This is a genomic window from Xylanibacillus composti (assembly GCF_018403685.1).
GTDB classification, from domain to species: domain Bacteria; phylum Bacillota; class Bacilli; order Paenibacillales; family K13; genus Xylanibacillus; species Xylanibacillus composti.
Genome location: NZ_BOVK01000018.1, coordinates 57,672 through 115,342, shown reverse-complemented (window position 1 = coordinate 115,342; position 57,671 = coordinate 57,672). Strand labels below are relative to the sequence as shown.

Annotated in this window: 47 protein-coding genes, 1 pseudogene and 1 riboswitch (2 of these 49 cut by a window edge); of the genes and pseudogenes, 9 read left to right on the top strand and 39 right to left on the bottom strand. The window is 53.9% G+C overall.

The features are described from left to right. The 5 genes from XYCOK13_RS08175 to XYCOK13_RS08155 all read right to left on the bottom strand — a co-directional run. A protein-coding gene (locus XYCOK13_RS08175) for an ABC transporter ATP-binding protein (RefSeq protein WP_213411552.1) crosses the window boundary here: on the bottom strand, positions 1 to 979 show its 5' portion. 788 nt of this gene lie to the left of the window's left edge; 979 of the gene's 1,767 nt are visible here — the first part of the coding sequence; the start codon lies at positions 977 to 979; its stop codon lies beyond the left edge, outside the window. After that, entirely contained in the window at positions 972 to 2,684 is a 1,713-nt protein-coding gene (locus tag XYCOK13_RS08170; RefSeq protein ID WP_213411550.1) for an ABC transporter ATP-binding protein, read from the bottom strand. The genes XYCOK13_RS08175 and XYCOK13_RS08170 overlap by 8 nt, the downstream gene beginning before the upstream one ends. 303 nt (positions 2,685 to 2,987) lie before the next feature. Further along, the gene (locus XYCOK13_RS08165; protein WP_213411548.1) at positions 2,988 to 3,320 is read right to left on the bottom strand and encodes a hypothetical protein; all 333 of its coding nucleotides are present in this window, start codon (positions 3,318 to 3,320) and stop codon (positions 2,988 to 2,990) included. Between the two features lie 12 nt (positions 3,321 to 3,332). Beyond that, positions 3,333 to 4,031 (bottom strand): pirin family protein, encoded by a 699-nt coding sequence (locus tag XYCOK13_RS08160; protein WP_213411546.1) that lies wholly within the window; start codon positions 4,029 to 4,031, stop codon positions 3,333 to 3,335. Between the two features lie 84 nt (positions 4,032 to 4,115). After that, complete coding sequence (locus tag XYCOK13_RS08155; RefSeq protein ID WP_213411544.1) at positions 4,116 to 4,889, bottom strand: AAC(3) family N-acetyltransferase; 774 nt, start codon at positions 4,887 to 4,889, stop codon at positions 4,116 to 4,118. 130 nt (positions 4,890 to 5,019) lie between these two features. Here XYCOK13_RS08155 and XYCOK13_RS08150 point away from each other — a divergent pair, with 130 nt between their 5' ends. Together XYCOK13_RS08150 and XYCOK13_RS08145 are read left to right on the top strand one after the other, a co-directional pair. Continuing rightward, positions 5,020 to 5,829, top strand: a complete 810-nt coding sequence (locus XYCOK13_RS08150; RefSeq protein WP_213411541.1) for a LysM peptidoglycan-binding domain-containing protein — start codon at positions 5,020 to 5,022, stop codon at positions 5,827 to 5,829. Positions 5,830 to 6,185: 356 nt separating this feature from the next. Beyond that, entirely contained in the window at positions 6,186 to 7,349 is a 1,164-nt protein-coding gene (locus tag XYCOK13_RS08145) for an iron-containing alcohol dehydrogenase (RefSeq protein ID WP_213411539.1), read from the top strand. Positions 7,350 to 7,526: 177 nt separating this feature from the next. Here the strand turns inward: XYCOK13_RS08145 and XYCOK13_RS08140 are convergent, their stop codons facing one another. The 5 genes from XYCOK13_RS08140 to XYCOK13_RS08120 all read right to left on the bottom strand — a co-directional run bounded on the left by XYCOK13_RS08140 (position 7,527) and on the right by XYCOK13_RS08120 (position 13,121). After that, on the bottom strand, positions 7,527 to 8,792 hold the full coding sequence (locus XYCOK13_RS08140) for a DUF418 domain-containing protein (protein WP_213411537.1): 1,266 nt from the start codon (positions 8,790 to 8,792) through the stop codon (positions 7,527 to 7,529). A gap of 39 nt (positions 8,793 to 8,831) precedes the next feature. Then, positions 8,832 to 10,046 carry a DUF3900 domain-containing protein gene (locus tag XYCOK13_RS08135; protein WP_213411535.1) on the bottom strand — a complete coding sequence of 405 codons (1,215 nt, stop codon included), beginning with the start codon at positions 10,044 to 10,046 and terminating at the stop codon, positions 8,832 to 8,834. A 78-nt stretch (positions 10,047 to 10,124) separates the two neighbouring features. Beyond that, positions 10,125 to 10,925 carry a sugar phosphate isomerase/epimerase family protein gene (locus XYCOK13_RS08130; RefSeq protein WP_213411533.1) on the bottom strand — a complete coding sequence of 267 codons (801 nt, stop codon included), beginning with the start codon at positions 10,923 to 10,925 and terminating at the stop codon, positions 10,125 to 10,127. A gap of 458 nt (positions 10,926 to 11,383) precedes the next feature. Then, entirely contained in the window at positions 11,384 to 12,175 is a 792-nt protein-coding gene (gene pdaA, locus XYCOK13_RS08125) for a delta-lactam-biosynthetic de-N-acetylase (protein ID WP_244865061.1), read from the bottom strand. 112 nt (positions 12,176 to 12,287) lie between these two features. Beyond that, a complete protein-coding gene (locus tag XYCOK13_RS08120) occupies positions 12,288 to 13,121 on the bottom strand; it encodes a lipase family protein (RefSeq protein WP_213411531.1) in 834 nt (277 codons plus the stop codon). 315 nt (positions 13,122 to 13,436) lie between these two features. On the opposite strand from XYCOK13_RS08120, the gene XYCOK13_RS08115 reads away from it, so the two are divergent. Beyond that, complete coding sequence (locus XYCOK13_RS08115; protein WP_213411529.1) at positions 13,437 to 14,258, top strand: AraC family transcriptional regulator; 822 nt, start codon at positions 13,437 to 13,439, stop codon at positions 14,256 to 14,258. Positions 14,259 to 14,674: 416 nt separating this feature from the next. On the opposite strand, the gene nagB is transcribed toward XYCOK13_RS08115, so the two are convergent. The 15 genes from nagB to XYCOK13_RS08040 form a co-directional block, all read right to left on the bottom strand. Further along, entirely contained in the window at positions 14,675 to 15,412 is a 738-nt protein-coding gene (gene nagB / locus XYCOK13_RS08110) for a glucosamine-6-phosphate deaminase (RefSeq protein ID WP_213411527.1), read from the bottom strand. A gap of 20 nt (positions 15,413 to 15,432) precedes the next feature. Further along, entirely contained in the window at positions 15,433 to 16,083 is a 651-nt protein-coding gene (locus XYCOK13_RS08105) for a carbohydrate-binding family 9-like protein (protein WP_213411525.1), read from the bottom strand. A 4-nt stretch (positions 16,084 to 16,087) separates the two neighbouring features. Then, a complete protein-coding gene (locus tag XYCOK13_RS08100) occupies positions 16,088 to 17,326 on the bottom strand; it encodes an ROK family transcriptional regulator (RefSeq protein ID WP_213411523.1) in 1,239 nt (412 codons plus the stop codon). Positions 17,327 to 17,358: 32 nt separating this feature from the next. Next, the gene (locus XYCOK13_RS08095) at positions 17,359 to 18,537 is read right to left on the bottom strand and encodes a hypothetical protein (RefSeq protein WP_213411520.1); all 1,179 of its coding nucleotides are present in this window, start codon (positions 18,535 to 18,537) and stop codon (positions 17,359 to 17,361) included. A gap of 20 nt (positions 18,538 to 18,557) precedes the next feature. Beyond that, on the bottom strand, positions 18,558 to 19,526 hold the full coding sequence (locus tag XYCOK13_RS08090) for a Gfo/Idh/MocA family protein (RefSeq protein WP_213411518.1): 969 nt from the start codon (positions 19,524 to 19,526) through the stop codon (positions 18,558 to 18,560). A gap of 32 nt (positions 19,527 to 19,558) precedes the next feature. Beyond that, entirely contained in the window at positions 19,559 to 20,542 is a 984-nt protein-coding gene (locus XYCOK13_RS08085) for a Gfo/Idh/MocA family protein (RefSeq protein ID WP_213411516.1), read from the bottom strand. Continuing rightward, on the bottom strand, positions 20,535 to 21,557 hold the full coding sequence (locus XYCOK13_RS08080) for a Gfo/Idh/MocA family protein (protein WP_213411514.1): 1,023 nt from the start codon (positions 21,555 to 21,557) through the stop codon (positions 20,535 to 20,537). Before XYCOK13_RS08080 ends, XYCOK13_RS08085 begins: the two co-directional genes overlap by 8 nt. A 1-nt stretch (position 21,558) precedes the next feature. Then, positions 21,559 to 22,773 carry an aminotransferase class V-fold PLP-dependent enzyme gene (locus XYCOK13_RS08075; RefSeq protein WP_213411512.1) on the bottom strand — a complete coding sequence of 405 codons (1,215 nt, stop codon included), beginning with the start codon at positions 22,771 to 22,773 and terminating at the stop codon, positions 21,559 to 21,561. A 38-nt stretch (positions 22,774 to 22,811) separates the two neighbouring features. Beyond that, positions 22,812 to 24,383, bottom strand: a complete 1,572-nt coding sequence (locus XYCOK13_RS08070; RefSeq protein ID WP_213411510.1) for an N-acyl-D-amino-acid deacylase family protein — start codon at positions 24,381 to 24,383, stop codon at positions 22,812 to 22,814. A gap of 18 nt (positions 24,384 to 24,401) precedes the next feature. Next, a complete protein-coding gene (locus XYCOK13_RS08065) occupies positions 24,402 to 25,241 on the bottom strand; it encodes a carbohydrate ABC transporter permease (RefSeq protein ID WP_213411508.1) in 840 nt (279 codons plus the stop codon). A 7-nt stretch (positions 25,242 to 25,248) separates the two neighbouring features. Continuing rightward, complete coding sequence (locus XYCOK13_RS08060; protein ID WP_213411506.1) at positions 25,249 to 26,190, bottom strand: carbohydrate ABC transporter permease; 942 nt, start codon at positions 26,188 to 26,190, stop codon at positions 25,249 to 25,251. 91 nt (positions 26,191 to 26,281) lie between these two features. Next, positions 26,282 to 27,610 (bottom strand): ABC transporter substrate-binding protein, encoded by a 1,329-nt coding sequence (locus XYCOK13_RS08055; RefSeq protein WP_213411504.1) that lies wholly within the window; start codon positions 27,608 to 27,610, stop codon positions 26,282 to 26,284. A gap of 36 nt (positions 27,611 to 27,646) precedes the next feature. Beyond that, on the bottom strand, positions 27,647 to 28,117 hold the full coding sequence (locus XYCOK13_RS08050) for a RidA family protein (protein ID WP_213411502.1): 471 nt from the start codon (positions 28,115 to 28,117) through the stop codon (positions 27,647 to 27,649). A 138-nt stretch (positions 28,118 to 28,255) separates the two neighbouring features. Next, complete coding sequence (locus XYCOK13_RS08045; protein ID WP_213411500.1) at positions 28,256 to 29,563, bottom strand: 6-phospho-beta-glucosidase; 1,308 nt, start codon at positions 29,561 to 29,563, stop codon at positions 28,256 to 28,258. Next, on the bottom strand, positions 29,560 to 30,549 hold the full coding sequence (locus XYCOK13_RS08040; protein WP_213411498.1) for an N-acetylglucosamine kinase: 990 nt from the start codon (positions 30,547 to 30,549) through the stop codon (positions 29,560 to 29,562). Before XYCOK13_RS08040 ends, XYCOK13_RS08045 begins: the two co-directional genes overlap by 4 nt. Before the next feature lie 190 nt (positions 30,550 to 30,739). Between XYCOK13_RS08040 and XYCOK13_RS08035 the strand changes: the two genes are divergently transcribed. After that, positions 30,740 to 32,305: a glycine betaine uptake BCCT transporter gene (locus XYCOK13_RS08035; protein WP_213411496.1), complete on the top strand. Its 1,566-nt coding sequence runs from the start codon at positions 30,740 to 30,742 to the stop codon at positions 32,303 to 32,305. Between the two features lie 112 nt (positions 32,306 to 32,417). Next, positions 32,418 to 33,098 carry a DUF421 domain-containing protein gene (locus XYCOK13_RS08030; RefSeq protein WP_213411606.1) on the top strand — a complete coding sequence of 227 codons (681 nt, stop codon included), beginning with the start codon at positions 32,418 to 32,420 and terminating at the stop codon, positions 33,096 to 33,098. Between the two features lie 26 nt (positions 33,099 to 33,124). Here XYCOK13_RS08030 and XYCOK13_RS08025 read toward each other — a convergent pair whose 3' ends face one another. The 5 genes from XYCOK13_RS08025 to XYCOK13_RS08005 form a co-directional block, all read right to left on the bottom strand. Continuing rightward, entirely contained in the window at positions 33,125 to 33,979 is an 855-nt protein-coding gene (locus tag XYCOK13_RS08025; protein ID WP_213411494.1) for a formate/nitrite transporter family protein, read from the bottom strand. Positions 33,980 to 34,011: 32 nt separating this feature from the next. Continuing rightward, positions 34,012 to 34,833 carry a uroporphyrinogen-III synthase gene (locus tag XYCOK13_RS08020; RefSeq protein WP_213411492.1) on the bottom strand — a complete coding sequence of 274 codons (822 nt, stop codon included), beginning with the start codon at positions 34,831 to 34,833 and terminating at the stop codon, positions 34,012 to 34,014. A 32-nt stretch (positions 34,834 to 34,865) separates the two neighbouring features. Continuing rightward, positions 34,866 to 35,210, bottom strand: coding sequence for a nitrite reductase small subunit NirD (nirD, locus tag XYCOK13_RS08015; RefSeq protein WP_213411490.1), 345 nt, complete (start codon positions 35,208 to 35,210; stop codon positions 34,866 to 34,868). A 23-nt stretch (positions 35,211 to 35,233) separates the two neighbouring features. Further along, positions 35,234 to 37,663 (bottom strand): nitrite reductase large subunit NirB, encoded by a 2,430-nt coding sequence (nirB, locus tag XYCOK13_RS08010; RefSeq protein WP_213411488.1) that lies wholly within the window; start codon positions 37,661 to 37,663, stop codon positions 35,234 to 35,236. Between the two features lie 845 nt (positions 37,664 to 38,508). After that, positions 38,509 to 39,480: an aldo/keto reductase gene (locus XYCOK13_RS08005; protein WP_244865060.1), complete on the bottom strand. Its 972-nt coding sequence runs from the start codon at positions 39,478 to 39,480 to the stop codon at positions 38,509 to 38,511. 249 nt (positions 39,481 to 39,729) lie between these two features. Between XYCOK13_RS08005 and XYCOK13_RS08000 the strand changes: the two genes are divergently transcribed. Further along, complete coding sequence (locus tag XYCOK13_RS08000) at positions 39,730 to 40,275, top strand: GNAT family N-acetyltransferase (RefSeq protein ID WP_213411486.1); 546 nt, start codon at positions 39,730 to 39,732, stop codon at positions 40,273 to 40,275. Positions 40,276 to 40,360: 85 nt separating this feature from the next. Here the strand turns inward: XYCOK13_RS08000 and XYCOK13_RS07995 are convergent, their stop codons facing one another. After that, a complete protein-coding gene (locus tag XYCOK13_RS07995; RefSeq protein WP_280520886.1) occupies positions 40,361 to 41,812 on the bottom strand; it encodes an NAD-dependent malic enzyme in 1,452 nt (483 codons plus the stop codon). Positions 41,813 to 42,063: 251 nt separating this feature from the next. On the opposite strand from XYCOK13_RS07995, the gene XYCOK13_RS07990 reads away from it, so the two are divergent. Then, entirely contained in the window at positions 42,064 to 42,423 is a 360-nt protein-coding gene (locus XYCOK13_RS07990) for an ABC transporter permease family protein (protein WP_213411484.1), read from the top strand. 94 nt (positions 42,424 to 42,517) lie between these two features. On the opposite strand, the gene XYCOK13_RS07985 is transcribed toward XYCOK13_RS07990, so the two are convergent. From XYCOK13_RS07985 to XYCOK13_RS07975, 3 genes and pseudogenes are all read right to left on the bottom strand, one after another. Beyond that, entirely contained in the window at positions 42,518 to 42,772 is a 255-nt protein-coding gene (locus tag XYCOK13_RS07985; protein ID WP_213411482.1) for a hypothetical protein, read from the bottom strand. Between the two features lie 191 nt (positions 42,773 to 42,963). Further along, a pseudogene (locus tag XYCOK13_RS07980) lies at positions 42,964 to 44,314 on the bottom strand (MATE family efflux transporter). A gap of 775 nt (positions 44,315 to 45,089) precedes the next feature. Continuing rightward, positions 45,090 to 45,779 carry an NAD(P)H-dependent oxidoreductase gene (locus tag XYCOK13_RS07975; RefSeq protein ID WP_373314355.1) on the bottom strand — a complete coding sequence of 230 codons (690 nt, stop codon included), beginning with the start codon at positions 45,777 to 45,779 and terminating at the stop codon, positions 45,090 to 45,092. 305 nt (positions 45,780 to 46,084) lie between these two features. On the opposite strand from XYCOK13_RS07975, the gene XYCOK13_RS07970 reads away from it, so the two are divergent. Beyond that, positions 46,085 to 46,405 (top strand): MGMT family protein, encoded by a 321-nt coding sequence (locus XYCOK13_RS07970; protein WP_213411478.1) that lies wholly within the window; start codon positions 46,085 to 46,087, stop codon positions 46,403 to 46,405. Positions 46,406 to 46,476: 71 nt separating this feature from the next. On the opposite strand, the gene XYCOK13_RS07965 is transcribed toward XYCOK13_RS07970, so the two are convergent. After that, positions 46,477 to 47,631 carry an acyl-CoA dehydrogenase family protein gene (locus tag XYCOK13_RS07965; RefSeq protein WP_213411476.1) on the bottom strand — a complete coding sequence of 385 codons (1,155 nt, stop codon included), beginning with the start codon at positions 47,629 to 47,631 and terminating at the stop codon, positions 46,477 to 46,479. Positions 47,632 to 47,787: 156 nt separating this feature from the next. Between XYCOK13_RS07965 and katX the strand changes: the two genes are divergently transcribed. Continuing rightward, positions 47,788 to 49,389, top strand: a complete 1,602-nt coding sequence (gene katX / locus XYCOK13_RS07960; protein ID WP_213411474.1) for a catalase KatX — start codon at positions 47,788 to 47,790, stop codon at positions 49,387 to 49,389. A 42-nt stretch (positions 49,390 to 49,431) separates the two neighbouring features. Here katX and XYCOK13_RS07955 read toward each other — a convergent pair whose 3' ends face one another. The 4 genes from XYCOK13_RS07955 to nrdF form a co-directional block, all read right to left on the bottom strand. Beyond that, positions 49,432 to 50,598, bottom strand: a complete 1,167-nt coding sequence (locus XYCOK13_RS07955) for a response regulator (protein WP_213411472.1) — start codon at positions 50,596 to 50,598, stop codon at positions 49,432 to 49,434. Continuing rightward, positions 50,579 to 53,722, bottom strand: a complete 3,144-nt coding sequence (locus XYCOK13_RS07950; protein ID WP_213411470.1) for a hybrid sensor histidine kinase/response regulator — start codon at positions 53,720 to 53,722, stop codon at positions 50,579 to 50,581. The genes XYCOK13_RS07955 and XYCOK13_RS07950 overlap by 20 nt, the downstream gene beginning before the upstream one ends. A 447-nt stretch (positions 53,723 to 54,169) precedes the next feature. Beyond that, positions 54,170 to 56,467 (bottom strand): 5-methyltetrahydropteroyltriglutamate--homocysteine S-methyltransferase, encoded by a 2,298-nt coding sequence (gene metE, locus XYCOK13_RS07945; RefSeq protein WP_213411468.1) that lies wholly within the window; start codon positions 56,465 to 56,467, stop codon positions 54,170 to 54,172. Between the two features lie 333 nt (positions 56,468 to 56,800). Next, a riboswitch (cobalamin riboswitch) is annotated at positions 56,801 to 57,004 on the bottom strand. A 46-nt stretch (positions 57,005 to 57,050) separates the two neighbouring features. Next, positions 57,051 to 57,671, bottom strand: the 3' portion of a protein-coding gene (gene nrdF, locus XYCOK13_RS07940; RefSeq protein ID WP_213411466.1) for a class 1b ribonucleoside-diphosphate reductase subunit beta. 336 nt of this gene lie beyond the right edge of the window; the window shows 621 of its 957 coding nt (coding positions 337-957); its start codon lies off the right edge, out of view; the stop codon is at positions 57,051 to 57,053.

Genomic DNA, 57,671 nt, shown 5'->3' with positions numbered 1-57,671 from the left:
CATCCTGCTCCAGCACTTCGAACACCCGCTCCGCACCGGCAATAGCGGAGAGGAAGGTGTTGAACTGGTTAGCCAGATCGTTCAGCGGACGCGTAAACTGCCGAGCATATTCGGCGAAGGTGACTATGACCCCAACGGTAATCAAGCCCTGCAATGCCATCAAGCCCCCTGCTGCGGCAATGACGGCAAAGCTCATGTTGTTCAGCACATTCATCAGCTTCGGAATGAAGCCGGAATACACCTGAGCCCAATAGGCAGAGCGCCTCAACCGTTCATTTTTCTCCATAAAGGCTTGCTGCACTTTGGTCTCCTGCGAAAAAGTCTTGACGATCCGCTGGCCGGACAGCGTTTCCTCCACATACCCGTTCAAATCGCCCAGATGGCGCTGCTGCTCCTTGAAATACCGGCCGGTTCTTGCCGTAATCCACTTCATGCCCAGGTAAAGGAGCGGCACAATAGTCAGCGTGATGGCCGTCAGAAGCGGGCTGATCCACAGCATCAGCCCCAGCATGCCGATGAACGTCAACATGCTCGAGAACACCTGAATGAACGAGCTGTTCAGCGTCTGGCTGACATTCTCCATGTCGTTGGACAGACGGCTCATCAGCTCGCCATGCTGCCGCTTGGTGAAATAGGAGATCGGCAGCTTGTGAAGATGCCGGAACAAATCCGTCCGCATCTGATAGACGGTGCGCTGGGCGACGCCGATCATCCAGTAGTTTTGCAGCCAGACCGTAACCGAATGGAGCAGATAGGTGCCGCCCAGCAATATCAGCAAGAACAGGAGTGTGTCTGCATCCCCGCCGAGCCTGTCAATCGCAAAGCCGAGCAGGTACGGACCGAGCAGTCCAGATACCGAGCTGAGCAGCACCATCAGCAGGATGAGCAGGAGCAGCCCTCTTTGCCGGGACAGATACCGCCAGATTTTCTTCAATGTGCCTGCCCAGTCCTTGACGCGGTTGGTTTGCTGTTTAGACATCGGTGCCCGTCGCCTCCTCTCCGTACTGCGAATGCACAATTTGTCTGTACAGCGGAGAATGCCGCATCAGCTCTGCATGCGTGCCCTGCGCCGCTACTCGTCCATCATCCAGCAGCACGATGCGATCGGCCTTTTGCGCGGCGCTGACCTTCTGCGTGATCATCAGAATGGTGCAGTCATATGGCTTCAGCGCGTGGAGCAGACGCTGTTCCGTCTGGATATCAAGCGCGCTCGTGCTGTCATCCAGCAAGATGATCCTCGGCTTGCGAACCAGCGCGCGAGCAATGGACAACCGCTGCTTCTGGCCGCCCGACAGGTTGACGCCCTTTTGCCCGACGACGGTGTCGTATTGCAGCGGCAGCTTGCTTATCGTTTCGTGAATTTGCGCATGCTTGGCCGCCTCGATGATGTCGTCGATTGTCGCCTCTTCCTTGCCCCAACGTATATTGTCCGCTACAGTGCCTGTGAACAGCAGCGACTCCTGGGGCACATACCCGATTTGCTTGCGCAGCGATTCAAGCGACCAGTCGGACAGGGGCTTGCCATCAAGCCGGATGATCCCCGCATCCGGCTCGTAAAGCCGCGGAATAAGCTGGAACAAGGTCGATTTGCCCGCTCCGGTCGCTCCCATCACCGCAACGGTCTGACCGGGCTCAACGGTGAGCTGAATGTCCGCCAGCGCAGGCGCTGCCTGATCCGGATAAGTAAAGGATACTTGGTCAAATTCCAGTCTTCCGCGCATCGGGAATGACTGGGCCCCCGTCTTCTGCTCCTCCGCCGAAGCATCGGCCTCCAGCACTTGGCGCACCCGCCCGGCCGATGCCTTGGCCCTGGCCAATGTAGACAGGATCATGGAGAATACAGAGAAGGCGCCTGTCATGCGTGTCGCATAATTGACGATGGCGACTACCTCGCCAATGTTGGCTTCCGTCTGAAAACTGCCCTGCCACAGGATAATCAAAATGCTCAGATTCATGACGAGCAGCAATGCCGGTATCGTCGTCTCGATCAGTCTCAAGGCCGAAGCGGTCCGTTCCATCAACTGACTATTCTCCGACTTGAAGCGCTCGTTCTCATGACGGCTCCGAACGAATGCCTTGATCAGCCTCATGCCCATTAAATTTTCCCGCAGCACGCCGTTTGTCCGATCCATCTGTCCTTGTACACGCCGAAACCTGGAAAACCCTTTATTCATCATGAAAAGGAGAAAGCCAAGCAGCAGCGGGGTGACGACAACAAGAACGAGCGCCAGCTTCACATTCACCATCAGAGCCATGATGAACCCGCCCACCATCAGCAGAGGGGCGCGCATCATGATGCGCAGACCCATGAAAATGACATTTTGCAGTTGGTTGACGTCATTCGTTACTCTGGTAATCAAGCTGGAGGTGGAGAAGCGGTCGAATGCGGTCAAAGAATAGGCTTGCATTCGTTCATAGAGCCGCTTCCGCACATCGAAGCCGAATCCTTGGCTCACCTGCGCGGCAAAAAATGAATTGATGACGCCGGAAGCGAAAGCCAGAAGCGAAAGCAACACCATGATGCCGCCCCACTTCCATATGGCCCCGACATCTTCTTTTAAAATCCCTTCATTGATCACATGTGCCAACAGCAACGGGTGCCAAAGCTCAACGGCCAGTTCCACGAGCATAAGCAGCAAAGCTATGACTGCCGCCTTGCGATACGGTTTGAGAAATGAAATCATGCTGCTTCCTCCATGATGGGAATAGAGTGTCTTCCGGTATTTCCAACTCTTATCCTTCTATTATACCGCATCAAAGCAAGACCCGGGATTTTCCGTTTGCCGCGAGGCAGCGACATACATTGCCGGGTGTTCCCATACTGCCTAAGTTGAATAGCATAGCAAGCGGAACGCAAAAAGCAAAAGCCGACGAAAGTCTCCTGGCGGATTTTTCGTCGGCTTGCTTCCTTGCAGCGCTAATGGAACGGCAGGTCCATGCGTTCCCCGTTATTTTCGGCCACAGCTGGCGCTTTCGTCTAATGATCGTTAGCTCTTGAACCCGAAGCTGTCAGGCACGTATTCGATCCGGGATTGAGCCGTTATGCGCAGTTGTCCGGCGCCATCCACATACTCCACCGGTCCGTCCTTGACATAGAACCACGTTTTCTTGGTGGGCTGGTCGGAATTGCTGTGAAACAGGAATACATTGAGCTCTTCCTTCCACCTCAGTATTTCTTCCACGGCTTCGTTCCTTGGCATATCTACAACAAACAGCCATTCATCGCCCTGCTGCTTGTATTGGTAATGCAGCGGCGACTTGTCGGAATCGATAAACGTCCTGCCGCCTACCGCGTGCTTGACTAAAAACTGCTCCTTCATTCCGAGTCCCTCCTATGGCAAGTCAATCAGCATTAAGAATGACGGCCCGCTTGCTTCCAGCTCCAGCGCCGGGGTGTCCGTTATGCGAGCCGTGTCTCCCTCAGCCAGCCCGGTGCCGTTCACAAGCAGCTGTCCCTCCATAACGTAAAGATATGCGCTGCGTCCCGGCGCTTGCTTGAAGCCAAGCCGCTTGCCGGGCTCCAGCCTGCTTAAATAGATCGTCATGTCCTGGTGAATCATCGCCACTTGCTCCGATCCTTCCGACGATACGACCGGCAGCAGAGCATTCGTCAGTTTGTCCGGATCATAGTGCTTGGATTCGAAGGAAGGCGCAAGCCCCCGTTCGCGCGGCATGAACCACAGCTGAAGCAAACTCAGCTCCTCGGTTTCGGAAGCGTTGTACTCTGCGTGCACAATCCCCGTTCCGGCAGTCATTCTTTGCACGCCTCCCGCCGGCGTCACGACCGCATTGCCCAGATTGTCTTCGTGCTTGATCTGCCCGCTCAGCACGATCGTCACTACCTCCATATCGCTGTGCGGATGGGGACCGAAGCCTCTGCCTCCGCTAATCTCATCATGATTGCATACGCGCATCACGCTAAAAGCCGTGTTGTCAGGGTCAAAATACTGCCCGAATGAAAAGCTCGGCCTGCTCCGCAGCCAACCCAAGTCAACCACTTGGCGCGATGCCGATGGATACACCTTCACCATAGTCTGCCTCCTCTTCACGTATTATCTTCATTTCAAGATATTCACTCTGTTCTTACTTTACCACGCTTGCGGCAGCCGCCACAATCAGCTGTAGCGGCCTGCCTCCAACGGCTCGTTATCGGAGAATAAATCCGGGTTCATGCGGAGCATGCGGGTCACTTCCTCACAGAGTTTTTCCGCATCGCAGACGAGCACTTCCGCATCGCCCAGCCGCCCCTTCCGAACTGCGCCTTGGGCAATCAGATGCTCCTCCACCTTCCAGAAATGCATGGACCAGTCCAGACCCTGATGGCGTCTGGATGGAACAGGGATCTCGGTTCCGTCTGCAAGGACAGTGACGAGCGGTTCATGCCCGTCCGACAGCCGGCCTGGAATATCCGCCCACTCTTCTACGCCGTGAATGAACGTATTGCGGGTCATGTTCACGCCAACAAGCAGAATGGTCGCCCGGCGATCCAGCAATTTGCCCCATGCAGAACCGCGCGCGCATGGCGTATCCCATCGTTCATCCCCTTCTATGAACGCTGCTGCCTCTCGTCCCAGCGCCGCTACAGAATGTGTCGGGTGCCAGGAACGAAGCACGCCGCGCCGCCTGCGAAACAGCTCCGTCAAGATGCCGACACAGGTCGGCGTTTCCTCCACGAAGTATCGGGGATTGTCCGCGTTGATCGTCGCCCACGTATGGGTCGGCAGCACTAGCAAACCGTCGCGCATATAATCGCTTAATGCGTCCAGCACCGTGTCTGCGCCCCCCTCCACCTTGCCGATCTTTTTCATGGAAGAATGCATGATTACTGTGCCTTTGGGGTCCAGTCCCATCTCTTGCAATTGGGTTAGCAAGCTTTGCTTCGTGTGCATGAATATCCTCGCTCCTGTCAGATTGATAGGTAGGTTGCATAGAACTAGACGCAGGTGATCGTGCACCACCCGGGCTATGGGTGAATATCCTGTGCAGTAGAAACTATTATGATCAGGGGTGTGTACACCGATGCCAATTGTCGAAGGCAATCACTTCATCTATACGGTCCAACCGGGGGACTCGTTGTATGCGATTGCCGCAAAATTAGGTAGTGCCATTCAATTGCTGGAGCAGACCAATGCGCTGTATCCGCCATTAACGGACCCCGGCCTTATTTACCCCGGTCAGGTGCTGGTCGTGTCTGAGGCCGGCTTGGATCAGCGCGCCCAGGTCAATCACATTGTCGCGCCGGGCGACACACTCTCGCAAATCGCCAACCGGTATGCCACAACACCTGAGTTGCTGGCGGGGATCAATCAGCGGGTTTATAACCCGGATCTGATATTTGTCAATCAAGCCCTCCTGGTTCCGGCCGCCATCTATGAGATTGCGGAAGGGGAGAGTCTCAACGGCATCGCCCGTCGTCTTGGCCTGCCGCTTGCCGCCATTATTCGCGCGAATCAAGGGCGTCCGGGCTTCTCGCCAGACGTTATCTATGCGGGTTATCGCCTTATTCTTCCTCTGCCGAGCTCGCCGAATGCAGTCGTATTCAGTCCGCAGCCAGGGGAACTGGTCCGGCCGGGCCTTGCGATCGAAGGCTTCGTTCGCGCGCCAGGCGGAACCGCCTATTACCGGATCGTTGACGATGCAGGCGAGCTGGTCACCCGCGAGCGGACATTCCGCACACTGGAAGCCGCGCCAGCCTTCAGCTATTTCTCCACCATCATTCAATTTGACAGGCAGCCGACGACCTCCGGCGGGGAACTATGGGTATATCCCCGCTCGCCCGGAACAGGCATTCAGGATATTGTTCAGGTGAAGATTCGGTTTTCCGACTGAAGCATTCACAAGCCGCCCTCCATGCGCCGAACGTGACGATACAACTTATGGGAAGAGGCAGAGCGCAAACGCTGCTCGCATCTTCTTTTTTTTTGCCGCCGTTCATCCGCTCCTCGCCTATCTCTTTTCCTTCCCTTATCATACCGCAATTTCCTGGTGCATGCCTGCCTAATCGGCAGAGTCTCGGCGCTAAGGCCCGGCTTTCTGCAGTAGTCGCCCGCTCCTTGGGCCATTCACGTCTGTTCACAAGCGAATCACAGCGGAAAATTCGTTTCTCTCCCCCAGATGTTCTATAATAGATAAGGATGGACTAAACCTGTCAGCTTCAGCAAGTAACGATTAGGAGGGAACCCAGCATGAATTCATTTACTTACCGCAATCCGACCAGGCTGCATTTCGGTAAAGGCACCTTGGAGAAATTGAATCAGGAGCTTCCTCAGTATGGCCAAAATGTTTTGCTCGTTTACGGCGGGGGCAGCATCAAGCGCAATGGCCTCTATGACCAAGTCATCGACCGCCTGAACCAAATTGGCGTCAACGTCCATGAATTAAGCGGCGTGGAGCCGAATCCGCGGCTCACGACCGTAAACAAGGGCATTGACATTTGCAGACAGGAAAGCATCGACTTCATTCTCGCTGTAGGCGGCGGCAGTGTCATTGACTGCGTCAAGGCTATTTCGATCGGCGTCTATTATGATGGCGATGTATGGGACATTATTACCCACAAGGCGGCAGGCACGAAAGCATTGCCATTCGGCACAGTGCTTACATTGGCCGCTACCGGGTCCGAAATGAATGTCAACTCGGTCATTACGAACTGGGAGACGAAGGAAAAGTACGGGTGGGGCAGCCCGCTGGTGTACCCGCAGTTCTCCATCCTCGATCCGGTCAACACCTTTACGGTGCCGAAGGACCAGACCATATACGGCATCGTCGATATTATGTCGCATATATTCGAGCAATACTTCAATCACACCGGCAATACGCCGGTGCAGGACGGCTTCTGCGAGTCTTTGCTGCGCACAGTGATTGCTGCCGCGCCAGCGCTTGTAGAGGATTTGGAAAACTACGAGCTGCGCGAAACGATTCTGTACAGCGGGACGATGGCCTTGAACGGCATGCTGTCCATGGGCATGGCTGGCGACTGGGCGACGCACAACATTGAGCATGCCGTTAGCGCGGTGTACGACATCCCGCATGGCGGCGGCCTTGCCATCCTGTTCCCGCATTGGATGGAGCATGTGCTCGATTCCGGGGTAGGCCGCTTCAAGCAGTTCGCCGTGAATGTGTTCGGCGTCGATCCGGCCGGCAAGAGCGATCGCGAAGTTGCCTTGGAGGGCATTCAGGCGCTCCGCGCATTTTGGAACAGCATCGGCGCGCCAAGCCGTCTGGCCGATTACGACATCGGCGACGACCAATTGGACGTCATGACCGAGAAAGCCATGGTTAATGGCCCGTTCGGCCATTTCAAGCGGCTGAAGCATGAAGACGTGCTCGCCATTTACCGCAAATCGCTTTAAGCGTGGACAATCTCCACAGCAATAAGGGAATTCCGCTGTACAGACTTCCAGCACGACAAAGCCGGTTTTCGCCGGCTCTTTCGTGAAGGAAGCGGGTGTACGGGAATTCCCTTTTTTCTTCTGCAACAGCGGCATGCGGCCAGCAGCAGCCCGCTTGGGTTGTCCTGCCTCTATGTCCTACCCCGACAGCTGCTTCTCTTCAGCGGAGGGCCGCGCAGACAGCCGGCCGTACGTCAGGAAGCGCCAGACTGTCTCCATCGGGCCAAAACGGAATTTGCGGAACCACAGATGGCTGAACCATAGCTGGAAGGCGAAAATGCCGATCGCCCACAAGGGCAGCCACCGTGGAGGCGTGCCATACAACCCCAAACCGTATCCATAAAAGATCGTTGTGGCAAGCACGGTCTGCATCAGGTACAACGTCAGCGCCATACGTCCGGCGTTCGCCAGCAAGCGGAAGCCCCTCTGCCATATCTGCTTGCGAATCAACAGGAGGATGGAGGCGATAAATAAGAAGCATATAGCCGGATCGCCCACGTACAGACCCAGGAAATGATAGAAATCGTAAAAGGACATTTGCGACGGGTCCATATGATACAGGCCGATATGCTTGATTATCGAGAACGGCACCCCGATCACCAAACTCCAGACCCAAACCTTCCTCACAAGGCCGCCATGGCTTGCCAGCTGCTGAAAAACACCTTTCCTCCCTGCGTAGGCGCCGAGCAAGAACATGCCGATAATAAATGGCAGGGACGTGATGATGGAGCTTGTGTAGACTAGACTCAGCTCGATCTTCCGCGCATCGAATATGTCACCGTAGCTGCCGTGCGCATAAGCTTCCATCAGCTGCCGCTCTTCCTCCAGCCACAGCGTCATTTGCAAATCCATCAACGGATCATCGGCAGGAGGGACGAGCGCAAACAAGCCGAACAGCATGGTCATCAGTAAAATCGGAATCAGGAAAAAAAGCAGAGCGCCGAGCAGCAGCCCCTGCGGCTTCGCATGCCGGAACAACAGCAGCACAAGCCCGGCTATCGCGTAGAATACCAGAATATCACCGGACCATAAAAAGATAGCGTGTACCAGGCCAAACGCGAGCAGCACAAGCATTCTGCGCACATACAAGCCGCCAGCTTTCTTTCCTTTCGCCTGCGCCCTTTCGAGAAACAACACAAATCCTACTCCAAACAGAAAGGACAGCATCGTGATGAAATGTCCCTCTGCCGCAATGCGGATAAACCCTGCTGCAGCCTTGTCTATCCAAGCTGCCCAATGCTTCGTTCCCGTAAGGGAGGCATGCATGTACGGAAAGCTGAAAAAGAGCATATTGGCCAGCAGAATGCCAAACATGGCAAAGCCCCTAAGCACATCCAGCTCCATTAGACGATTTTCCGGCTGAACAGGCAGCGCCTTGTTTCCGGATATCGTTTCATTCATCATCTTCGTTCTCCTCCATAACAATCAGCCCTGCAGATTACCTTAGTCCCAGGGCGGAGCATCGTCGTCGGCGTAGCCCGTGCTGTTCCCGGCGTTTGCAGGTTCGCCAGCTGCTGATTCAATATGAGTTTCTTGGGCGGCGGCCGCTGCGACTTCGCCCTCATGCGCCGCTTCAGCAGCCGCCCTGGCGGCATTGTTCCGCATTCGTTCCAATACTGCCTCTAACTCATCGGGATGCAGCAGCTCAATCGGGGAGATCCCTTTTTCAAATTCAAAGGACTCCCCTTCGATCAGCACGACATACTTGCCATTCATGCGGCCCAGATGAATGCGGCTGCCGTAATCGGTCAACTTGCCGCGCACCGTGACGCCATCCAGCTTGAACTTCATGTCCAGCTCGGGCTTTACCTCGATGAGTCGGGCAGCCGCCTCCATGACCTGCTCATGCTGCCACTTCTCCTGCAGCTCGCGCTTCTCCCCTGCCGCCCAGAACTCCAGACTCTGCTCTTCCTGCTGCCGGCCTTCGTGATCCGGCTCGTGTCCTTGCCACTTGTCCTCCATATAATGATGCACCATATCCAACACGTGGTCGCTCACTACTTCAGGAATCGGCTTCTCGTAAGTGACAAACCGCAGGAAATCTTCAAAGTATCGGGCATGCGAGGCCTGGTGAATTTTCAGTTCGCCTTCCTCCAGCATTCCTTCTTCCGGCATATGGGGATACAGGATCCATTTCAGGTTGCGGGCGCTGATAGCTCTGTCCACGTGGGAGATGAGACTGTTCTCATCGGAAATGCGGGCTATTTTGGACTCGAAGTCGCATTTCAATACGAATACGAACGGCTCGTCGAAATAAGGCTGCAGCTTCACCGATGCCGCAATCAGCGCGCCGCCGCGAACCGCCGCCGTATCCATATACATCCGGACCAGCTCATCCGCCGCCTCGGCAAAAGCCTCCAGACTGTATGCCATACGCAAGCGCTGGAACAAATTATAGTTCGGATTGCTCGTCCATTCATGGCCAGGTTCTACAATGAACCGTCCAATCTTGGTCGGCACATTGTCCGAGGACGGATGCAGCTCGGCCTTGCGCTTGACGATACGCACGAACTCTCCGTCCAAAAATTCCTTCAGCTCGCTGTCCTCATACTGATCGCGATTCAACGTCTTATAGTGCTTATAGGTCTTGCTGCTATCCTGATCGAACCCCTCCGTCTGGATCACGAAGAAGGATAAGTATTGCACGGATAAATCCATAATCCGAAGCTCCCCTGCGGTATGATTTCGCGCGATTGCCGCGAATCATTCCATTATATCATCGAAAGCCGCATCACGTCAGGAGCTTGCCACTGAATCAACCTGAAGCCGTTCGAAATAACGGGCGCTCTCCACCATGGGGGTGCAATCCGTATGATCGCCTCCCAAGTTGATTTCAAAAATAAAATCTTTGCCGTCAACAAGCGGCTTGACCATTCGCCAATCGATCTTCCCCTGGCCGAGCGGCAGCGAATCATGCGCCAGGCCCATACTGTCCACCAAGTGATAATAAGTCGCATAGGCTTGCGTCTGCTCAAGCACCTCCCGCAATTTGGCGTTATCGCCGCGGAAGCCGATGAAGGTATGGCTGACATCGACATTGAGCGGCAGCTCTAGCGGTACGATCAGCTCCTCGAACAAATACGGATTTGCGTAGCAGAACAGCCCCTCTGTTGAATCCTCCCATACAAATACATCCCGCGCGTAAGAGAGCACCTGCCTGATTTCTTCACGCAGCTGGCGCGTCCGTTCCTTCGTTACCGTTCGGCTGCTTTCCGTATGGGTGTAATGGGCGTGCACCACGCACTTCGCCTTCTCCTCCCGGCAAATTTCGGCCAGAAGCTCAGAGGAGCGGCGGTAGTATGCCCGTGCCTCCGCATCTGAGCTCATGATGTCCTGAAACTTCCCTTGGAATTTTGGAGGATGATGCAAATATGGCTTGATGCCGAGCTCCCGCAGCTGACGGATGCGCTCGCGAATCAGCTCGGGCTGCTTCAGATCCTGTTCGCTTAAATAAAACTCCAGAATTTCCGGATGATAGTGGAGTCGGTTGTCCAGGTTCGCTTGATCCAAATTGCCTTTTAATCGCATATAGTTCATGTTCTCACCTCTCCTTCATCATAGCAGAGGGCAAAGCCGGATAGCATCCGTGCGGCTCGCTTTTTTATAAAATCTTAACAGGCCATATGGGAGGCGACTTTCGTTCACGTGCCGGAAAGCGGTGTGACGGGTTAAGCGTTTGCGAAAGCTAGAGCGCGTTACGGGAATTTATGGTCTTACTGATGCGTTTCTGTGGAGCGACAGTTGAATAAGGGAAAAAAGTGGACCAAAGTGATATCCCTGCAGCTGATGACCAAGCGAGTACCCTTGAATTGGACCATGAAAGTCCGCTAATTGCCATGATGGAGGCGGGCGCTGAGAAATAAGACCGTCGTTTCCTTTTATTCTACCGCATGGCCGAAGCTATGAAAAAATCTCTGGCGGAGTACACAGCGCACTCCAGCACAGAGATTATGGTCTGATAGCACAGGGCCCAGCGAACATCGCTGCATGCCCCATTAATAATATCTTTGGTCCAGCTCATCCAGGCTCTTGAACGTGTAGCCCTGCCTTACCGCTTCATCGATGATCGCAGCCAGCGCATCGGCGTTGTCCTTGGATACGGTATGCAGCAGGATCACCGCACCCGGATGGAGCTGGGAGGTCACTTTTTTGAACGCATAATCGGCCCCTTTCCGCTGGTTGCGATCCCAGTCGGCCCAAGCGATGGACCAAAATACGTTCGTGTATCCGAGCTCCTTGCTCACCGCCAGCGTCCGGTCATTGAAGATGCCGCGCGGCGTACGCAAGTATTGCATGCCCATCTGGCCGGTGAGCGCTACTACGGCTTCCTCCACACGCTCCAGCTCTTCCTTGATTTGCTCGGCGGAAATCTGGCTCATGTCGGGATGACTCCACGAGTGATTGCCGACGATATGGCCTTCTGCGACCATCCGCTTGACCAGCTCGGGCTGATCCTTCACGTAATGGCCTGTAACGAAAAATGCCGCAGGCACCTTTTTCTCCTTCAATACATCCAAAATCTGTCCGGTATAGCCGTTTTCATACCCATTGTCGAAGGTCAGGTACAGCTCCTTGGCAGAGGTGTCCCCGAGAAAGATCGCGCCGTGCTTTTCCAGAATCGGCTTAAAGCCTTCCTGATCGATAGAAGGAAGCTCGCCGTTGCGGCTCTTCTTAAAGCCGAAGCTGTATGATGGCGCGCTGCCTGCTGCCTCGTCTGCCGATATAATGAGGCCCGCCGATGCAACGGCGACCATGAGCATGACTAGTCCCAAGCTTCTCCAGCGCATGATGTCCCTCCTTTTTCTCAGATGGATGCTCTCCTATTACTATTTCACAGGAAGGGATGGGTTATGTATACAGAAGGAAGGGAGGCACCGAGCGCAAGCACGTCACCAGCCGTCAGGAAGACCGCAGACGGCAGCTGGATATGTCTGCGTTCGGGTCGCCGAGCAAATACAAATACGTTTGCAGCGAATGGCAGCAGAGCACGGAATGCTTGATCGGCGAAGTCAGCGAGCTGATTTCATAACCGGGTTCGACGTGGAGATAGCCCGCCAGCTCAACCGGCACCTTGGGCACGAGGTCCGGATGGTTGAAGATGCGCGAATGGCGAATGTTGCGCGAGGCGAAGGCTTTGGCAAACGCATGGTTGCCGACCCTTGGGGAGGCAAAGGTCACGCAGGTGACATCTGCGAGGCACTGGGCCGCATCCAGCGCATGCAGCGTCGCGATGGCCGCGCCCAGGCTGTGGCCGGTGACGGCAAGCGCAGCTTCCCTCGGCAGCTTTTCCACGAAGCGGCGAAGCGGCTCCGGCTCTGGCTCCAGCGCGCTTGCCTCCACATTATGAACCGTCATGCTGCGGTACAAATCGGTAAAGCCTTTCTCCGTCTTGCCCGCATCCGGCACCTCGTGGAAGGGCTCCAGCACGAATTCCAGATCGCTAAGCCAATCCAGCGGACTCTCAGTCCCGCGAATGGCGACAGCGTAATGCAGCGGATGGAGCAAGCTTTGGGCAATAAACCCTGCAAATTCCTTCTCTTTGTAGGAGAAAACATGCGGCGCCATCGTCAAATTCGCCACATGCCGCCAGCCGCTTGGGAAATTCTCCGGTGTGGCGGGTGACAGCTTGTGCGTGCCATACATCTCATAAGCGACCTGCACCATGCGTCCCCATTCCACCCAGACGCTCCTCTGCCCCTGCACTTCCTGCTTAACTTGCCGCTGTTGATCCATTATCATCCTCCTCCTATCGTGGGCGGCCTCGCTGAACGAAACCGCATCGGGATAGGAAACATATTCCACAGCGGCGGAGGAATTTCCTTCCTGCAAAGGGATCAGGCCTGAGCATCGGTGAAAAGCTGCAGGATGCACGTCCAGTGTAATTCCTTATGTCGCCCTCTTATGGTCCGAAACTTGAAATTCTGTTTTATTGTCAAGCAGCTGATTGTCTTTTATCATAAAGGGCATACAGCGATTCTGGAGAATGGACTTGAATAATTTCTATGGATAAATGCTGGATGAAAGTGAAAACGCGAAGGAGGAAGAGGAATGATTCAATACGTGCCGAAACGTTTGCAATACACCGATCTCTATGTGCAGCAATACGGAATCGAGCCTTGCGCGCCGGGGCATCATTATGGGCCGGCCGTACGGGATCATTACCTGATTCATTATATATTGGCAGGCCGGGGAACGTATCGCGTCGGCTCGAACACGTATGCCTTGCAGGCAGGTGAAGGCTTTCTTATCACACCGGATATCGTGACCTACTATGAAGCGGACCGATGTCAGCCTTGGCATTATTGCTGGGTCGGCTTTCACGGCCATCAAGCAGGGTCGATCCTGGCAGAGGCCGGCCTCTCCGCGGAGCAGCCGATCTTCCGCTATGACCGGGACGAACAGCTCCGGAAGCAATTTATGCGCATGACCGAAACCGGCCAGCTCGACTACGCCGATGAATTGCAGCTGCTCGGAACGCTGTATAATCTGCTGTCCTTGCTCGTACAAGCCAACCCGGAGAAGCCTGCCCGCAGGCGCGTCGGCAAGAAAGAAGCCTATGCGAAAAAAGTGCTGGACTTCATCGAAGCGAACTATTCCGAGAAGATCACCGTAGCGCAAGCTGCGCGATTCGTCGGACTGGACCGCAGCTACCTGTGCTCGTTGTTCCGGGAATGCTTCCACAGCAGCATTCAGGAATACCTGATCCAGTTCCGCATGAAGAAGGCCGCCGAGCTGCTCGCCAACCCCGAGTTGACGATCGGCGATGTGGCTCGGTCAGTCGGATATCAAGACCCGCTGCTGTTCTCGAAGACCTTCAAGAAACACACCGGGCAATCCCCCAAGCATTATCGGGAGCAGGGGGAAGGATGACGCAATAAAAACCAAGCCGTCTCCAAAGTTTATGTTCACACTGCTGGGAAAGCCGTATGCAGCTTGATAGCGCGAGCGAGAGTTGTAAGGGACATTGATGTCCATTAGCGGCTGTTTTTTGTTTATTTATCCATCTAACGGACAGCCATGACCATTAGATCGAAATGAGTGGGCTAAATCCATCATATCTTGTCTCTAATGGACAGCTATGACCGTTATACAGGGAGAATCCAACAAAACGCTGTCTAACGGTCATCCGCGACCTTTACCGAGGGACCACTTGTGTCAACAGTTTCGCATCCTGCCTTCCCCCGTTAAAACCTATGCAGCACTCTCTGAGAGAAAAGGAGCCGCCTCTAAGTCAAATCATGACTTTCGAGACAGCTCCTCTGTCAACGGAACCAAGGCTGCCGTGGTTACGCAATCGCATCCAACCGGCTTCCGGCTTCTCTGTCCACGATGATCGTCAGATCAGGATGAAGCTTCAACAAGGAAGCGGGAATGTCCGTCGTGATTCTGCCGTCCAGCATCCTTCCAATCATGTCGGCCTTGTTCGCGCCAGAAGCCAGCAGCACGATTTTCTTGGCTTGAAAGATCGTGCGAACCCCCATCGTAATTGCCTGCTTGGGCACTTCAGCGATCGATGGGAAGTAGCGGGAATTGGCACGAATCGTTTCCTGGCTCAGCTGAACCAAATGGGTGTCTGCCTGCAGGCATCGGGCGGGTTCATTGAACCCGATGTGACCGTTCTCGCCTATTCCCAAAAGCTGCAGATCAATGCCCCCGGCATCTTGGATGATCTGCTCGTAATAGTGGCAGTGCTTCTCAATGTCTTCCGGCATGCCAAAGGGGATGTGAATCCGTTCATGCGAGACATTGATATGGCGGAACAGATGTTCAAACATAAAGGCATGATAGCTCTGTTCTTGATCGCTTGAAACCCCGTAGTATTCATCCAGATTGAATGTCGTCACGCTTGAGAAATCAAGGCTCCCTTCCCTGTAGCGCTCGACTAATTGCTGGTAAGTCCCTATGGGCGTGCCGCCGGTGGCCAGCCCCAGCACACAATCAGGCTTGTTCTCAATCGCTGCCTGTATCATATCCGCAGCTTGCCTGCTCAATTCTTGATAGTTTTCTGTTCGGATTATTCTCATAAATCGCTAGCCTCCCTCAATCAGAACGGCCCCCTGAATCGAAGAATGCCAAATTTCTCGGGTACATGAAAATAGCGGACTCCCGTCGGCTGCCAAGCAGATAGCTCTACTTCGTCCGAGCTAGGAGAGTGGTCCATTCTGAAAAAGTTGATTTTCCACTCCTCCCCTTCAACCGGCCTTTCCCTTCCCAAAGCTGAAAAAGGCATGGCACACTCATACTGGACACGTTGAGCATCCAAATCCACGCTAACGTCCGATTGCATGCCCTCACAATCCCAGGCTGCATCGAAGCTGCAATGTCCCTGCAAATCATTGGCGATCAAAGCGTCAAAGATGACGTTTCTCGGACTTAGCTCAAACTCGTAATAGCGCTCCATATTGCCGTCGGGACTGAGAAAGATTTCGACCGCATCCTCTTCATACAAGGGGGCGTCTCTATGCTGATACGTTGACAAAATGTACGAATCCTTGCAATCGAATCGAAAAAATACACCCCAATCATTCCAGACTGCCTGAACCGTGGTAGCCAGATTGGGGGGAGCTCCAGTTTCGACTTCCAGCAAGCTTGCGGTTTCCGTTCTGCTCCAAACCGTTTGAAGCGGCAAGGGCAAACTGGCTGCATTCGGCGCTCTGAAGCACTGCAGCACATTGTTGCGGCCGGTGTGCGTCAATTTATTATCCTCCCTCTTTCATCAGCAAATCTTTGTTCAGGAAATGCTTGTCCAGAAGAAGGGATGCCACACCGTATAAAGACGACTGCGTGCCAAGCTGCGCCGCCTCGATCTCGATCATGGAGGCAGGCGAATCGACCATCTCATTGAGCCTTTCTGCAATCCGGGGGATGGCCAGCTCTTTGGCCAGCAGCAGGTTTCCGCCCAAAATGATTTTTTTGGGATTGAACAAATACACCAAATTGCTGATGGCTGTGCACAGATCGTCGAGCATGCCTTCCACCAGACTTCTGCAGAAACTGTCTCCGCGTACAGCCTCTGTGTAAACTTCCAGCACATTAATCTTGTCAATGGCCGGATTATATACAGTCAAGGGCACGGGCAATTCATGGGTTACGGCCTCTTTGATTTTTTTGATGAAAGACAGCTCGGTCGCATACAACCTCAAACAGCCCATTTTCCCGCAAATGCACTTCTCGCCATACTTATTGATCGACATATGCCCGATTTCGCCTGCGCCGCCGTATTCTCCGCGCACCAACTGTCCGTTGACAATCATGGAAGAGCCGATCCCGCGGCCTACCGTAATATAGATGAGATTTTCGATATCCTTGACGGCGCCCATCGTACGCTCGCCCAAAACTGCGGCGTGCTGCTCCTGCTCCACCACGACCGGAATCGTCGGAAATGCGGCGGACAGCTCCTGCTCCAACGGAAAATTCTCCAGCCCGAGCAGGTGGCCGCGAAACATCACGCCTTCGCGGTTCAGCACGGTCGGAACGGAAAAGCCGATGCCCAGTATTTTTTTCTCCGCATGATGCTCGATAAATTCCCGGACGATGTCCTTGATCGAACGGATCAATTCTACGCCTGTCTCTGCCAGTTCCAGCTCAGTCTTCTCTACGATCTGCAACCGCAAATCGAACAAGGACAGCTGCACCGTAATATGAAATGCCTCGGTCACAATCCCGACCGCCAGCATATAAGCATATCCCGGACGGATCGTCAGAATGGTGGGTTTGCGCCCGCCTGCTTTCGTCGAGCTGCCCGTCCCGGCTTCAACAAGAATGCCCTCCTTCTGCAAACCATCCACCACATTGGATACTGTGCTTTGACTCAGCTTGGTCAGCTTGGAAATCTCAATCCTCGAAGTGGAACCGTAGTGATGTATGGTGTTCAGCACCAACGTCCGGTTCAACTCCTGTAACAGTTTTTGATCCCCCAATTTCGAAAATGTTTTCACACTGAACCTCCCGATTGGCCTTCTTCTCCTGTTCAGCCTTCTCTGATCTGCTCCAGCACTGCCTCTGAAGCCAAGCCGTAATTATAAAAGCATAAATCCCGCACGTCTTCCTTCTGATAAGCCCGGATATAACGCTGCATCTGATCGGGTGAGACCGTTTCCGGCGCAATCATTCTGATGCCGGCGGCAAACGGCGCATCGCCCAGCTGCTGCCGGACCGACTCGGCAAATGCGGAAACATTCGACTCGTTCGACGGATAACAGGCGATCCACCCGTCCACATATCGGCTAAGGCTAGCGGTATTCACTCCATACAGCGCCGGATTTGCGCCTTCGGCCAACCAAAGCGTACTCCATACAGGAAGAGGTTTTCCCCTTGACAGCACCGTCTCCCGGACTGAGCTGTAGAGCGCCTCGACAAAGCGGGCCCTCATATCCATGTACGCCTGCAGCAGCTCATCCGTCGACTCCAATTCCGGAGCCTCGCATTTCCCTATCCGTTCTACTGCCAAGCGAACCTTCCGCTGCAGCTCATCGGCATCGATTCCCCGTTCCGCTGCTCCGCTTTTGCAGCGATCGCAAAAGCAAAGCCCCAGCAATGCTTCCAGCCGGTCAGGTTCCGGAACGGCAATCAACTCATGATGATCGCCATGCAGCAGCCCCATATAATCAAATGATTCGAGTACAATGCCGTCCAGGCCTTCATAGCCGCTTGCCAGGTCGTCAATCATCTGTACGGCATAATGTCTGCATTCCTCATGCGCCGGGCACAAAGCATGGCGATAAGATTCCCCATATGCATTGCGCACGGTTACCATAGGAAATTGTGTGCCCAGCCGAGAATTATGCAAGCCTACGACCCAAGCATAAACCTCCAAACCGCAGGCATGCGCTTCTGCCAGCACCGCTTGCAGCAAATCCGGAGCCTCGTCAGGCTGCCTGTTCGCCATGTACTGCCTGTAAGCCTCGCCTGTTGCTGGCTTCAATACTCCGTAACTGGTCAGATCAGGTGTAAAATATATGCTTCCACTATCGTGGTAGTAAATGGTTTTCTGCGGATTGTGAGGAAGGAAAAATTTCCCCGAATGATAGGATACAGCCAGCAAAATCCGATCTATATCCATTGCTTTGATCCGGTGCAACGCACGGCTGATTCCCTCGTCATAAAGATCCCAGGGATATACGAACATAGACCAACGTTTGCCTGCCATTTCCTCCATCTCCCATCATTTTACCTGTTGTTCCTACATTTTTCTACCATTTTCGCGGCGTGCCAACCTGCATAAACGTCCGGCACGTCAATGTTTTCCCCGCTCAGCCTCTGCAAGAACCTCTTGTTCAGCTCCTGGTAACCCCAGGCGTGCAGAACGTCCGTACGGTACCGCTCGCTTACATTTCGTCCCCCGCCCCATACCTCGAATTGGGAAGGGCGAGCCACTACGGCCTCATCGCCGATAAAAGCTTGAACCGTATTGATGCGATGCGCAGGATCGGTAGAGAAGTCTCGATTGCCCAGATCATGAGCCTGCACAGTAATGAATTGTCCCGCCTCATTCGTCATCACCGCCCCGAACGCATCTTCCAGATACGGGCTTGGCAAGCGTAGTCCCACTGCCATGCTTTGCAGCTGCACCACCTCGGACGGAGCCAGGTAATGAACCAAATCCAGCACATGGCTGCCCAGACATACCAGAACGCCTCCGCCCTGCTCCTGCAGACCGGCCCAACTCTTGAGGAATGGGGCTGTAACGAACTGAAAGTGGAGGATCTGCGCCTGCTCTTGATGTTCAAGCAAATACTGCTTCAGCTTCGCAATGCCTGGCGAATAACGGTGATTAAAGCCCAGCACGCAAGGAACGCCGTATTTCTCAACCGCTTCCACGGCCTCAGCGGCAGCTTCCGCGTTCATCGCCAACGGTTTTTCGCAGAAGATGGCCTTTCCGTTCCGGGCGGCCATCGTGACATACTGGACATGGGAATCATGCCGGGTACATATATACACCGCATCCACATCCCGGTCTTGGCATAGCTGCTCCGGATCAGCAAACGCCTTGCCCCCGAACCGGTCCGCAAGCTGGCGTGCCGCGGCTTCGTTGAAATCATAACCGCCTGCAATCAGCGCCCCGTTATCCAGCAAACATGCCGCGTGCATATGCGCAATTTCTCCGCATCCAATAAAGCCAATCCGGTATTTTTGCAACGAATGTCCCTCCCGACTGTTGAATATCGCCATTACACATGCACGGTCTTTCCCTGAACAAGCGACTGGACGCAAGCTTCTGCAACCCTGGCATTTTCCATCGCGCAAGACAGGTCTACCGGCGCCTCCTTGTTGCCGATAACACTGTCCAGCCATGCGGATACCGCCTCCAGCATCGTCGAGGCATAATCGCGCGGACGGAAAACAGAAGGCATCCATCGCTGACTGAAGCTGTCCGGATGAGGATAAATAGTTAAGGAATCCAGCATATTTTCCACGGTGTAGCGCGCCTTTCCGGTCGAGACGTCGAACCGTTGGAACGGGTGCTGGGACTCATGCAATCCGCCTACAAAGGTATGCGTCATGGAGCCAATGCTGCCATTGTGGAAGCGAAGATTGACCGATACATCGGAATAGATCTCGCTCGCGATTTTGCTGCCGAAGGCATGCACGCTTTCGATCGGTCCATTCAGATACATCAAGGTATCGAGCAAATGGCAGCAGGCATCTGTCAGAATAAAATGCTCGTGAGTATGATCCGTAATGTGGACGGGGCCGTGCTGATGCATGGACGCATGGGCAAGATGGACCGTGCCGTCCGAATCGAGTCTCGCTTTCAACTCCCGAATGGCCGGAGAAAAGCGCTGATTGAAGTTCACGCCGACGTTCACCCGGTTCAATTGCGCCAGCTTGATTAAAGCGGCAATCGGCGCGGAAGCTCTCCCCATCGGTTTCTCGCACAGCACATGCTTTCCTTGCCGGATCAGCGATTCAGCCAGTTCCACATGCGTATCCGGCAGTGTGCACAGCAAGGCCGCATCAAAGGGAATCCCGGCCTCCATGCATTGCGCTGCCGAGCCAAATACCGGAACATGGCCCATGCGGCGGGAGAGGTCTCGCGCCTTGGCCTCGTCTTGATCGACTATCGCCGCCAAATTCGCCCCCGCATGGCGGCACACCGCTTCCGCATGCAGATTCCCGGCCCAGCCGGCGCCCACTATGATGACATTAAGCATGGTTCTCCCCCTTGTCCCCGAGCTTCTGCGGCGTCCCGCTGCGCAGACTCCGGGTCATCGTTTGGATGCCCTCGGCGGCAGCCAGCATATCGTCCAAGGTTATGGCTGGACGGCTGGTTCCTTGGCAGCAGGCGATGAAATGCTCGATCTCTTTTTGTCCCATTGGATCGTACTGGATCGGTCCCAATTGATCCTGCGGGTTTTGGAGCACGTAGGCCTGACGGTAAGGATTGTTATGAATGACACCTTTGGTGCCAATCGCATCCACCATGACAAACGGATATTCCCACGTCATGGTGGACACCAGATTCAGCTGGACGAGCGCCCCTTCAGTCGTAGCCCCCACGGCTTGCACCGTGTCCCACGACTGGACTTCGGGAAAGACGAACTGCCCGCCGACAGCGTATAGATGTCCGAGTTCTTGGCCGGTTAACCAGCGAACCGTGTCGATCAAATAAATGCCGAAGGTGCCGAGAGGTCCTCCGCTCTTGGCGGGATCCCGCTCCCACTCCTGATGCACCATCGCTTCATGATGGACAAATACCCGAATATTGGTCGGCTTCCCGATGGCGCCGCCCCGAATCTGGTCGGCTATTTGCTGCATGGAGCTTTCATAGCGCAACGGATTGCCCGGCAGCACGAGGCGATCTGCTTCCCTGGCCTTGTCGATAACAGCCTGCACCTCATCCGGGCGGAAGGACAGCGGTTTGCCTACGAAGACATGACAGCCGTGCGACAAAGCGTTGATCGTATGCTCGGCGTGCTGCCACACTTCCGAAGCCACCATGACCGCATCCAATTTTCTGGAGAAAAATGCGTCCAAATCGGACAGCAGCTCGCAGCCCAGCTCTTCGGCAAATTCCCGCGCCGTGATGCCTGCGCACTCCAGCACATATTCGTCCGTCTGGCCCAGATCGCAGCAAGCCACTACCTCAATTCCTTTCAGCCTGGCCGCGTGTCTGGTGTAGGTCGTAGCATAAAATCCTTGCGAAAAGCCAATAAGTCCAAACCGCATCTTACTGCTCTCCCCTCGGGTCCCCGTCCAGCCACTGATGGAAGGTGCGGTACAGCCCATCCATGCGAGTCATCGGTTCTGGACGCTTTTTCGCCTGGTCCGGATTGCGGTTGGCGCGAATGATGCTGCTGATCGCATTCATAATGATCTGCTCATCGCCCTCATCCAGGAAGGAGAGATCCCATTCCATGCGCCCTTGATGAATCGCGTAGTCATCCATTTTGATAACCGGATCGTAGACGCCCAATTGGGCGTTAATCAACCATGCAGGGACTCCCGTTGCCTCTTCGTTAATATGCATAACTACCCTGACAGACGGAGAAAATCGGGTACGCTTGATTTCGCCAGTTATTCCCGGTTCCTCGGCCATCCGCTCGATAAAGCGCTCCGCCTGCACCGTTTGTCTTGCAATAATGGCATCCTGGTCGCGCTCCAGCCATCTCTCGATGGCAGAGATGATGCTGATAATCCCTTCCTTGCCTACCTTCATCGGCCTGCCGATGCCCATCTCCTGCAAATAGCAGGCATGCACCAAATCCTTGCGTCCCGCAACCAGAGCGGAAGTAGCGCCGCCCAGCCACTTTTGGCCGCTGTGAACGACAATATCTGCGCCGAGCGCAATTGAATGGCGGAAGTCCGTATCATACGCCGCGTCCACAATAACGGGAACGCCCTTCGCCTTGCATATTTTCAGAAAGGTTTCGAAGGGCAGCAGGTTTGGCGGGAAGACATCCATCATGACGTAAACCGCTGCCGCCACGTCCTCAGTGAGCGCAGCCTCCAAATGGAAGGTGGCGCAATCGAGCGCTTCGCCGATCTCTACAGGCTCGGCTCCGGTCATCCGGATTAACTGGGTGGCCGGAATATCGCCGATTCCGATAACATGGCCTTTCTGGATGACCACTTTGTTCTTGGGGCCCTTCACCGTTGGCAGTTCTTTGATGTGGGCGATGTTATCCCCCGTCAGACAGGAGGCAAGGGCAACGGTCATTCCGGCTGCCGTACAGTTCGCAGCGCAGCCTGCTTCCGCCCCGGTCAGCTTGACAATCGCTTCGCTCGCGCGCCGCTGCAGCTCCCAAATTTCAACGGACAACCCCAGCATGTCATAAATGTCCTTGCGGATTTTGTTCTCCACTCTTGCAGCGCCCAGTACGGTTGCCGGTCCCCGGGCATTGATCACCTTTCTGAGTCCGAATCGATCATAAAATTGCTGCATGACGCATTCCTCCCGGTTGTTGAGTTGACCACGGATAGCTAGCAGGGCAAAGCTCTGCCTGCGAGCGTTCCCGTACACTTCTCGTCCTGAACAGCAATCTGTCCATTGACCAAGACATGCCGGATTCCTCTCGGTGCCGAGCGTGCATTCGCAATCGTGGCGGTATCGGTAACGGTCTTGGGATCAAAGATTACAATGTCGGCTGCTTTCCCTTCCGCCAATTGCCCGCGGTCTGTCAAGCCAAAGCGATCGGCGGCAACTTTCGTCATCCGATTGATTAAAGTTTCCAGCGGGAAGTTCTTCTCGCGCGCCAAGCGCAACAGCTTGGGGAATGTGCCGAATGCCCGCGGATGCGGATTTTCGCCTAAATAAATAGCGTCGCTTCCGACCATATAATACGGTCGGCTCAACAAGCTGAACAAATCTTCTTCAATTTGGGCGATGACCTTCTCATCAGCCGGAATCTCTCCCAAAATGCCGACAGCCAAATCCTCATCCAGCAGCAGGTCGCATAACAAATCCGGAATGCTCTGTCCGCGCGCCTTCGAAGCCTCCTCGAAGGACAGACCGAGCAAATCCACGTTTTTGCCGGAAGGCAAATGCGAGAACGCTCCGTCAATGCGAGGAAAGTCCTTCTCGATATCCCGAATAATTTGCGCCCGCAAGCTTCTGTCTGCCAGCCTTTCCAGTGTGGCTTCATAGCCGCCTTCCACCACCCAAGGAGGAAGGTGAATGACGCCTGTGCTGGAGCCAAAGCCGTAAGGGTAAAGCTCCAGGCTGACATCCAGCCCGTTCTGGTAGGCGTCGTCGATATCCTTCATCAGCTCATCTACCTTCCCCGCATTGTGGGGACCTGTGCGGAAATGTGAATAATGGATTTTGCAGCCCGACTTCCAGCCGATCTCCAGCGCTTCCTTGATTGGATCGAACCGCACTCCTTTAAATACCGTGCGCAAATGAGTGACATAGATGCTGTTCTTCTCCGCAAGCACCTTGGAAAGCTCAATCAGCTCCTCGGTATCCCCATAAGAGCCTGGGAAATAGCTCAGGCCGGTAGAGAAGGCAACCGCGCCTTCCTCGATCCCGACTCTCAGCAATTCCTTGGCTTTCTCCATATCCTTGCCGATCAGCGGGGTATCGCGGAAGCCTACAGTCTCCAGACGCAGCGCGCCGTGAGGGATCTGATAGGCGGTATTGATCGCAACGGTACGGTCAAATTTTTGGCGATACTCGCGCACCGTCGACCAGTCCAGCGGAATATCCGGCGTCCCGTTCAGACCGGACAAGTATTTGAAGTACATGCGCAGATTGTCCGCAGATAACGGCGCATAGGACAAGCCGTCCTGTCCCAATATTTCTGTCGTTACCCCTTGATACAAGCCGGCGGCATGCTGTCTGTCGGCGAGCAAAACCACATCGGAATGAACGTGCGTATCAATGAAGCCCGGACTGACGACTTGCCCCTTCGCATCGATGACACGCTTCGCTTCATCCTCCGCATAACGGCCAATGCCTGCTATGACCCCGTCCTTCACGACCAGGTCGGCTTCGAACGCCTTGCTTGCCGTACCGTCTATAATCGTTCCGTTCTTGATTACTATGTCATACATCGCTATCTCTCCCGTTCATTATCCTTTTACCGCGCCCATCGTCATGCCGCTAACGAGATATTTCTGGAAGTATATAAATAAGAAAACAACCGGCAGCGTAACCAATGTCGAAGCAGCCATCAGCATGCCCCAAAGCACTTCGCGATTGCCCACCATCAAGCTAATGCCGACCGGCAGCGTGCGCATGCCCTCTGAATTCGTCAATGTCAAGGCGAAGATGAATTCCTGCCAGGACAAGATAAAGGAGAACAGTCCCACAGCTGCGATTGCAGGCGCCGCGAGCGGAATCACTACCCGGAATATAGCCCCGACCGGCGAGCATCCATCCATTAACGCTGCTTCCTCGGTTTCAGGAGGCAAACCGTCGAAATAGCTTTTTAGCATCAAGGTTCCGAATGGAATCGCAAACGTACAGTAGGCGATAATCAAAGAGCCGAAGCTGTCCATCAGATCCAGCCGAATAAAGATCACATAGATCGGAATAATGAGCAGCACTAACGGGAACATCTGGGAAACGAGCAGCATGTTCAGCATAATCCTGCGCCCTTTGAAGCGAAAGCGCGACAGACCGTATGCGAAGAAAGTCGAAATAAATAAAGTAATCAATGTGGTTGCCACCGCTACGATCACGCTGTTTCGGAAATACGTCGGGAACGGCGTCGTCGTCCAAAGCTCGACGTAATTGGCGAACGTAGCCGAACTCGGTATCCATTGCGGCGTTGGCGTGAAAATCTCATTGGAATGCTTCAATGAGGTAGAGATCATCCACAAGAAAGGAAAAATCAATACAACGGTGACGGCAGTCAATACCGTATAAAGAAACACCCTTTGCCAGATAAGCTTGCTTTTGGAAGTCATCGCTGCCTCACCCCTCTTCCTTGCTCGTTCTCAGATGCCAGAACGCCAGAACACTAAGCAATACTACACCAACGGTAGAAACCGCGGCTGCGTAGTTCATCTTGAAGAAATTAAATGCATTCAAATACGTATAGACTGGAATGATCTGCGTCGAATTCGAAGGACCGCCCTTGGTCATCAAGTACAGCAGATCGAACTGATTGAAGGTCCATATGGTTGTCAATACGATGACCACGATGCTAACTCCCTTTAAGCTGGGCAGCGTAATGTACCAGAACCGCTGAAACAAATTGGCGCCGCTGACCTGCGCCGCTTCGTACATTTCATTATCTATGGATTGAAGACCGGCTAACAGCACAACAGCCACGAACGGAATCCCTTTCCAAACATTTGTCATAATGACAGAAAAGAGGGCAATCGAGGGATTTCCCAGCCAATCTATATTGGTCGAAATAAGTCCGATTTGTTTAAGAAAATAATTCAATACACCGTAATCCGCAGAATAGATCCACTTCCACGTCAGCGCCGCCGCTATCATAGGGACGACCCAGGGTATCAAAATCAAACTGCGATAAATGCCCCTGCCCGGGAATTTCTCGTTCAGCATTAGCGCAATGCCCAATCCGAGGGCGAATTGGCCGAATACTACGCCAAGCGTCCAAATAAGGGTATTCGAGAACGCCATATAAAATATTTTGTCAGAGAACAAAGTTTTGAAATGCGCCAGTCCCACAAATTCCCGCTGTGATAAATTCAGAGGATGCTGGGTGAACAAACTGGAAATGACACCGGAGATCATCGGATAAATCAGAATGGCTCCTACAAAAATAACACCCGGTGAAATGAGTATATAAGGCAGTGCAGCTTTCCAAAAAGCGTTCATCTTGCTGCGTTTTGAACGAACAGCCGGATTGCCGGCAGTCGCTTCTACATGTTGCGTATCCTCCATTTATCACACCTCCCAAGCAATAAAAACCCGGTTAGAGGCATAAGCCTGGCAGAGCTAACCGGATTCTATTGCTCTATCTGCTGTCTATTGGTTATTGAGCCAACAGTTCGTTGAATTTCTCGTCCATGGATTGGACAAACGCTTCTGGCGTAATGTTGCCAAGAATCAAATCCTGAATGGCAGGATTGAAATGAATTTGTCTGAACTCTTCATATTGCGGAACGATCGGACGGTTGTAGCTGACAGGAACCTGCTCTACGAATGGCTGGAAGACCGGATTCTGGGCAAATTCGGTAGAGGAGAATTCCTTCGTCCATCCAACTACTCCCGTCACTTCGCAGAATCTGTCATAGTAAGTCGGACCTTCCCCGTCGCCTGCAAAAATAAACTCAAGCAGCTTGCCTACTACTTCCTTGTGCTCACTCTGTTCCGTTATGTGGAGCGTATTCGGATAACCCAATACTGCCGATTGAGCCGGACCCGCTGGGCTGACCGCAGTTGCCCACTTTCCATCCAGCTCCTCGTTGTCCAGCAAGCTGTTGGCCACCCACATGCCGTTGAACATCATAGCCGCATTGCCAGAAACGAAGGCATTCGCAGCTCCTTCCCAGTCCATGCCTGTCACTGTTTTCGGCATCACTTGATGCGTGTTCGTCAGGTCATAGATGTATTGCGCCGCAGCCAGGCCGGATTCGCTGCCGATATCGGACACCCAGCCATCTCCGTCCTGAATAGCTACTTCATTGCCAGCCTGCCACATAAACGGCAGGAAGTAGTCATCCGGCTCCCAGCCAGCCGCCGGAATAACCAGACCGTACTGATCGCCGCTCGTTAGCGCTTGGGCGTACTCGAGCATCTCATTCCAATCCTGAGGCGGGCTTGCCGGATCGAGTCCTGCAGCTTCAAACAGGTCTGTGCGGTAGAAGAAGCTCCAGATGCTTCCATCCCACGGCAGGCCGTAAATCTTGCCGTCCTCGCCCTTTACGAAACCGCTCTCAAGAAAGATATCCAGCACTTCATCCGATACTAGATCGTCAACAGGTGCGAAGGCGCCCAGTTTCTGATATTCGCTTGCCCACTGACCGGTAAGCATGACAAGATCCGGCGCTTGTCCGACAGCGACTTGGCGCTGAAACATAGAGTAAGCCTCGCCCCAACCCACGTTGACAACCTTTACCGTCACGCCCGGATTCTGCTCAGAGAATGCCGCAGCCATTTCATTCAGCACTTCCGTTTGCGCAGGCACAGTTCCGCCTATGTGCTGGAAGGTCAGTTCAATGGATTCGCCATTCTGACTCCCTCCGCTGTTCGAAGGGCTTTCACTTCCGTCGTTGGAAGGCGAGTTTCCGTTATTGGAACAACCCGCAACGATTAACAATAGTGCCAATGAGATAAGCACTAGCTTGGACATTTTGCGCATGGTATATTTCCTCCTTTAGTTAGCAAGCAGTAGGATTTATTCCTTGATCCTTACAATCATTTCAATTTCAACCGGGATGTTCTTGGGGAGCACATAGGTCCCCATAGCCGATCTGGCATGCTTGCCTCTCTCGCCGAAAACCTCGACCATCAGATCAGAGAATCCATGCATAACCTGCGGCTGCTGGTAGAAATCCTCCGCACTTGCCACGAGTCCCAACACCTTTACAATTTGATCCACACGTTCAAGATCGCCCAAGTAGCTTTTCAGTTGCGCGAGCAGAATAATGCCGCACTCCCTGGCCGCCGCATATCCTTCTTCTACGGTCAGATCCTTGCCTAACTTGCCTGTCCAGATCGGAGAACCGTCGGACTCGCGTTCCGGTCCATGTCCAGAGGTGTACAGCAAATTGCCGTGCTTCTGAATAGCGACTATCCCTTTCCCCTTTAAGCTTATGGTCGGCAGTGTGATGCCTAACTTTGCGATTCTTTCCTCAGCCAAGCCCATTTTGCATTAGCTCCTTTCAATTTTTGTGTAGATACAGGATGCATGGCTCGTTGTTCTGGTAGAGAAAACTACCACCTCCTTAAACAAATCTTTTGTTAGTTTCTTCGGCGAATAAACAATATATCGCTGGAATGACGCCTAAAATTGAGGCAAGTACGCTTTGTTGTCTTGCAAAATGTCATCCAGTATAGCCTTTGCCAAGGATGAGGCGCCTACCAGCGGATGAATCGTCAGTGCTTGCCATGCGCTGTCATAGCATCCTGTTACGCCAGCATGCACGGTCAGCTGTTCATAGGCCTTCACAACTTGCAGCAGCCCTGTCGCCGCCAACGGAAGCTGCTCCGTCAATGCAATCGGCTTTGCGCCGGCCGCGGAGATGACGCAAGGCACCTCTATGGCCGCGTCATCGGGCAGGGACGCAAGTATGCCATCATTGCGGACATTCACAATCTGAACATCCCGCTTGTTGTTATAAATGGATGCAATCAAATCTACAGCGGCTTCCGAGTAGTAAGCCCCGCCTCTTTGTTCCAGCTGCGCAGGCTTATGATCCAGCTCCGGATCGGCATATAGCTGAAAGAGCTCGTCCTCGACTTTTCGCACCGCATCGGCCCGAGTGCCCTTGCCGGACAAATCCTCCAGTTGATCCTGCAGCATCTTGTCTTTCAAGTAGTAGTATTTCAAATAGCTGCATGGCAGCATTTGCAGAGATGCCAGAAATCCTTCTCCCCATTTGTGATCGGGAATGTTCTTTACCGCAAGGCCGTCCGATCTGTCATGCAGGGCAATGACCTCTTTCGTACGATCTTCGCCTCCAATCATGATCCGCGTAGTCCAGTTCAAGTGATTAATGCCGGCCATCTCAATCTGAACCTCTTCGGGGGCTACTTCCATTAGCTTGGCCGTCTGCATTCTCGTATGAATCGGCAGGTTGCACAAACCGATCGTCTTCACCTTGGCATGCTTGAGAACAGCTTCGGTAATGATGCCGGCAGGATTGGTGAAGTTGATGAGGAATGCGTTCGGCGATAATTCCTCGATCTCCCTGCATATATCCAGAATGACCGGGATTGTGCGCAACGCTTTCGCAAACCCGCCTGCGCCGGTCGTTTCCTGACCGATGCATCCATATTTCAGCGGGATTTTTTCATCCCTGGAACGCGCCTCCAGCATGCCCACTCGTATCTGTGTCAACACGAAGTCGGCATTGCGGATCGCTTCTCTGCGGTCCAAAGTCGTCGAAAGCTGAATAGGAGCGCCTGCCTTCTGTATCATTCTTCCCGCCAGCTCGCCAATCGTTCGCAGCTTATCGCTGCCCTCCTCGATATCGACCAACACCAATTCCTGAATAGGCAGCTCGGCATATCTGCGAATGAATCCGTCGATCAATTCCGGCGTATAGGACGATCCGCCGCCGATAACGGCTACTTTTATTGGCTTCTTCATCGATGCATGCGCTCCCCTTTCCTGTAGGAATTAAATTTCTCTATTATATCAGGCCGCACAGATATTTTCAGATGATCCATCCCGAGCAATACGGCTCCAAATACAGGCTCCATTTCCGGAATAACAAATTCCACATTCGCGTTTTCCTCTAATACTGTTTGCTTCAAGGCTTGCAGCAAGTGGCTGCTTCTGCCCTTTTGAAACACACTGCCTATCAGCACGATTGGCACCTTGTCTATGCCAAAATCACCGATCCTTTTTAGGACCGAGTTGGCGGAAAGACCGAGCTCTTCCCCGACCTTCGCCAGGATGCGAATGGCCAGCTGATCGCCATCCTTCACCGCCTCATGGAGAACAATGGTTAGATCAACCGGAACATTCCCCTTTTGTCTGTCTAGAAAATCATTATAGAGTGCTTCCATATTTTCGAATCCGAAGTATGCCGGGACCTTCTCCACAAGTACGGAAGGGATGTCTCTCTGATCCCATGAGCGGACGGCAGCTCGAAACGTTTCAACCGCCATTCGGCTTCCCCCGGCATTGTCCCCGTACAGATAGCCAAAGCCGCCAGTCTGAACGACCTTGCCCGAACGACTTCTTCCCACTGCATTCGTTCCGCTGCCGCATACCAGCACAACACCCGCGTTGTCCGGGCTTCCGGATCTCAAGCCGGCCATCGTGTCGCATTCCAATCCCCAACGCGCTGCAGGTATTTGGGCAAGCGCAGGACGAAGGATGCGATAGTCTGATTCCCTGTCTGCGCCAGCCAGCGCATACTGTATATAAGACAGGTCGCTTAATTTCAAGCCCGCTGACTTTAACGCCTCATTCATCGATTCCACAATGTGTGTTTTCGCATTGTCAATGCCGATCGTCTGATGATTGGCTCCCAGCGCAAAACCCTCGCCTGCAAGATTGCCAGCTGCATCGGTAATGACAGTAAATGTTTTGCTCCCTCCACCATCCACGCCCATAATAAAGCTCATAGTTAATCTCCTCAGTCCATGAAGTAACCTAATGTTAGTTTATTCGACGAATAAATTATCTTCGTATACAGATTAATGCAAATGCTCCTTGTTTGTCAATATGCACTTTCTCTGCATTCGGCTTCTGTTCCAGCAGCCGCATAACGCTGGCAAAAGTGCGCATGATGAAAGGGAAGGGAGTGGTCGGTGCATGAAAACCGTAACGAAAGTATTTGGAATCGCCATTACGATTTCTCTGGTATTTGTTATTTGGGGCGTTGTATCTCCCTCCCGACTAAGTCGGGTCATGGATACAGCGCAGGCATTCTTTCTGGAACGGTTCGGCTGGTTCTACCAGCTGTGCGCAACTGTCTTCTTGCTTTTTGCGCTGTTTCTGATTTTCAGCAAATACGGCAGAATCAAGCTTGGGAAGGATGAGGACAAGCCGGAATTCAAGCAGCTGACTTGGTTCGCGATGCTGTTCAGCGCCGGAATGGGGATCGGCTTGCTGTTCTTCGGCGTGGCCGAACCGATCTCGCACTTCGCCAGTCCGCCGCTGGGGGAGCCTGGCACTTCCGAAGCGGCGAAGGAATCGCTGCGCTATACTTACTTGCACTGGGGACTGCACGCCTGGGCTATCTACGCCACCATCGCTCTCGCCTTGGCTTACTTCAAATTTCGCAAGGGCTATCCCGGCTTGATGAGCTCGGCCTTATACCCGCTGCTTGGCGAGAGAGTCCGCGGCCCGCTTGGCATCGCAATTGACTCCGTGGCTGTGTTCGCCACGATCTTCGGCGTGGCTGCGTCCCTGGGGCTCGGCGCTGCGCAAATCAACGGCGGGCTGCATTATGTCGCTGGCGTCCCGAACAACTTCCCCGTTCAGCTCTCGATCATCGCCATCGTTACGCTCTTGTTTCTATTGTCGGCTGGCACGGGGCTAAAGCGCGGTATCCGTTACTTAAGCAATACGAATATGATCCTGGCATCACTGCTGTTCGTCTGTGTGCTGTTCGTCGGTCCCACGCTTTTCGTCTTGAACCTGTTCATGACAACCTTCGGCGAATACATCCAAAACTTGCCCAGCATGGGCCTGAGGCTGGCTCCTTTCCATGCCGAACGCGCTTCCTGGGTCCAAAATTGGACGATCTTCTACTGGGCATGGTGGATTGCTTGGGCGCCTTTTGTCGGCACCTTCATCGCCCGGGTGTCCAAAGGCAGAACGGTTCGGGAGTTTATGGTCGCCGTTACCGTAATCCCTACCCTGGTTTGTTCCTTTTGGTTTGCCGTATTTGGCGGTACCGCCATCCATTTGGAATACAACCTCGGCTTCGATATTTCCGGCCGCTCCCTGGAAACGGCGATCTTCTATGTGTACGAACAGCTTCCCCTCAGCCTGCTGCTCATCATCCTGACACTGCTGCTCATCTCTACGTTCTTCATTACTTCGGCCGATTCCGCTACATTCGTACTCGGCATGATGACAACTGGCGGCAGCCTGAATCCCGCGAATCCGGTCAAAATCATATGGGGGCTCATCCTGTCTGCTTCTGCTGTAATCCTGATGATCTCCGGCGGACTGCCGGCGATGCAGACAGCTATTATCGTTAGTGCATTTCCACTGGCCTTTGTGCTGTTGGGCATGGCGTTGTCCATGCTGAAGTCCTTTCGCTCCGAACTGCCCGCAAAGCCACCGGGCAAAGCCAAAAAGGAGCCCGCTTCGAAGGATGCGCCGACACTTGCCGGACTCGGGAAGAACAGTCGGGAACCTGCCAAGTAAATCCCTTTCGTTAACCCGGCTCCGGAAGTTTATATCCTTGCATGATTGAACAACCTTGTTAGAAGAAGTGCTTCGCTTCGCGACCCCTTACGGAAGGCTGGTTGATAAGGAAATGAACGACTACGGGGCCATTGCAGTCGAGCTGCTGGTCGGCTTTTGCGCATTGTTTCTCTATACAAAGCTTGTCGGGAAGACGCATTTTTCCCAGCTTACCCCCTTTGATTTCATCTCTGTGCTCATTTTGGGCGAGCTGCTCGGAAACGCGGTATATGATCAAGAAATAAAACTGCAAAAGATTTTGTTCGCGCTCTCGCTTTGGGCGCTGCTCATCTATGTGACTGAACTAGTGACCCAGAAACTCAAATCAACCCGCAAGATGCTGGAGGGCCAGCCGTCGATTCTTATCCGCAAAGGCAACATTCAATTTAAGGAAATGAAAAAGATCAAACTCGACCTAAACCAGCTGCAGAGCCTATTGCGGCAACAGGGATACTTTTCTCTCCGCGAGGTAAACTACGTGATCATGGAGACGAACGGCTCCATCAGCGTATTGCCCAAGCCCGAATATGGAAAACCAACGAACCAGGACTTGCACCTTCACCCCCAGCCGTCTTCTCTGCCTTACACGGTCATTCTTGACGGCGAGGTCATTCACGATAATTTGCGCGCTTCCGGACATGATGAGCAATGGCTCAAGGATGAGTTGGCTAATGCGGACATTTTTCACTATCAGGATGTGCTGTTTGCAGAATGGCGCGAGAACGAGCCCTTGTTCCTCCAGAAGTATTCATAAAAAAAAGCAAACGCTGCACAACCCGCCTAAGCCCGCTTGGCTTCCGAGCCCACACGCGCTCCAAAGCTGGCGCTAACGGATTCATCCTTGGCCCCGGGCTTTTTCGCATGGCTCCAATACAGGAACAGACCGGTCAAGATAAGACCGCCTGCTAAATTCCCGACCAGAACGGGAATCTGGTTCCACAGCCACCAATCGGCCGCGGATACTTCAGCCCCGAACATCATGCCCGCCGGAATCACGAACATATTGACTACCGCATGCTCAAAGCCCTGTGCAAAAAAGGCGAGGATCGGCAGCCACATCGCTGCTATTTTTCCCAATGTTGATTGCGAGGTCATGGCCATTACCGCTCCTAACGTGACCATCCAGTTGCAGAGCACTGCGCGGATGAATACCAACCCCAGACCGGCTGCACCCATCTCCTTATATGCGATCGTCTTCCCTTCCGCAATGCCGGCGATCATCACCGCCAAGGCATGGTCATGCACCGTGCCCATCTTCGTGATAGACGCATAATACAATCCCGCATAAAACAAACAACCTATCACATGGCCAACGATAACCCAGAAGAAATTGTTTGCCATCTGCCCTGCTGTTGCGCGTCTTTCCATCACGGCAAGCGGGATTAAGGCGAAGCTCCCTGTCACCAGCTCAAGCCCGAGCAAAATAATGATGACGAAGCCAAGCGGAAAGACCAATGCGCCGACGAGGCCCAGACCGGTTTGTGAAGTCGCCGTAAAGGCGAGTGTCGTGGCATATGCCAAGATAGCCCCGCCGAGAAATCCTCGAAGAATGAGCTGAATTACGGGTAATTGTGCTTTTCCCGCTCCTGTCTGAATCATATTGTGCAGCACCTGGTTTGGTTTTACGTAGTCCATCCGCTTCCTCCTGTGTGTCTCGCTTCATGCTGTTAGGTGTCTTCTGTTCGTCCGGAAGCATAGTATTCTGCTAATTTGACAATCATACTGCCGATTCGTTCCTCGGTCGGCACTACGATGCGCTCGACGCCTACCTCTCGAATGACTTCGGCTGTCACCTTCCCGATCGCCACGGCTGCCGCATGCGTCCGGAAAGCCTGCAGCAGCTGCTCGCCGCGACCTGTCTTATCGGCATATTCGAATGTAAACCGCACTTGCGGCGTACTGGTGAATGCGACTGCATCTACTTGTCCGGTTACAATTTCCGTTATCAGCTTTTCCATCACTTCCGGATCAGGCGGCACATGCCGGTAGGGCAAAATCTCTTCGAAGGAAGCGCCTCGTTCGGTAAGCCACCGAACCAGTTTCGGCGAAACGTCGCCGTAAAACTGGACGACCACCCGCTTTCCTTCGAGGGGGAAATCCTCCATGGCGCGAATGATTCCTGCTACTGTGCCATCGTTGTCTCTTGCGGCAGGAGTAACGCCATTTTTTTTCAAGACATTAGCCGTTTTATATCCCCGTGCCGCCACTCGAATGCTGCGCAGCTTGGCCAGGAAAGGCTCTGCCAACCCGGCGTTCTCCGCATTGCGGATCAGCAACTCCGTTCCGATGCCAGTCGTCAGAATCATCCAGTCCCAATCCTGCTCGATAAAAGAAACCACTTGCGCTTCAATATCCTCGTTCTGCAGATATATGGTGCCTTGCGCCGGCCGGACAAGCGGGATGCCGCCCAACTTCGCAATCAATGTGCTGATTTCTTCTGCCTTGCGGGGGCCTGTGATAGCCACCCGCTTGCCCTCTAGTCTCCGCATATTGTGATTCCTCTCGTTCTTTATCAACTCAATTAGGATGCCTCGCAGGACTGGTCTGAGGTTGCCGATTCGAGATCGAGGAGCAGCTCTCCATTCTCCGTCACCGTTACCTGATACGTGGCCACGCATCCTTCATCAGGCGCCTGAACGACACCGTCATTCATATCGATCTTCCAGTCATGCAACGGACAGAATACGTAATGTCCGCTTACTATCCCTTCCGACAGCTTGCCGCCCTTGTGCGGGCAGCGGTTCTCAATCGCGCGGATTTCACCGCTGGACAGCTTGAATACAGAAATCTCAATGCCATTGATCTGAACAATGCGTGAACGCTTTTCTTCTATATCACTATAGTTTCCGATTGCCACTTGATTCATATCCGATCACCTGTCCTTCTTTCTTAATGGGCCAATTGCTCATTTACTTCCAGCTTTTCAAAGGACTTGCGCAGCTCTTCGTTTTCCAGCACTTCTTTCCAAGGATCCTCGATCAGGCTCAGCGCTTTGTCCAGACGCTCGAACAGGGCTTTCCGATCCTCCGGCTTCGCCAGCGCCTGCTTGATTGCATCGATGCCGACCCGCTCGATCCATTTCGATGTCCGCTCATTATAGTTGGCATTCTCCCTGTAATATTGCCAGTAAGCGCCGCTCCATTCAATCACTTCCTCGCTGGTCTTCACCCTGACGAGCGAATCGGCAGCGCGCACATCGGTTCCTCCATTGCCGCCGACATAAATTTCCCAGCCGCCGTCAATAGCGACAACGCCATAATCCTTAATGGTTGCTTCCGCGCAATTTCGCGGACAACCGGACACTGCCATCTTCACCTTCGCCGGCGTGTTCATCCTCTGGAATTTCTTCTCCAGATCAATGCCCATTTGAATCGAATCCTGCGTTCCGAATCGGCACCATGTAGAGCCTACACAGGTTTTCACCGTCCGCAGCGCCTTGCCGTAAGCATAGCCGGACTCCATCCCGAGCTCCTCCCACACCTTCGGAAGATCCTCCTTCTCGATGCCGAACAAGTCAAGCCGTTGGCCGCCCGTGATCTTCACCAGCTCTACATTGTATTTTACAGCAACGTCGGCAATCTTCTTAAGATCCTCCGGAGTTGTTACCCCGCCGTAAATCCGCGGCACAACCGAATAGCGGCCATCCTTCTGGATATTCGCATGATTGCGCTCGTTCACAAAGCGGGATTCCCGCTCATCCTCATGCTCCTCCGGCCATACCATGCCCAGATAGTAGTTGAGCGCCGGGCGGCATTTCGAGCAGCCTTCCTTGTTATGCCATTCCAGCACATGCATCACTTCCTTGCTGGTGGTGAGCTTCATCTCGCGAATCGCTGCCACTACTTCATCGCGTCCAAGCGGCGTACAGCCGCAGATGCCTTCCTTCACAGTCGTGACGCCGTCCTCGCCAAGGGTGTGTGCAAGCAATCCTTCCACAAGATTCTTGCAGCTGCCGCAGCCGCCCGAAGCCTTCGTACAGGCCTTGATCTCGCCTACGCTGGTACAACCCTTGTCGTGGATGGCTGAGACGATATCCCCTTTGGACACGCCGTTGCAGCCGCATATGATTTCGTCATCCGCCATCGCCGCCACGAGTTCAACGTCGGATTTGCCTTTGCCGGAGGCATCGTCCGCAAGCAAAATTTGCTTTTCCTTCCCCGTCACATCCTCGCCGCTCCGGATCATGGAGAAAATCCGGGAGCCGTCGCTCGTATCTCCGAACAGCACGCTTCCAATCACTCGGCCGTTTTTAATCACTACTTTTTTATAAATCCCGTTGAAATCGTCCTGCACGCGTACGGATCGTGTATGCAGATCGTCAGCAAATTGTCCGGCCGAAAACACATTCACGCCAGAAACCTTCAGCTTTGTGGAAGTGACAGAGCCTTGATAGCCCTCTGTTTCCACTCCAGCGAGCCGCTTCGCCAAGACTGCGCCTTGCTCATACAGAGGAGCAACCAAGCCGTAAGCAATGCCGCGATGCTCCGCGCACTCACCAATCGCGTAGACGTTAGGCAAGCTGGTTTCCAGATAATCATTGACGACGATCCCGCGGTTTATTTCGACACCAGCCCCTTTGGCGAGGGCGACATTCGGGCGAATCCCTACCGCCATCACGATCAGGTCGGCCTCTGCCCATGTCCCGTCATCGAATTTCAGGCCGGTGACGCGCTGCTTGCCTGTAATCGCTTCGCTGTTCTTCTCCAGCAAAAACTTCATTCCCTGTGCTTCCAGCTCACGCTGCAGCATAATCGCAGCCGTTTGGTCCAGCTGTCTTTCCATCAGGTACTGGTGGATGTGAACAACGGTGACATCCATGTTCAAGTTGAGCAAGCCGCGCGCGGCCTCCAGTCCAAGCAAGCCGCCGCCGATTACGACCGCTTTCTTGTACTGCTTGGCCGTTTCGATCATCGTTTCGCAATCCTTGATATCCCGGAAAGCGATCACGCCTTCCTTGTCTGCTCCCGGAAGCGGCAGCATGAAGGGGAGAGAGCCGGTTGCCAAGATCAATTCGTCGTAAGATTCGGTGATGCCGGTATCAGTGGCGACGGTTTTGTTCTTCGTGTCAACTTTATTGACAGTATGTCCTGCGTGAAGCGTAATCTGGTTGTCCTTGTACCAGTCCCAATCGTTAATCACGATATCCTTCATTTCCGTATCCCCGGCCAGTACAGACGACAGCATGATCCGGTTATAATTCGGATGCGGCTCGCTGCCGAAGATCGTGATCTCGTATTTTTGCGGAGCCAGCTTCAGCAAATGCTCAATACTAGCTACGCCCGCCATCCCGTTTCCGACCATCACCAGCTTCTTTCTCATCGCTCTCCACTCCCATGTTATATATTTTTACATTGTTTGAACGTTTATCTGTGTGGTTTGATTATAACCGCATATCCCGTCCGATTTCAATAGAAAAATGTAATTTTTCCTTACACAAGTGCTGAAAATTGGGGCAATGGTTCGGTTTTTAAGCATACAATCAAACGGAATACGAACATTTGGCTGCATTAACAGCTTAATTGTTCGTTATTATTCGTTTTATATATGACGTTTTATGTTAGTTATTATGCCGTTTGGTTGATTGGCATAGAGGCTGCCACTAATGGTGCTAGCATTAGAATGAGGGGGGGCCGGTAAAGGCAACAACGGGGGATGACACAGGGATAAGAATTGCCATTGATGCTTACTTTGAAACCGCTGACACCGCACTTATGTAGCAACTCCCTTATTTAAGGGTACCAACCACCTGTAATCATTACGATGAGTAGCGATAATTCATGATTAGTGAAGCCATTACTATTAACAGTTACCCTTTCTTACACTCTTTATGGTAAAGAGGTAATAAATTAGCGTCTCAAGCCCATTCATCAGCAATATTAGTGAAGTTGCTACCAGAAATAAATGGTACTGTTACTATTTTGCGCTTCCATAAATACGGTTGGCCGTCTTTGCCGCACACGAAAAAGGGCCATCCAGAAATATATCTGGATGACCCGATCGTACGAAAGCTTACCTTTGCCACACATTCAGGAAGTCAGTCCTTAGAAGGGCTGCTCCGGCAAAAAACAGCTCCCGGGAGAAAACCCAAAACCCCGACCCACACTTCACACAAGCTGCGCGATGAATCTGATGCGCCTCGGCGCAGTTGCCTCCCGGCCTGGCCGTCACGCTTGGTAGAAATTGCGAATCCAGCGATGCGCCTTCAGCTTCTCGATCTTGTCCTCCGGGAGGCCGCGTCCGTCACCAACCTGCATATTGCGTTCCACGTTGCGGATCGAGCGCATCCCTGGAATAACCGTGGATACAGCCGGATGGCTGAGCACGTAACGCAGCGCGGTTTCTGGCAACTCATCCACCGCGATGTTCAGATCCGCCGCAATCTTCTGCACGCGATCATGCACCTGCTGCTTGCGGTCGCCGCGGAAGTAGTTGTTGCGGAAGTCATCCGGCGCGAACGTTGTCTCCGGCGTAATGTTGCCGGTCAACCCGCCCTCATCCAGCGCTACCCGCACAATGACCCCTACGTTATGCTTCAGGCATGCCGGGAGCAGCTGATCCTCCGGGCTTTGATCAAAGATATTGTAAATGACTTGCACCGTATCAACGAGACCGGTTTCGATCAGTTTGATCGCATTGTTCGGCTGATGATCGTTGATGGACACGCCGAAATAGCGGATCTTGCCCTGCTCCTTCAGCTTCTGGATCGCCTCCAGCCAATCGCCCTGATCGACCCAGTCATCCTGCCATACGTGGAATTGCTGGACATCTATCGTGTCGAGCCCCAGATTCCGCAGGCTCTCTTCCGTACATGCGATGACATGATCTGCCGGGAATGCCTCTGATGATGGAATGCCCGCTGGCGCCGGCCACTTCTTGTTCTTCGGCGGAATCTTGGTCGCCACATAGACGGGCTTGTTTTGCTGCCGGACCACTTGGCCGACCAACCGTTCGCTATGCCCGTCGCCATACCCCAGCGCTGTATCAATAAAATTCAATCCGAGCTCGATGGAACGATTGAGCGCTTTCAAGGACTCGTCGTCGTTAGCGCCTATCCATGCGGTCTTGCCAATTCCCCAAGCACCGTAACCAATCTCCGAGATGTCCAATCCTGTTCGGCCAAGCTTTCTGTAATTCATCGTGATCCCTCCGATTCGTAAGGCTTGGATAACTAACACGTTATATTTATCTATTCATATCTCCACTTTCATTATAGGCAACTTCCAGTCGATACATAAGAGCTGAAAATGAGTTAAGTTAGTTACCTGAACGTAATCAGTCTTCCCGCACAGTCGGCAATACGCGTGCTCAGAAACATTTGCCAAGGACTTCAGCATCATATTTGGCCCGCGCTGGAAGACACTAAACCCAAACAGTGGAGGTGAATGATGGTGCAAAGCGATTGGTACCAAAAGCTGAACGACTATTTCCCGGCACACGAAATGAAACACCCCGAGCAGCTGGAGGCACTGGTAAAGACACATCCGAACTACCACAAAGAGGAGACCGATGAATATATCGTGCTCTACGCGGAATTCCCCACCTTCGTCTTTATCGATTATTTGCTCGTCACATCCCGGCAGCGGGGGAAGGGCATTGGCACCCAAGTGCTTGACAAGCTGAAGCAGAAGAAGAAGCTGATTATTCTGGAAGCGGAGCCGCTTGACGAGGAGGACAAAGATACGCAGCGGCGCATGAAATTTTATCTCCGGAACGGCTTCCGCAAGGCAGACCGCATCGTGTATACCCGACAGGATGACGACGGCGAGACTTATGAAATGAAGGTGCTGTACTGGCCGCCATTCGAGGAAAACCAGAAGGTGATCATGGACAAAATGAAAAAGGCATGCCGAGAAATCCACAATTTCCGCGCTGATCGGTACTACGGCCGGCCGCTCGCAGACCCCGACGAGTCACTCCGTCTGAAATCTTGATTGCTCCATACACCGTTTTCAATAAAAAAGAGCTGTCTCCCAGTCATTCCATGACTTTCGAGACAGCCTCTGTACAACCAACTTCTTAACTAGGCGACATCAGGGAAACCTTCGACTCCTCCGCATGGGCCAGCTCCCGCGGCACGCGCTTGGACACCCCGGATTGGACCGCCGCTTCCATGACAGCTTCTCTGACTCGCGCCACTACCTTCTCGTTAAAGATGCTCGGGATAATGTAGTGTTCATTCAGCTCGTCCTCCGTCACGATCGACGCGATGGCCTTCGCTGCAGCAAGCTTCATTTCCTCATTGATGCAGCTGGCTCGGCAATCCAGCGCCCCGCGGAATATCCCGGGGAAACAAAGGACATTATTAATTTGGTTCGGATAATCGCTCCGCCCGGTTGCGAGCACACGCACGAGCGGTTCGGCAATTTCCGGATCAATCTCCGGCTCTGGATTCGCCATCGCGAATACGATCGGATCGGCAGCCATCTGCTGAATATCTTCGGCGGTCAGCACGCCCGGACCGGAAACGCCGATAAACACATCCGCCCCCTTCAGCACCTCGCTCAGGCTTCCTGTGCGGCGCTCGGGATTGGTGATCGAGGCAATGCGGTCCAAGGTCGGATGGTCGTAATGCACATCCGCGCTTAAAGCGCCGCAGCGATCCACGGCGATCACGTTCCGCACACCGGCAGCCAGCAGCATCTGAATGCAGGCTGCTCCCGCAGCGCCAACTCCGCACACAACCACATGAATGTGCTCCACGGTCTTTTGCACCAGCTTCAGCGCATTCAGCAAGCCGGCAAGAATGACGATAGATGTGCCGTGCTGATCATCATGGAAGACAGGGATATCCAGTTCCGCCTGCAGCCTGCGCTCGATTTCAAAGCATCTGGGCGAGCTGATATCCTCCAGATTGATCCCGCCGAAGGACGGCGATATCGCCTTGACAATCTGAATAATTTCTTCGGTATCCTTCGTCTGAAGGCAGACGGGGAAAGCGTTCACATCGGCCAGCTGCCGAAAGAGCATAGCCTTGCCCTCCATTACGGGCATGGCCGCTTCCGGACCGATATCCCCCAATCCGAGAACGGCCGTTCCATCGGTAACTACGGCAACCAGGTTTCGTTTGGCTGTGAGCGTATAGGCCTTGCTGGGGTCCTCGTGGATTGCCATGCATACTCTCGCGACGCCCGGCGTATACACCCGCGACAGGTCCTCACGGTTTTTGATAGGCGCTTTGGGCGTCACTTGAATTTTGCCGCCCAAGTGCGCGAGAAAGGTGCTGTCCGAGGCATGGATAATCCGAATCCCCTGCATGGATTGAATCGAATCCTCAAGCTGCTTGTAGCGATCCACGTTCAACTGCACCGTAATATCGCGTACCGTCTTGGCTTTTCCTGCTTGGATCACATCGACCGCCATAACATCCCCGCCAATGCGGCTGACGGCTGTGACCACATCTCCGAACGTCACCTGGCTTTTGTCAATTTCCACCCGGAATATGACATTGGTACTAATCGACAAGCTGATCCCTTCTTTCCAACTATAAGTTCGTTTTTATCATGCGCCGATTCCGGATCAGAAAAACCCTTGAGAATTCAAGGGGCCTTTCCGCATACACCTATTGTTCCTCCGTATGCTCCGTATCATGTCCCTACTCTGCTAGACCAACTCGCAAAACCGCTCTGCTCGCGGGATGTCTTGCCCGCCTTTCTCATAGCTCTCATTTACAATTAGGGACCGATGCTGGGCATTATTATTGCTTTCCGGGATTATAAGGCTTGGCTTGGCTTTTCCGATTCAACCATATCCTGGCTGTCCCCTTCAGCGGTAGTGCGGCTGCCGGCGCAAGACTCATTGGTCTGGTTCCTATCGATTTTACGCTCGATGCCTGGAGCAAGACGCTGGAGAGCGGAAACTTCCTGAAATCGCTGTGGAAGTTTGTCCGTACTGCGCTTGGCACAATCATCATCATGACCTGCCTGACGCTTGCCGCTTACGCTCGATATAAGGAAGAGACAGCTTTCGAGAGGCGGACATTCTACATTTATTATCTCATCTTCATCATGCTACCCCGAGGAACTAGCCAATATGAACGAACGCACGGGCACCCATACGTATATCCGCTTGCATGCCTATGAGAAGTTCCACCCATACGAATAAAGGAAGAAATTGGTCTTGTTGTGGCTGAAGCGGTCGTTGGCAAGGAAATAGCGGAAAAAAGCGGACTTTTTCTCAACCGGACAGCTTGAACAAAGACGAAAATGCCCGAATAAAGCCAATAAATTCCGCTGTACGCACACGATTCCCCAGTGATTGCACGATAGAAACCTTTTTTCCCGCTATTCGCACGCTTCCCACTCGACTCCCACTCGGACTCGCGCTCGAATGGCGCACCAATAGCGCCCATTCTGCACTTGGTTCGCGCTCCTTCCGCGTGTGCTGGCGCAGCAGGCTGAATTGCTCGGCTATCCCTTGTCGCTTCCCCATTCAGCGTCGGCAAGCATAGCTCCACTTGATCCAACTGCGGTAAACCGGATCGTCCCAATCACATGTACCAAACTTGACCTGTTCGTACAATCCTTTCTAAGGCGTCTCCATTGCAAGGGGTGGCAAACAATCTGGCATGACCCGCCCGATGCATCGACCTGAAGCTTCTTAACTCCACACCTCTGCCAGGTTCACGCCGTATCCGCTTCTTCCCTGAACAGCTTCTTCCTCTTCCAGCCACCGTAACGATAATAGGCGCTGGCGATCAGGCTGCTGACAACGAGACTGATTCCCATGCCGATCGCAATGCCGTGACTTCCCCAAAGCGCAGCGCACAAATACGTGAGCGGGAAGCGGAGAATCCAGAAGGATGTCAAATTCAGCGCCAGCACCGGATACATGGCTCCCGAAGCGCGAACGATCCCGTTCAGTATAAAGTTAATGCCGAGAAACGGGTAAAACCAGCAGATGATGCGCAAATAGTCAGTGCCGAAACGAACGGCATCCGGCTCTTGAATGAACAGCGATACGGCCCACTCCGCAGCAAAAAAAAATGACCACCGCGATAGCCAGCATCAAGAACAGGTTGTAAAGGACGCCGTACCGGGCAATTCGGGAAACGCGTTCCCAGCGGCGTATGCCGATATTTTGCCCGGCCATGCTGTTCACAGCCGTCCCCAGCGCCTGCGCCGGCAGCATGATGACGCTGTCCAACCGCTGCGCCGCGCTGAAGCCCGCGACAACCTGCTCGCCGAAGGAGGTCACGACACTCATAATGGCAGCTGCCCCCGCAGAAATGACGGCCATCTGCAAGCCTGCAGGTATGCCAAGCCTCAGAATAAGCGCGATCTCCTCTCTGGCAGGCAGGCGCGGCCATGTAAAGGGCGCGAGCCTTTTGGACAGCACGACAAAAAGGCCGTAAAGAAAGGCCAGACCCTGAGAGACAATGGTCGCTGCAGCCGCGCCTTGAACCCCCCAACCGAAACCAGCGATGAACAACGGGTCAAGCATCGCATTCAGCACGACAGCAGCCATGACGAAATGCAGTGGCGTCCGGCTGTCGCCGAGCGAGCGCATCACCGTACCGATAAAGTTGTAACCGAACAGAAACAAGATGCCAAGACAGTTAATCTGCAAATACACTCTGGCGTCGTGCAGCATATCCGCCGGTGTGCCGAGCAGCCGCAGCAAACTGTCAGCCGACACATAGCCAAGCAAACCGAGCGCAGCAGACAGGAGCGTCATCAGCACGACGAACGCGTTCAAGTACCGGGCCAAGCCGGACTCATCCTTTTTCCCCTTTTGCTGGGACAGAATTGTGAGCGCTGCATTGTTCAGACCGATGATAAAGGAAAGAATGGTAAAAATCACTACACTCGACACGGCGACAGCTCCGAGCGCCGAAGCGCCGATCAGGTTGCCCACCCAGAGGCTGTCGACGAATTGGTAAGAGACTTGTAGCAGATTGGTCGCCATAATCGGCAAGGAAAAGACGACCAGCTGTCTCCAAAGCCCGCCTTGCGTAAAATCATGCTGTTTCATCCTATGCTCCCCTGTACGTTCTGCGAAATAAGGAAGGCTCCCTCCGTGACAGAGCGAGCCATTCTTCTCTTATGATACCCCTTGCGAGATGGTTTTCCAAGCAGGAGACGCATTCGCCGCCAAGCCTAACGGGAATTAGGCCACATTGTCACCCCTGTTGATACTCATAGGAAATAGGATCGGTGCGCTTGGATTTGTTCTGACATTGTGGAGAACCATTCCCTTTCATCTTCAAACCGGACACCATTGTTCCGCAAATCAAGGCAACAAGCAAAATCCAAGGCTTGGTTCTCACTAGCGACCGTTTTTTATGTCCATCTCCTCGGCCGCTTCCAATCAACCTTGCGCCGCTGCTGACTTTGCCGTTGGGAAATGCAACATAAACGACATGGATGACCGTTATAGGGCATATGGAGCGTTTTTTCACATTGTGCCGGACGCGGATGTCCGTTAGCGCTGAATGGACCGGTCAAAACGATGCTTTTTGGCCTCTAATGGACATGAGCGACCGTTAGAAAATCGAAAGTACGTTTTTTCCGCTCTATCGGACATGGATGACCGTTACAGATTCAACCAGCTAGTGCGGTCATCTATCTGCTCGCACCTCCGCTATCTTTCTGCCCGACTCTAGCCGCTTTTTTTAGCAGATATGTAGCAGATAAGCAGCAACAAATTCCCCCACAAATAATACATCATTTCAGTCAATATGCTCTTTGAACAACTGATCACAAACGATGTAAGGCTTAAAATTCAGATCGAAAATCGAATGGCACACTCATCGCATGACCCACTCCACGATATCTTCCAGAGCTTGGCGCGATTTCGGGCGGGGTTCGTTGACGCGGTACCCGAAGGCTGCCATGCACGATACGCCGAAATGCTCAGCATCCAGGACGCCTTCCTCCTGCAGCAGCTGCTCCAGCTTCTCGCGGTGAAAGCCTTCGATCGGACACGAATCAATGCCAATTAGCGCGGCGGCCGTCATCATGTTGCCCAGCGCAATGTACGTTTGCTTGCAGGCCCAATCGAACATGGCCCGCTCACTCTCGGTCAGCTTGAAATCCGACTCCTGAAATTCCTTGTACATGCCGCCAAGCGCTGTGACAGTATCTTCCGGAATGCGATGCACATTCCGCATCATATGCTGGACATGCGCGGAGTTGTACAGCAAGTCATTCTGCTTTCGAGCCAGCAGGATAACAAAGTGGCTCGCTGTAGGCAGCTGCCCCTGCGCCCCCCAGGACACAGCTCGAATCTTCTCCCGCAATTCCGGGCTTTGCACAACGACGAACCGCCACGGCTCCAGCCCGACCGAGCTCGGTGACAGCCTGCCTGTTTCGAGAATGAAGGCAAAATCATCTTCTGAAATCTTGCGGTCCGGATCAAATTCCTTGCATGCATGACGAAAATGAAAGGCATCCAAAATTTCCTGCTTCTTGCCGGCTGCAATGTTGACCTCGCTCATCACATTCATCCTTCCTCCGTATGGTTTCTTCTTCAGGAGTCCCTCTCAGATTTCCAACTCCTTACTGTAATCCTATCGAATACAGTTGCCGATTGCAATCCTCCGCTATGCCTGCATCCAACGTCCTCTATTGCTCCCAAAAAAAGAATAGACGATTCCTTTCCGTTGAAGTAGTCTATAGATAAGATGCACCCGCAGGACGGACAATCATGATAAAAAAACGACTAGCATTGCGGCCCGTTGATGCCGAGGCTAGTCGTTTCTTGATTTGCTGCCGTCAAGTCCGAGAAAGGAGCTGGTTGTCTGTGACTCCCTTTACCGAGCGCGTAATCGCGATCATTCAAGGCATACCCGAAGGCGCTGTCATGACCTATGGACAAATTGCCGCGCTGGCCGGGAACCATAGAGCGGCTCGGCAAGTGGTCCGCATCTTGCACTCCTCAAGCCGGGCTTACGCGCTGCCCTGGCATCGCGTGGTCAATGCGCGGGGCGAGATTGCGCTTCGGGAGGATGCTGCGCGCAATGAACAAGCTTCCTATCTGGAAGCGGAAGGCGTGGCTGTTGATGGCAGGGGAAGGATCGATTTGGAGAAGTATCTCTTCACCCCTGATGACTCGTTCGGCTGAAACCCCCGGTATATCTGCACACACGCTGGACGGGCAACCCTGTTCGCACAAGTACAATTGTTGAAGCGGCTTCAGCCATCGTGCCTATCGCTTGCATGTCGGGCAAGCAGCTGAATCGTTGTATCATCCATCGGCGGATTGTGCAGGCCTGCCCGGACATCGCGATAATAGCGCTGCAGCGGATTGGCCGCCGACAGGCTGCGGGCGCCGACCACGCGCATTGCCAGATCGACAACGTGGATCGCTGTGTTCGTCACCTTCAGCTTCACCGCGCCTAAAGCAGGCGACAGCCGCTCGCGTTCGTCGTCGGAGCTTTCATCCCACCTGCGGGCCACCTCGTACAAGAAGGTGCGGACGCTCATCAGCTCCAGCTCCATCTCGCCGATCTTCTGCTGTACGTTCGGCAGGTCAATGATGCTGCCCTCAATGCTATTCGGCGAATAGGACTTCGCGAATGACACTGCATACGATTGGGCTGCTTGGGCAATGCCCATATAGCAGGCCGGAATATGCAGCAGCCAGCCGTTCGCCCGACGCGATCCTTTGTCAAAGCGCTCTACCAGATAATGCTTCGGAATCCGCACCTTATCCAATACCAGATCATGGCTGCCGCTGCCCCGCATGGCGATGCTGTCCCAGGTTTCCTCTATATGCAAGCCAGCGACCTTCCTCGGCACAAGAAAGCCCGCCTTGTCGTCGCTGTCCGCGATTGCCGCGCTCACGATAAAGTAATCCAGAACCGGAGACATGGTGGTGAACGTCTTCCTTCCGCTGATGATCCACTCGCCCCCTTCCAGCTTTGCGGTTGTCTGGGGCTTGCCGCCCCGCGTAGGACTTCCGGTCTGCCGCTCGGTCGATGCGCCATTCAGCAGAGCGCCGTTCAGCACCTCTCCGCAAATATGCGCGAACAGCCCCTCCTCCCACATTTTCTTTTCCGCCAAGTTTTTCATAATGCCCATATGCCAGCCTATCGAAAGAGAGGTCGAGCCGTCCCCCTCCGCGATCTTCTCTTGGAGCCGCACCATCTCATATAGCGAGATATCCTGACCGCCGTATTCCGCCGGAACCGTCAGTGAGGTGTAGCCCGATTGCTTCAAGTCTTCGATGTTCTCATAGACAAAGCGGTTTTCCTCATCGGCTGCAGACGCCCTTTCAGCGAACCTTCGCGCAAGCTCATCCATCATAGCCAGCTTGTCGTCAAGGGCGGGCAAGTCTTGAAATTTCATATCCATCCCTCCAAGTTTATACTAATACATCGTTCCCCAACTCGGACGGTTCCGCGCTATCTCCATAAAAATACCATCAATTCTTTTTCCACTCCCTTATAAATCACTCCAATTTCGTCCATATTGTTATTGATAAAAAAGGAGGCAAGGATTGACATGAACGAGAGCCATGAACCGACCAGCCAGCCGGAGAGTACCGATACGCTCACCAATCGTCAAGGTCACCCCGTCACGGACAACCAGAACGTCCGGACGGTAGGCAACCGTGGCCCTACCACGCTGGAAAATTACGACTTCCTGGAGAAGATCAGTCACTTCGACCGAGAGCGCATCCCCGAACGGGTCGTGCACGCGCGCGGCGCGGGCGCTCACGGTTATTTCGAAGCTTACGGTACGGTTGGCGATGAACCGATCTCCAAGTATACCCGTGCCAAGCTGTTCCAGGAGAAAGGCAAGCGCACCCCGGTATTTGCACGGTTTTCGACTGTGACTCATGCATCGGGATCGCCCGAGACGCTGCGCGATCCGCGGGGATTCGCCCTTAAGTTTTATACAGAGGACGGCAACTGGGACCTGGTTGGCAACAACCTGAAGGTGTTCTTCATCCGGGACCCGCTGAAATTCCCGGATTTGATTCATGCCTTCAAGCCGGACCCGGTTACCAATGTGCAGGACGGCGAGCGCATCTTCGATTTCATCTCGCAGTCGCCGGAAGCGATGCACATGATCACCTTCCTGTTTTCGCCATGGGGCATCCCCGCCAATTACCGGCACATGCAAGGGTCGGGCGTGCATGCGTACCGATGGGTGAATGAGGAAGGCAAGGCGGTGCTGGTCAAATATCACTTTGAACCGAAGCAGGGAATCAAAAACTTGACGCAGCAAGAGGCCGAGTACATCCAAGGCAAAAATTTCAACGTGGCCACTCAGGACTTGTACGAGGCTATCGAACGGGGAGACTACCCGGAGTGGGAAATGTACGTCCAGATCATGAGCGATGAAGAGCATCCGGAGCTGGACTTCGACCCGCTGGACCCGACCAAGCTGTGGTACAAGGAAGACTATCCTTGGCTGCCTGTCGGCAAGCTCGTGCTTAACCGGAACCCTGCCGATTACTTCGCAGAGGTCGAGCAGGCGGCGTTCGGCACCGGCGTGCTGGTAGATGGACTCGACTTCTCGGACGACAAGCTGCTTCAGGGCCGGACGTTCTCCTATTCGGACACCCAGCGCTATCGCGTTGGCACGAACTACTTGCAACTGCCGATTAACGCGCCGAAGAAACCCGTCGCCACGAATCAGCGCGGCGGGCAGATGGAGTATCGGGTGGACAAGGGCGAGCATCAGAACCCGCACGTCAATTACGAGCCATCCATCATCGGCGGGCTAAAAGAAGCGACGCAGGCAGGCAAGCCCCATACCCCCTATGTTCAGGGAGAAGTGAAGCGGGAGGCAATCGACCGCACGAACAATTTCGGCCAGGCTGGCGAGACATACCGCCGGTTTCATGATTGGGAGCGGGATGAGTTAATCCGCAATCTGGTCAATACGCTGAAGCCATGCCGCAAGGAAATTCAGGAGCGCATGATCGAGCTGTGCACAGCCTGCGATGCCGATTACGGCAAGCGGTTGGCGGAAGGCTTGCGCGCCGGGAACGGTGCAGAAATGGACGACACGCATCGCGGTCCGATCGGCTCGACCGAGTCTGAATCCGCTGTGCGGCAGGCAGAGCAGATGGGCCATCCCTCCGATCCCTACTAATCTTGCCAAACATAGGGCAGGCAAGTCCATCCTGCGGATGGTTCATGCCTGCCCTTCCTGTTGTCCCAGACTAGCCCGCAGCTGCTGATAGCATGTCTCTGTCCGCTCGTGCGGACGCACACCGAGTTCAGACGCCAGAAGCGCCGAGAACTCCTCATAGTGCTGACGCAGTGCGTGACTGTCTCCCAGATAGGCATACGCCTCCATCATGGCCCGGCACAGTTCATCCGAGTAGGGCTCCTTCTGCTGAAGCGGCAGCAGCCTGCTCAGTGCCAATCGAGCCCGCCCTGTGTGAGTCTCATACTTTGCCGTGGCAATCACCGCCTGGGTGTAGAGCTGAACCAACTGGTCTCGCTTGGGCTTCGCCCAACCGTAATCATGCTCCTCCAAGTAATCCCCTTTGTATAGGGCGATCATGCGCTCGCAAGCTCCGCGCTCCTGCTCGCTGTTAACGGATTTGACCAGCGAAGCCAGTTGCAGAAATTCATCCACATCCGTCTGCCGACTGTCCAGGTTCAGGCGATAGCTGCCCAAGGAAAAGTCCAGGGATGACCCGGGAAACCCGTCTCGGATCAGCTTGCGGCTTTGCGAAACAGAGGTATGCAGATACGTCATCGCCTTCTCCGGATCTTGCTCCGGCCACAAGGTTTCCAGCAAATAGTCCTTGTCCATCCAGCTTCCCTTGTGATGAAGCAGAAGCGCAAACAATTCGCGCGCCTTAGCTGTACGCCATTTCACCGGAAGGCGCACGTTATCCCCTTCCCTGTACACGACCAAGCGTTTGAAGCACTGGATCACGGGCTCCTCCAAAGCTTGATCTGCAGCCTGCCGCACAGGCGTCCGCTGCGCCTCGGCCACAATGCGATCGATCGACTTGAACAGCCTTGAAGGCTGCACCGGCTTAAGTAAATAGTCCAGCGCGTGAACCTCGAAAGCTTCAACAGCATATTCCGCATAAGCCGTCACATAGACAATGCTTACAGCCGAATCAATGGTCAGTATGCATGCTGCCGCCTCCAGGCCATTCATTTCCGGCATGCCGATATCCAGGAAAACAACTGCAGGCCGGTCAGCGGCTTGCCTCATGTACTCCAGCCCCTCTTTCACCGTTGTGAAGGCTGCACTTACATGGATCCGCCCATCAGCTGCCAACAAGCGCTCCAAGTGTTGCAATGCCGGCTTTTCATCGTCAATCAATATCGCTTTCATGCGGACCTTCCCTCCAGCCTTTCTCTATTGGCGGCCGACGACCGGCCTTGGGCAGGGAAAACTGGACACTTGTTCCCCGCTCCTCGCTGCTGGTAATATGCAACCCGGTACTGTTCAACGCCAACAAACGCTTCTGAATATTTTTCAAGCCAACACTGCGGCCGGAGCCATGTTCAAATTGCACCTGCCGAACCAGTTCCTTCCGCATGCCGATCCCGTTATCCTCTACGCACACGTGGACCTCATCCTCCGACTCTTTAACGGAGACTTTCACCCTGCCCCCCGCTGCGCGTTTCATCAAACCGTGCACGATGGCATTCTTCACGATCGGCTGAATGGAAAGCGGCGGGATCAGAACCCACTGGCTGCTGCCCACCTCCAGCTCGAAATCAAGCCGTTCTTCGAACCTCGCTTTTTCCAGGGACAAGTATGCTTCCACCAGCTCCATTTCCTTTTCCAGCCGAATCAGTTGGTCCGTATTGTGGAAGGCAAAGCTGCTGCGCAAAAACCGGCTGAGATCCACAAGCAGCTCCATGGCCTTGTCCGGATGAACCGGACAGAACGAAATGATGGTATTCAGAGCATTGTAAAGAAAATGCGGCTTGATCTGCGCTTGCAGGAATGCCATTTGCGACCGCAGCGAAGCTTGTGCGGACCGACGCATGTCCAATAAGGTCTTGACGCGCGCCCGCAGCTCATCCGCATCGACCGGCTTGCTCAAATAGTCATTGACGCCGGCATGGAACGCGGTCTGTATATCCGCAGGACGGTTCTTCGCCGTCAGCAGCAGTACGGGGAGCTCTGACAAGGAGAAACGTTCTCTAATCCTCTCGCAAAGAGCAAGTCCCGACACATCCGGCATCATCCAATCGGCGATGACCAAATCAAGCGAAGGACCGGCTTCCGAGAGTGCCAGCCACGCTTCTTCGGCACTGGCAGTCGCTGTAGTGCGGATGCCGTCCAGAGAAAGCAAATTGACCAGCACCTGTACATTGACCGGATCATCGTCGACAAGAAGCACATGCGCTGGCTCTCCTTCCCGTTCTTCCTTCGGGGGATTGGCGATGAACGGGGCTGCCCCCGTATCGTCGGCAAGCAAAGGCGCCTTCTCCATAACCGCTTCCTCGGCTTCGACAGGCTCCGCTGCCGCTACCGGTATTGTGAAATGAAAGGCAGCGCCCTTGCCCAGCTCGGACTCCACCCAAATCTTCCCGCCGTTCAACTCGACGAGCTGCTTGGCAATGCTGAGCCCCAGACCTGTACCCTCATATTCGCGGAGTCCTGCACCGCTCGAACCGCTCTGGTCATAGGCCTGAAAAATCTGCTCCTGCTTATCGCGCGCAATGCCGATGCCAGTATCGGTCACGGAGACGCGGACGAACGCTCCCTCGTGCTCCGCCTGCAGGTGAATCGTTCCTCGTTCTGTGAATTTCACGGCATTCCCGAGCAGATTGAACAAAATCTGCCGGAGCCGATTTTCGTCCGCCTGCACCAAGGGCAGCCCGTTCGGCCAATCCTGAACCAAACGGACCTCCTTCCTCGTCTGCAGCAGCGCCACTACATCCACCACGGACTGGGCAACCGACGGCAAATGCACAGCTTGCCGATGCAGGATGAGCTCCCCATGCTTAAGCTTGGAGAAATCAAGAATATCCTCAACCAACAACGCCAACCGCCTGCCTGTAGAGGCCACCAGGGACAATTGCGCTGCCTGCGCTGCCGATACCGGTCCGGCCGCCCCCTGCTGCAAGGAGTAAGCCATATTGATAATGCCGTGCAGAGGCGTTCGAAGCTCGTGGGAAGTCTTGGCAAGAAACTCATCTTTAAGTCCGTCCAATGTGAGCAGACGCTGCGACAGCTCCTCCGATTCCTTCGTGGTTTCTGCGAAGCGCTTCGCGTGCAGTAGCGCCTGCGCTGCTACGAAGAAAAACATTTCGAAGGGAATGAGCGCCGCGAATTGGGGCCTGCCCAGCAAGCTCATCATATGAAGCACAATGATAACGATGATGCTCAGTACGCTGACCGATGTAAGAAAGACATGACTTTGGCGGGTTCCCAGACGAGGCAGCATGCGCATGATCACATACCCGATTACCAGCAGGCCGCAGGTGATCACCATTCCTTCCCAGCTAGAGAATGTGAGCGTCGGCACCGCAATTCCGATTCCAATGAATGCCACGGTCGACAGCCGGACAAGGAGGAGCACCGGCCTATGTACCGCCCCCGGCAAGGCCAAATCAATGTAGCGCAACAAAAAATAATAGATCAGCGCCGAGGAAATCCACTGCATGCGGATGACCAAGCCGTAATCCAAGGAAGGAATCAGGAGATCGATGAGCTTCTCTCCATGGGTCAATACATATATAACTGCCCCAAAACTGAACATCCCCAAAAACAGGAGCGATCGTTCTTCTCTCCGAAGCCGGTATAGCGCAAGGAAGTAGCCTGCCGGGATGACCAGGCTGGCTACGGTCAGCACATCAGCGTATACAGCCCTTTCTCTGCTGTTCTGAATCGCCTTCGCTTCCCCGAACTGAAGCGTACCGATCATGCCGCCCGTACTGTATATGTAGTTGGACACCTGTACGATGATTTCCGCGTAATCGTCGTTTATCGGAACAAAGCCCGTGTAGGGAATGTTGCCCTGAAGCTTGCCGTTCGGTTCTGTGTCCGGCATACCGCTGGAGCCCGCCTCATGGCCGTTGACAAAAATCCGATTGGCCATGCGGATATTCGTCGTATGAACGCCGTATACAGCTTCTTTCGCCTCAGGAAGCATAACCCTCAGCCGAAATGTCCCGTACCCGGTTCCTTCGCCAGCCTCATTTAGATAACGATTCCAGGCTCCAGGCACGGTCACCAGCATCCCGTTGGCTGGTGCTGCCCGACCGCTGTCCGGGGCTGGTTCGAAATCTTCCGGCATCAACAGCTGGCCGCTGTAAAACTCCCACTCCCCATCGAGTCGTACTGTTCCAGCATGCAACTGCGAACTTCTTAAGTCCATCCAGCCGCTTTGCGCTTGGGGCTGCCTTACGTGGTCTTGATGAATGTAAATGAAGCCGAATATAGGAAAGACCACCATCATCATAGCCAGCAGCATATTGACTACATTTCGCTTCTCCATAGTTCCCTCTCTATGTCGTCTGAATCTTTGAAGTATAACCGATATTCCTCTGCATGCCTATCTCTATTTTTCAGAGAAAAGGCCTCCGCAATCGCCTGGGCGACCATGGAGGCCTCTTGGTGCATGCCTGTAATCTATTTGCTCGACTTAATCTCATGGTCCTGCGATGCTTCATGACTGTCCTTCGGCGCCCAATGGCGGGCAGGCACATCCGGCCAGATTGGCAATATTCGCCGTGTATATTCAGCTTGTTGTTTAGGCTACAGCCTCCTTCCTTTCCCGCCTAGAACTAGGACTTTCTGATCACTATAACAACGCTTTCTAAACCGATTCTGAACGGCTCCTGCACCTTCCCCGGCGGTTCCGACGCGCCTTCGATGCATTGAATAAAAAAGCAGCGTCGTCCCGATACACTCATGCGTATCGGGAGACCTCTGCCTGTCCGCTCTATCCTGACGCCAATAGCCATTTCCTTCTGGCTTCCCGGGCAGCCGCCACCATATTCGCAAGCGCTGCCTTTGTTTCCTCCAATCCTCTTGTTTTTAAGCCGCAATCCGGATTCACCCAGAACAATGCCGGGTCCAGCACTTGCAGCGCCCGTTCAATAATATCCATCATTTCTGCTGTGCTTGGCACGCGCGGGCTGTGAATGTCATAAACCCCAAGGCCTATGCCGTGGTCGTAGCCTTCCCCTTCCAGCTTCGCAATCAATTCCCCATGACTGCGGGACGTCTCAATAGAAATGACATCCGCATCAAGTGCGAGGATCGCGTGCAAAATATCATGGAATTCGCAGTAGCACATATGCGTGTGAATTTGCGTGGTATCCTTGACGCTAGAGGTAGCGATGCGGAATGCCCGGGTTGCCCAGTCCAGATACGACTCGCGATCTCGCTCCTTCAGCGGGAATCCCTCCCGCAGCGCCGGCTCATCCACCTGAATCATCTCGATGCCCGCCGCTTCGAGCGCCTCTACCTCCTGGCGCAGCGCCAGCGCAATCTGATTCGCCACTTGCTCCCGACTCCTGTCATCGCGCACGAATGACCAGCACAAAATGGTGATCGGACCTGTCAGCATTCCCTTCACTGGCTGGGAAGTGAGCGATTGTGCGTAGACGCTTTCCTTCACGGTCATCGGCTCCCGAAAAGCGACATCACCATAGATCACCGGCGGCTTTACGCAACGCGAGCCGTAAGACTGTACCCATCCGTTCTGCGTGAATATGAAGCCATCCAACTTCTCTCCGAAAAACTCCACCATATCTGTCCGCTCAAATTCGCCATGAACCAGCACGTCCAGACCGAGCTCCTCCTGAAGCCGAATGCACGAGGCAATTTGCTCCTGCAAGAATGACTCGTACTGGCTCTGATCCCACTCGTTTCTCCGCCAACGCAGCCGCGCCTGCCGCACCTCCGGTGTCTGCGGAAAGCTTCCAATCGTCGTGGTCGGCAGAACCGGCAGGCCCCACTTCTCCTGCTGCAGGGGAAAACGCTCCGCGAAGACCAGACTGCGCTTGTCCTGCAGCTTCGCCCACTCTGTCTGCCGGCTGACCACATCCTGACGGTTGCGCTGGGGCAGCGACCGGAACCGGTCGAGGTGCTGGCGGCTAGCCTCAAGTTCCCCTGCCGCCTCAGCGCTGTTCCGAATCGCTCTGGCCAGCAGCTTCAGCTCATCCAGCTTTTCATTGGCGAAAGCCAGCGCCTTGCGGATCACCGGGTCCAGCTTCTCTTCCGGCTCTGTAGATACAGGCACGTGCATCAGACTGCAGGAAGGCTGAAGGATCATCTGCTCGTAAGGAACAGACTGCGCCAGCGTTTCCACCAGCCTAAGCTTGCTGTCCAGATCCGCACGCCATATGCTGCGCCCATCAATGAGCCCTACGCCAAGCCGCTTGTCCCGCGGGAAGCCGTATCGGGCGATCGCTTGCAGATTGGTCTCACGGTCGTGCACGAAATCAAGTCCAATGCCATGAACGGGAAGCTGCACCACCTGTTCAAATCGGTCCACGCCCTCAAAGTATGTTTGCAGCATCACGTGCAATCCCGGCACCTCTTGTGCAATGGCCCGATAAATGCGCTCTACCTGCTCCATGTCCTCGTCACTCACGTCTGTAACAAGCACGGGCTCATCGATTTGCACCCAGTTCACGCCTTCCTGCTCCAGTTCCTTTAGCATTTGCAAGTATACGGGAAGGAACTGCCCGACCTTCTGCCCAAGCTCCGCTTGCTGGAAGCCTTTGGACAGCTTCAAAAAGGTGTACAGCCCTACAATAACCGGCTTGCCGGCAATGCCTGCGTGCTGCTTTGCGAATCGGTAAGCGGCCAGAGGCTTGTTCTCGGTCAGCGCTGGCGACTGGCCGCCAATTTCCGGCACGATGTAGTGGTAGTTCGTATTGAACCACTTCGTCATCTCACAAGCAGCGGCTTGCTTGCTGCCGCGCGCCATGGCGAAGTACGTGTCAAGAGACACCTGTCCTCCTTTATAAGCAAATCGTTCCGGCACAATGCCAAACATGACTGCCATATCCAGCATGTGGTCGTAGAAGGTAAAGTCGTTGACGGGAATCAGCTCAACTCCCTTGTCCTTCTGCAGCTCGAGCTGCTCCAGCCGAATGCGCGCCATTTCCTGCAAAAAATCCGTTTCCTCCAGCTTGCCTGCCCAATACGCCTCCAGCGCCTTCTTCCATTCACGCTGGCTTCCTATCCTCGGGTAGCCCAAATTGCCAATTGTCACCGTTTCCCCCATAGTCTATCTGCCTCCTGTTTGCTTTGGATTGGGAATTGTCCAATATCGTCGCCCAACTCCCTGCGATACCTGAAGCGGATGCATTCGCCATCCGCTCCCGCTGTCCGCATTTGGCCGCTAAGCTGCCTCAGCGTAACTTGAATCAACAAAAAAAGACGTCTATCCCCGTAGTCAAGCAGGGGAAAGACGCCCATTCATCTGTTATGTGGGTTGCCGTCTAACACCTCCCTATCTCCCGTAGGTAAACCGCCTGCGGCAGGGCAGGGAGCGAGTTCGCTCCCCGTCTTGCGCAGGGCCATACCAATACCGGCACTCGGCTGCGGCATTGGTCTAGCAGTGTTGTCCAAACAGGCAGGTCTCCTGGCTTGCAGTGTCTTCATCGGCAGCTGCCTTCCCGGTTACTTCCGTAACCAGTGGCATGAAGCTGCGACTCCTCTGTCACAGTGGCGGGACCGCGTCGGATTTGCACCGAACTTCCCTATTAAGCTGGCTGAACACTCGCTAGTTCCAGCCAGCACCTGTTTGCGCTGGTATTCCGTTGTGTGCCGCTGTTGCGATGTGGAAAAAGCCGCGGCAGACCGCCTTACAAGTCGAATTGAAAATCTTCGTCCTTCAATGGCTCCACATGGATCGTTCGCACGTAACCGTTGCCCTTGGTGGAAAAAAAGTCATGCTGGCGGGTATGCGTGCTGATGCCGTTTTGCACAATCGGGTTGATCTCCTCATCCGGGAACATCGGCTCCCGCCCAAGATTGCTCAGCGCCTTGTTGGCATTATAGCGGAGGAAGGCCTTCACCTCGTCAGTCAAGCCGACAGCCGCATACAGCTCCTCCGTATATTGCTCTTCATTGCTGTGCAGGTAACGCAGCAGCCCGAGCAGCGTTTCATCCGCAGAGGCTTGCTCGTCCTCGTCCAGCTCCGCATACACCTCCTGGGCCAACACCCCGACATAAAGACCGTGAATGCTCTCGTCCCGCAGAATGAGGTTGATGATTTCACCGCTGCTTGTCATCTTGCCTTGTCCCGCCAAGTACAACGGATAGAAGAATCCGCTGTAGAACAGGTAGCTTTCCAGCAGGACAGAAGCCGCCATCGCTAAGTAGAGATCCTTCTTCGTATGGATGGCGCTATAGTATTGAGCAATCGTCTCTGCTTTCACTTGCAAATGCCGGTTTTCCTCCACCCAACGGAACACCCGATCAAT

Bases quoted from the DNA above. Each gene is read 5' to 3' on its own strand.
- pdaA (WP_244865061.1), bottom strand. From the start codon at position 12,175: ATGCGCTGGAGAAGCTTGGGACTAGTCATGCTCATGGTCGCCGTTGCA.
- nirB (WP_213411488.1), bottom strand. From the start codon at position 37,663: ATGAGAAAGAAGCTGGTGATGGTCGGAAACGGGATGGCGGGCGTAGCT.
- XYCOK13_RS08135 (WP_213411535.1), bottom strand. From the start codon at position 10,046: ATGGATTTATCCGTGCAATACTTATCCTTCTTCGTGATCCAGACGGAG.
- XYCOK13_RS07950 (WP_213411470.1), bottom strand. From the start codon at position 53,722: ATGGAGAAGCGAAATGTAGTCAATATGCTGCTGGCTATGATGATGGTG.
- XYCOK13_RS08170 (WP_213411550.1), bottom strand. From the start codon at position 2,684: ATGATTTCATTTCTCAAACCGTATCGCAAGGCGGCAGTCATAGCTTTG.
- XYCOK13_RS08025 (WP_213411494.1), bottom strand. From the start codon at position 33,979: ATGGACTACGTAAAACCAAACCAGGTGCTGCACAATATGATTCAGACA.
- XYCOK13_RS08020 (WP_213411492.1), bottom strand. From the start codon at position 34,833: ATGCGGAGACTAGAGGGCAAGCGGGTGGCTATCACAGGCCCCCGCAAG.
- XYCOK13_RS08030 (WP_213411606.1), top strand. From the start codon at position 32,418: ATGAACGACTACGGGGCCATTGCAGTCGAGCTGCTGGTCGGCTTTTGC.
- XYCOK13_RS08055 (WP_213411504.1), bottom strand. From the start codon at position 27,610: ATGCGCAAAATGTCCAAGCTAGTGCTTATCTCATTGGCACTATTGTTA.
- XYCOK13_RS07955 (WP_213411472.1), bottom strand. From the start codon at position 50,598: ATGAAAGCGATATTGATTGACGATGAAAAGCCGGCATTGCAACACTTG.
- XYCOK13_RS08075 (WP_213411512.1), bottom strand. From the start codon at position 22,773: ATGCAGCAATTTTATGATCGATTCGGACTCAGAAAGGTGATCAATGCC.
- XYCOK13_RS08145 (WP_213411539.1), top strand. From the start codon at position 6,186: ATGAATTCATTTACTTACCGCAATCCGACCAGGCTGCATTTCGGTAAA.
- XYCOK13_RS08155 (WP_213411544.1), bottom strand. From the start codon at position 4,889: ATGCACACGAAGCAAAGCTTGCTAACCCAATTGCAAGAGATGGGACTG.
- katX (WP_213411474.1), top strand. From the start codon at position 47,788: ATGAACGAGAGCCATGAACCGACCAGCCAGCCGGAGAGTACCGATACG.
- nirD (WP_213411490.1), bottom strand. From the start codon at position 35,210: ATGAATCAAGTGGCAATCGGAAACTATAGTGATATAGAAGAAAAGCGT.
- XYCOK13_RS08005 (WP_244865060.1), bottom strand. From the start codon at position 39,480: ATGAATTACAGAAAGCTTGGCCGAACAGGATTGGACATCTCGGAGATT.
- XYCOK13_RS08140 (WP_213411537.1), bottom strand. From the start codon at position 8,792: ATGATGAATGAAACGATATCCGGAAACAAGGCGCTGCCTGTTCAGCCG.
- XYCOK13_RS07975 (WP_373314355.1), bottom strand. From the start codon at position 45,779: ATGAGCGAGGTCAACATTGCAGCCGGCAAGAAGCAGGAAATTTTGGAT.
- XYCOK13_RS08070 (WP_213411510.1), bottom strand. From the start codon at position 24,383: ATGTATGACATAGTAATCAAGAACGGAACGATTATAGACGGTACGGCA.
- XYCOK13_RS08035 (WP_213411496.1), top strand. From the start codon at position 30,740: ATGAAAACCGTAACGAAAGTATTTGGAATCGCCATTACGATTTCTCTG.
- XYCOK13_RS08095 (WP_213411520.1), bottom strand. From the start codon at position 18,537: ATGGCAGGCAAACGTTGGTCTATGTTCGTATATCCCTGGGATCTTTAT.
- XYCOK13_RS08040 (WP_213411498.1), bottom strand. From the start codon at position 30,549: ATGAGCTTTATTATGGGCGTGGATGGTGGAGGGAGCAAAACATTTACT.
- XYCOK13_RS08150 (WP_213411541.1), top strand. From the start codon at position 5,020: ATGCCAATTGTCGAAGGCAATCACTTCATCTATACGGTCCAACCGGGG.
- XYCOK13_RS08065 (WP_213411508.1), bottom strand. From the start codon at position 25,241: ATGACTTCCAAAAGCAAGCTTATCTGGCAAAGGGTGTTTCTTTATACG.
- XYCOK13_RS08085 (WP_213411516.1), bottom strand. From the start codon at position 20,542: ATGCTTAATGTCATCATAGTGGGCGCCGGCTGGGCCGGGAATCTGCAT.
- XYCOK13_RS07965 (WP_213411476.1), bottom strand. From the start codon at position 47,631: ATGAAATTTCAAGACTTGCCCGCCCTTGACGACAAGCTGGCTATGATG.
- XYCOK13_RS08045 (WP_213411500.1), bottom strand. From the start codon at position 29,563: ATGAAGAAGCCAATAAAAGTAGCCGTTATCGGCGGCGGATCGTCCTAT.
- metE (WP_213411468.1), bottom strand. From the start codon at position 56,467: ATGGGGGAAACGGTGACAATTGGCAATTTGGGCTACCCGAGGATAGGA.
- XYCOK13_RS08080 (WP_213411514.1), bottom strand. From the start codon at position 21,557: ATGCGGTTTGGACTTATTGGCTTTTCGCAAGGATTTTATGCTACGACC.
- XYCOK13_RS08050 (WP_213411502.1), bottom strand. From the start codon at position 28,117: ATGGGCTTGGCTGAGGAAAGAATCGCAAAGTTAGGCATCACACTGCCG.
- XYCOK13_RS08120 (WP_213411531.1), bottom strand. From the start codon at position 13,121: ATGGATCAACAGCGGCAAGTTAAGCAGGAAGTGCAGGGGCAGAGGAGC.
- XYCOK13_RS07985 (WP_213411482.1), bottom strand. From the start codon at position 42,772: ATGGGGAAGCGACAAGGGATAGCCGAGCAATTCAGCCTGCTGCGCCAG.
- XYCOK13_RS08160 (WP_213411546.1), bottom strand. From the start codon at position 4,031: ATGGTGAAGGTGTATCCATCGGCATCGCGCCAAGTGGTTGACTTGGGT.
- nagB (WP_213411527.1), bottom strand. From the start codon at position 15,412: ATGAGAATAATCCGAACAGAAAACTATCAAGAATTGAGCAGGCAAGCT.
- XYCOK13_RS08000 (WP_213411486.1), top strand. From the start codon at position 39,730: ATGGTGCAAAGCGATTGGTACCAAAAGCTGAACGACTATTTCCCGGCA.
- XYCOK13_RS08115 (WP_213411529.1), top strand. From the start codon at position 13,437: ATGATTCAATACGTGCCGAAACGTTTGCAATACACCGATCTCTATGTG.
- XYCOK13_RS08165 (WP_213411548.1), bottom strand. From the start codon at position 3,320: ATGAAGGAGCAGTTTTTAGTCAAGCACGCGGTAGGCGGCAGGACGTTT.
- XYCOK13_RS08060 (WP_213411506.1), bottom strand. From the start codon at position 26,190: ATGGAGGATACGCAACATGTAGAAGCGACTGCCGGCAATCCGGCTGTT.
- XYCOK13_RS08130 (WP_213411533.1), bottom strand. From the start codon at position 10,925: ATGAACTATATGCGATTAAAAGGCAATTTGGATCAAGCGAACCTGGAC.